We start from the raw sequence: 46,360 nt of genomic DNA on the forward strand, positions 1-46,360 counted from the left end.
GGCGGAGCAAGTGCGGCAGCTATATCGCTTGTTTTTGATTGTCTATTTTTTAACGATCGCTTGTCAGTCCAATAGTCACTTTTCGCTGACTATTCTATTGCACCATTTTAGATGAAACAATCCAGTACGCTATCTTTGGTGATGGCTTGATGTTCTATTTACTATTGTCCAATAGTTATAACTCTACTGAGAAAGCGTACGCTATCTTTGGCGATGGCTTGATGTTCTATTTACTATTGTCCAATAGTTATAACTCTACTGAGAAAGCGTACGCTATCTTTGGTGATGGCTTGATGTTCTATTTACTATTGTCCAATAGTTATAACTCTACTGAGAAAGCGTACGCTATCTTTGGCGATGGCTTGATGTTCTATTTACTATTGTCCAATAGTTATAACTCTACTGAGAAAGCGTACGCTATCTTTGGTGATGGCTTGATATTCTATTTACTATTGTCCAATAGTTATAACTCTACTGAGAAAGCGTACGCTATCTTTGGTGATGGCTTGATGTTAATTTTACTATTGTCCAATAGTTATGACTCTACTGAGAAAGCGTACGCTATCTTTGGCGATGGCTTGATGTTAATTTTACTATTGTCCAATAGTTATTGCTCTACTGAGAAAGCGTACGCTATCTTTGGTGATAGCTTGATGTTAATTTTACTATTGTCCAATAGTTATGACTCTACTGAGAAAGCGTACGCTATCTTTGGTGATGGCTTGATGTTAATTTTACTATTGTCCAATAGTTATTGCTCTACTGAGAAAGCGTACGCTATCTTTGGTGATGGCTTGATGTTAATTTTACTATTGTCCAATAGTTATTGCTCTGCTGATTAAACCTCAAAGCTCTTACAGGTAAAAGTTTCAGTCTTTTTCACCTCAAACATTGATGTTCTATTGATCTATTGTCCAATAGTTACAGCAGTTTCCGCGTATTATGAAGTACATATGCACAAGCAAGTGCGGCAGCTATATATTTTCATGCAACAAAGCCATTATGGCTAATTAATTAATTATTAATTATTAATTATTAATTATTAATTATTAATTATTAATAATATCATTGTAATTTTTTGAGTTGATCTAGAGAGTCTTGATATAACTTTTGATTTCCTTGTTGTTTGAATAAGTCGGCAGCTTTTTTAAAGTCTGATCTGGCTTTTTCAATATTTTTGTTACCCTTGTGAATCAAACCCCTGTTATGGTAAGCCCGAGCATATTTGGGATTGAGTCGAATAGCTTGGTTAAAGTCAGCGAGCGCCTTTTCATTTTTTCCCTGCTTGCGGTAAACAATACCCCTACCGTTGTAAGCTTTAGCATATTTGGGATTGAGTTGAATAGCTTGGTTATAGTCAGCGAGCGCCTTTTCATTTTTTCCCTGTCTGCGGTAAACAATACCTCTGTTATTGTAAGCTTGAGCATATTTGGGATTGAGTTGAATAGCTTGGTTATAGTCAGCGAGCGCCTTTTCATTTTTTTCTAGGAGAGTGTAAACAAGACCCCTACCGTTGTAAGCCTTATCATATTTGGGATTGAGTCGAATAGCTTGGTTAAAGTCAGCGATCGCCTCTTCATATTTTCCTTCGTTATAGTGCTTAACAGCCTTTTTCAAGTAACTTTCAGCATCCTGAGCGCTAGAATCTTTTTGACTAACGATCGCCTCTGAATTACCAGGATTCAACCTATCGTCTCCAGTTGAAGAACTTGGAGTAACAATTTCTACTGTACTTATTTCTGCTTCAGATTTACTATAGCCAACTAGAGCTATTGTGATTAATCCAATTATTAGTTTAGTAATATGTTTCATTATGGTTATTTGGTTATTTGGTTCTTTAAACATTTTGAGATAGGTTTGACGGAATGCTCCGCAAAGGTTTCTAGAATTATAGCGCTGTGCGCAGGCAACAGGCAACAGGCAACAGGCAACAGGCAACAGGCAACAGGCAACAGGGGGAATAAATTGCCTATAATATAAGACTTTTAGCTATTTAGCCCCTCCTACAATTTGTAAATATACCAGCGCTCATTACTATATACCAAATCCGCTTAGAAAAAGGTAGTTTATCCAAATCCTTCTAATCCTTTGACTTTTAGTATTCAATAGACATCTCCAGAAAAGAGGGAACAGGGAACAGGGAACAGGGAAGAATAATTGATAATTTCTGGATAATAATTGACTTTATTTTTGATTTTTGGAGAAGTCTAATAAATCTCCTATCTAAACCGGATTTAGTATTATTGTAATTCTCTGAGTTGATCTAGAGAGTCTTGATAATCCTCTTGATTTCCTTGTTGTTTGTATAAGTCGGCAGCTTTTTTAAAGTCTGATCTGGCTTTTTCAATGTTCCTGTTATATCATGTCCGGATAATTAGTTATAAAAAAACTTTCTCCTTCAACTCCAGTTCTTCTTCTTTCTTCCCTCTTTACTCCTGACTCCTGAGGACTGACTCCTGACTCCTCCGTAGTTATTTATTTATCACTGTTCAACCGGACATGATATTACGCTTGTGAATCAAACCCCTGTTATAATAGGCATGAGCATATTTGGAATTGAGTCGAATAGCTTGGTTATAGTCAGCGATTGCCTTTTCATATTTTCCCTGTTTATAGTAAGCAACACCCCTGTTATAGTAGGCATTAGCGTATTTGGGATTGAGTCGAATAGCTTGGTTATAGTCAGCGATCGCTTTTTCATATTTTCCCTGGTCATAGTAAACATTACCCCTGTTATTGTAAGCCTTGTCATATTTGGGATTGAGTCGAATAGCTTGGTTATAGTCAGCGAGCGCCTTTTCATATTTTCCCTGTCTGCTGTGAACAATACCCCTGTTATTGTAAGGCAGCCAAAGTTCGGGATTGTTTAGTCTGATAGATTCGTTGTAATCAGCGATCGCCTTTTGATATTCTCCTCGGTTAAGGTAAACATTACCCCTGTTATTATAAGGTTCAGCATATTTGGGATTGAGTCGAATAGCTTGGCTATAGTCAGCGATCGCCTGCTCAGACTCTCTTCTATTAGAGTGTTCAAGACCCTGATTAAAGTAGTTTTTAGCTTCCTGGATTTGAGATGAAGTAACATTACCAGAATTTCTGACAGTCCGATTTTCTCCCTGCCTTTGTCTTTCAACTTCTAGCTCTTGCGCTCGCCGTTCAGCCTCCTCACGCTTCCTTCGCTCCTCCTCCAGTTGTTGTCGTTGCCTTTGTAGTTCAACTTCCCGTTCTTGTTTTGCTCTCTGTTCTGCCGCTAGAAGTTGCTTTTGCCTATCAGCTTCTAACTCTTGCGCTCGCCGTTCAGCCTCCTCAGGCTTCCATCGCTCCTCCTCCAGTTGTTGTCGTTGCCTTTGTAGTTCAACTTCCCGTTCTTGTTTGGCTTTCTGTTCTGCCTCTTGAAGTTGCCTTTGTCTTTCAACTTCTAGCTGTTGCGCTCGCTGTTCAGCCTCTTCACGCTTCCGTCGCTCTTCCTCCAGTTGTTGTCGTTGCCTTTGTAGTTCAACTTCCCGTTCTTGTTTTGCTCTCTGTTCTGCCGCTAGAAGTTGCTTTTGCCTATCAACTTCTAGCTGTTGCGCTCGCCGTTCAGCCTCCTCACGCTTCCGTCGCTCCTCCTCCAATTGTTGCTGTAAGTTAACTTCCTCATTTTCTCTAGTTGAAGAAGAAGAAGCAACAGGAGTTCCCCTCACCAAAACCCTGCTCACCTCCTCTGGTATATCCCGCAACAAAGTCGAAATCAAAACACCATCTCCATCTCCATCTTTTTTCACCAACCCCACATGAATACCCATCAACTGCCCCCTCTCATTCAACACCGCTCCCCCACTCATACCTTTATAAAAATTCTCACCAGGTACAGTATGTTGATAATTCAAATTATTGCCTACTTTTGGCTTAGTCACCTGAGCGGGAGTAAACTGAAAACCTTCCGTTCTACTAAACTTACCCAAACTTACCCATACACGATTGCATAAGCTTTGGAGTTAGCTTCCTGTTTCACTGAAGACCACCGACCACAGTCTGCAAACTTATCTTCTCCACAGGCTTAAATTCGCTCTTGACTCAAGCTACTGATTCACATAGTTTTTCAGGTTGATAGCAGCATTCAAATCTCTATCACCTTCAAAACCGCATTCACTGCACTCATAAGTTCTCAAGTGCAACGGCATTTTCTGTTGATGTCCACAGTTTGAACATATTTGAGAACTTGGATAAAATCTATCCGCTATGACTAATTCACTGCCGTACCATTCGCATTTGTATGTAAGCTGACGCTTAAATTCATAAAAGCCACAATCAGCAATAGCACTTGCTAGTTTGTGATTTTTGAGCATTCCACTTACATTGTCATACCTCAATTACTATGGTGCTGTGGTTTTTGGCTAACCATGTTGTGAGTTTATGTAGTGCATCTGCTCTGATATCAGCGACTTTTTTGTGAACTTTGGCTAGTTTTTTTACTGCTTTGCGTCGGTTTTTGGAACCAATAACTTTTTTGCTGACTGCACGTTGATGACGAACTAATTGTTTTTTGGCTTGTCTGTAGGCTTTGACGTTAGTAAATTTGCTGCCATCAGAACAGGTTGCTAATGTATTTATGCCTATGTCTACACCTATAGTTTCTCCTATTTTTTCTGTTGGATAGAATTCAAAATTGTACTTAAAACTGATGTACCAACTATCTGCTTTTTTTGTTAGCGAAGCTCCTCTGAAAGAGGCTATGGTGACGTTTTTTACTCTGTAGGAAGGTAAGATTTCATAAGTTTTTACTACTCCTATTCTGGGTAATTGTATGTAGTTTCCTTGGAAAATATTAATACTTCCTTCTAAGTAAAAGCTATCTTTTCTACCTTTTTTCTTGAATTTTGGGAATCCACGTTCAGGAATAGTTAGAAAGTTTTTAAATGCTCTGTCTAAATCTCTTAATGCTTGTTGTGGGGCACCCGATCGATACCTCATAATACCAGGGATTAATTGATTTTACTTCAGCTACTAAACGTTTATGCAAGGTGATGGCGCTTGGGCGTTTTTTAGTTTCTTCGTACTCAGTAATACAAGTTGCTAATCCCCAGTTATAAGCATGACGAGCTACTCCTGCGTGTTTGGCAAGTATTGTTTTTTGTTGATTGTTAAGTTTGAGCTTAGTTTTAAAAGATTTCATGATTATTGTTTTTGTTGACACTAAGCGCCCAGTTCTGCTGATTCTGATATAGTTAATAAATTAGACATAAATCTATTATATCATAGTAAATGTCTAATTATGTATCACTTTGTCTAATTATTTCAATACTGTTGATAGCCCTACTGCCTACTCCCTACTTCCTCTTTTCTAGAGATATCTACAGGACTTACGCAAAGACACTGTGTATAGAGTCCAGTAACTATTGGACAATAGTTATGAGTACTATATATAGCGTATCTGCGTAAGTCCTAATCGATTTAGACTATTAGACATCTCCAAAAATCAAAAATAAAATCAATTCTCACACATAAATTATCAATTATTTCCCCTCCTGGGAGGGGTTAGGGGTGGGTTCCCTACTGCCTACTGACTCTTTTCTGGAGATGTTTATTTGGACTATTTCATCTCATTTAAACGAAGATCTTGCTGAGGAACAGGAATCTCTATTCCTTCTTGAACAAATCGTTCCTTAATCTGATGAAGAGCTTCATTATATACTTTCCAATAATCTGAAGTTTTAGTCCATCCTCCTACATACAGATCGACGAAATATTCTTCAAATTTCCATGCAAATGTACTCGGTGCTGGTTGCTCTAATACTAAAGGATGAGATTTAAAAACATCCAAAAGTAATTGCTCAACTTTAGACAAATTCTCACTATACCCAACCCGAATTTGCAAACTAACGCGACGAGTATCTCTCGCACTATGATTAACGACTACACTACTCAAAACTGAGTTATTGGGAATTGTAATAATCTGACCAGTCCAACCTTTTACTTTTGTATGAGCAAGACTGATGGAGTCAATATAGCCCCATGTCCCACATAATTCTACCTCATCACCGACATTAAATGGGTTATAGATCATAATCATTAAACCACTAGCCAAATTACCAATATTGGTTTGCAAAGCAAATGCCAAGATGAAGCTAGTACCACCAACTAAAGCGAGAATTGGACCAAGATTTATTTCCAAAGCAGTCAATGCTAATAAGACACCAACACCAACAGTTGTTTGCCACACAGTTCTGACCAATAATTGACGCAAAGGCTCGGAAACTCCCCCTACAACTCGCAGACTCCTATTAGTAACAAAGCCTAAAATCCCAGCAACAATTACAGAAGTAACCACAATTGCAGAAAAGATACCAATATTTGTGCCCCAACGTAAACCACCTTCTTCTGATTTTAGCCAACCACCTATCCTTAACCACAAACCTTCAGTATCGCTCACATCAATCTCGACACCACTAACAGATTGAATATATTGTCGGAAAGATTCAGCTTCGCCTCCTTTACTCTCAAATTCATCCAAAACAGTATCAAAGCGATCGGCAAGAGCAGTTTGTTCTTGTTGAAGTTCAGTAACACCAACAACCAATTGAGTCTTGACTTCCGATGCCTCTTCACTAGAATCTTCTAATTGCTCAGATAATGCTTCTAACTGTTTTTCTTTCTCTGCTAATGCCTGTTGACTATCGATATCATCTGTATTACTGACTTCATCTTCGATCGCTTCTGCTACTTCTTCTAGATTTTGGGTAGCTTCCTCAGTTCCTTCACTTTGCTTTTTAACCTCAACAGCTTCTTCAATAGCTTCTTGAGCTTTGGTAAGTTCTTTTTGTGCAGTTTCTAGATTGTTTTCAGCTTCCTCTGCTTCTGAAGAACCAGGAGATACATTCTTTTTTGCTGCCTCTGCTTCCTCAAGAGATTTCTGAGCTTTTTCTATAGCATCAACCGCTTCTTCAGATTTTCGGGTTTCCCTATTCTTGCGTTTGATTGCAATTTCAGCATCGCTAATCTCCTGAACTTTGGCTTTTAGCAAATTCTGCCAAGCTTTAGCCTCGACTGCTAACTCCTCCTGAGTCAGAGGTTTGAGCAAAAGCTTCAGCTCATCCACAGGAATTTCCGGTTCTTCAGTAGTAATTGCTGTTATTGTGGCAGAAGTTTCTGATTCTTGGGAACTAACAGGAGATACCCATAGCGTTAGGGTGCAAGCAATTACTGTTAGGCAAAATACTTGCCATTGATGCCTAAAAATAGATTTTTTTCTTTTCTTCATTAATTAAAATTACGCTTTTTTGAAATATTTACTTTCTCATCAAGCAGCATTATTAGTATTATTCATAATAATTACGATATAACAGGAAAATCCATACTATATTATTTTTAATATTATCTTCCACTACTAGATCTGTGCATTAGGTTTTAACTTGAAAATTCTTAATGCATGACTTTTGACTTTTGAATTGAATCTAAACTGACACAGCTAAAATTGTGCATTAGCTTTTAATACCAAGCGTGATAAATGTTTGTTACAAATGGTAGGGAGGTTGCATGCAACGTCCCTACGAAAGAAAGAAGAAGGGATAAATATTGAAAAAAAGGGAAAAAAGATAGATATAACTATCTAAAACGAACTGGAGCAGCTATTTTTAAGCATATCCGAGCAATATCTACCTTTTTGTAGCATTCTTTTTTCACGCTTGATATAACTTGAAAATTCTTAATGCATGACTTTTGACTTTTGACTTTTGAATTGAATCTAAACTGACACAGCTAAAACTGTGCATTAGGTTTTAACTTGAAAATTCTTAATGCATGACTTTTGACTTTTGACTTTTGAATTGAATCTAAACTGACACAGCTAATACCAAATTGATAAATGTTTGCTACAAATAATTATGGCATTTTTTATAATTTATGATTTAGTATTTAGAATGCATTATAAATATATTTAATACTATTTTTAATGTACAAAATCATTTTTTTTCGTGAAATCTACTTTATTTAAAAGTATTTTTATGGTGCTTATTGTTCGTAACATTCTTTTTTTTAAATGGTATAAAATTGTGCATTAGCTTTTAATACCAAGCGTGATAAATGTTTGTTACATAGCAATGTGCGCTGGCATATTTACACATTATTTTTTGTACACCTTTTCTAGAATGCACTTTGAGCTGGGCCTTGTAAATACCTGAGCGCTCATTGCTACAAATGGTAGGGACGTGGCATGCAACGTCCCTACGAAAGAAGGAAGAAGGGATAAATATTGAAAAAAAGGGAAAAAAGATAGATATAACTATCTAAAACGAACTGGAGCAGCTATTTTTAAGCATATCCGAGCAATATCTACCTTTTTGTAGCATTCTTTTTTCACGCTTGATATAACTTGAAAATTCTTAATGCATGACTTTTGACTTTTGAATTTTGAATTGAATCTATAGGCCGAAACGCTATTACTCCATAAGCATCAACAGACAAATATTTTGATGCTGCCTGTTGAATATCTGATGAGTCAAGTGCCTGAATATGTTGAGGATAATTTAGCGCTGGTGCTAAGTCTCCAACTATTGAGTGATAGTAACCATATAAATTAGCTCGATCGCTTGGTGTCTCATTAGCAAAAACAAATCTGTTGGCGACTAATGTGCGAATGCGTTGAATTTCTGTTTCTGTCACCGACTCTTGTTGGATAGTATGTATGTGGTGAGCGATCGCTGCTTCTACTTCAGCTAAATTTTCTTCTGGCAACCTAGCAGAAATATAGAAAACACCTTGATGACGATGACTCATATTACTCACACCAATAGAATAAACCAAACCTCGTTCTTCCCGTAAGTCACGCACCAGGCGAGATGTTTTCCCCCTACTCAAAATAGTTGCTAACACATCCAAGGTATAACTTTCATGTAATTCAGTTAACCCAGGTACTCGCCAAAGCATAATTAATCTTGCTTGCTGAAGAGCTTCGTCAACTACTTCATGGCGGACTATTTCTGTAAAAGGTAGTTCTGGGGTGAAATTATTTGTGGGTGGTAGTGGAGGTATTTCTAGAATATTTTTGCTGTTTTCAGCTTCAGTAAATGAGCTGGCAACGATATCAATTAATTCTTCTACTGGTAAATTTCCGACTACAGTAGCAGTCATGGAAGTAGGTTGATACCAAGTCTGATGAAAGTCGCGCATTTGTTGGGGTTGCAGTTGAGAAACAACTTCAGCAGGACCTAATACCGGACGACGATAGGGTAATTTTTCAAAGGCGGTTTCAATGGCTTTTCGGTAACAACGACGGTTAAGGTTATCATCTGAGCGTCGAATTTCTTCTAGTACAACAGAACGTTCTCTTTCAAAAGGATCATCAGCAATACTGGCATTGAGGAGTACTTCCCACTGCAAAGGTGCTAATTTTACAAAGTCTTTAGGAGCAGTGGTAATGTAAAAGTGGGTGTAGTCTTGGCTAGTGGCAGCATTCATTACAGCACCTTGTTGTTCCACTAAGCGTTCAAATTCACCACTAGGGAGTTTGGGAGTGCCTTTGAAAATTATATGCTCGAGAAAATGGGCCATACCATTAATTGCCTCAGATTCAACAGCAGAACCAACGTTTAGCCAAATATTGAGGTTAACTGCTTCAACTGGTAAATATTCGGCAATGATAGTAAGTCCATTTGATAGTTGGTGGATAGTAGGGGCGTTGAGAGATTCGAGGGTTGGTTGGACTAGGGTTGAGGTCATTCTTGATTTTTTCTGTGGTTTGCCTTTATCAATATATTTCAATATATTAGACATCTCCAGAAAAGAGGGAACACCGGAGCTGGGAACAGGGAACAGGGAACAGAAAGAAATAATTCAGGACTTACGCATGAACGCTATTAGTAGGGTGTGTTAGCGGTAGCATAACGCATAAATGACTATATCTAGGGTTTGCTGAAAAAGTCTTATGGGTAAGGTTAGGAGACAGGAGACAGGAGACAACCCACCCCTCGCCTCTCCCCCTCCCAGGAGGGGAAGACAGGAGAAATGGGAATTATAGAGGAGGTAGGAGGAAGAATAATTAAGGGATTATTCTGCGCAACTCTCGCCTAAAATGCTAATTTTTTGAACCATTACGACCTAAAAGCTTGGACTTTTTTTAACTAAAAAATGCTTTTACCTTTATATGTCAATGCTTTTAGATTTAATCAGCAAACCCTATCTATTGTTAGTGCTTAAGTCCTGCTAAATTTTTGGTGATTTTAGTTGATTTTTATAGCAGAAGGAAGAAGCAAGAGGCAAAAAGGAAAAATATTGTTTTATCTTAGTTTTAGGCTTTTGATCTGTAAAGTTAATGTTAATTATTCTTATGTTTATTTCCCCTCCTGGGAGGGGTTAGGGGTGGGTTTTCTCCATGTACGGAGGTTGTATGCAACGTCCCTACCTACTCCCCTACTCCTTAGAAGGGATCGTTAATTCCTATTGACCACTATATTTTTCTTCTTACTTTTGACTTTTGACTTTTGACTTTCTTATGCCTTTCTTCCACCAAGGTATAAGTATTCAAGCAAACATGATACTACAACCAAATATTAGGAAATATTGATTTTCCTATCTCTCTAACTGACTTATTAATTGTCCTGGCAAATTGAATATGCTCCTCATCTTTTTCTACGGGAATAATATTAGCTTTCTCTCCTAACTTAAACTTATCTACTACTAAGTTAGCTGCTTCTAATCCTGTTACATAAGCTTTTTCCTGAGACCATGAACCGTGACGATTAACAATCCAATCTCCACTCATAAATACATTATCAAAACTTGTTTTAGCAGAGAGTAAATATTGATAACTACCAGGAAAAAAGTGAGTAACAGCTTCTCTGACTCTAACCACACTTTGGTCAATAATTTCTGCCTCTATAAATTCTGGAATACAAGTTGCTAAATATGTCTGTACCATTTTAATAATTTCCCCATCGCTCAAAGGCAAAAACTGATTAGCATGATAAAAATCTACTTCTACAACTGTTCCTGGTTCATGGCGAAATTCGTCATGTAAAGCATTCAAATCAAAAAACGTCCAGCCTGTAGTTGTATCAAATCCAAAACAAGCATTAGAAGCACGAGGAATTGAAATTTTTCGGTCGAACCATAATCTAGTTCCTAATACATCAACTCCACCTAAATTATTAATATTCCTAAATTCTTGACGACTTTGCAGAGCCTCACTCCCTGCCATAATCTTTTTCATTCCGCTAATACCAACAGCAAAAATTACCGCATCTGCCTCAAATATTTGGTCTTCACAAACAACCTTTGTTGCTTTGCCATTATCATCAACAATTAAGTCAGTAACTCGCTGTTTTGTCAGAACTTTTCCACCTAGATTTTCGATATTTTCTACCCAAGGTTTAAATATCATTTCTCCTACAGTACCGCGACACCAAACTACATCAAAATCTGGTTGATGAGCTAGGATAAAATAATATAACATTCCCAATGCAGCAGCAGCCGAACATTGTTCTCCCGGAGCAAATAAACCAACTAATAACATGGCATTAAAAGCATCATCATATAATCTGTTTGTCACGCCATATTGTTTGAATAATTCTCTCGCTGTTACTGCATCGTATCTTCGCCAAGCTTCATCCGAATTATCAAAATCTATCACAGAATAAAGCAGTGGGAGAGCAGAAAGGCGATCGCTCAAAGGCAACCTTTTAAATTGAGTATAAATAAAAGTACCAAGAGGCGTTGGTAAAGGTGGTAAGTCTTGAAAAATAGGTGATTCTACCTCTAACCCAGCAGGAGAATATTGAGCTGAACGAGTCCAGGGAGTAAAAGGAGCGAGGTTTAATTTCTTGACAAGAGAAAATATGTTATGGTAGGGATACCAAAAACCATGTATGCCCACTTCTACGGAACGGCCTCCGGGAGTTTTCCAGCCAGCGACTAAACCACCGGGATAAGGGCCAGCTTCTAGGAGTGTAACATCATAGCCATTTTTGGCTAGGTGGTGAGTGGCTCCTAAACCAGCCCAACCAGCACCAACTACTACTATCTTTGGAGTTTGAGTTCCTGTTGTCATACTACTTTTTTTTAAGTCAAAAATTCAGTAATTTTTGTGGATTTTCTCAAGCCAATTTTCAGGCGAGTTTCCCAATTTGCTTCTAATTTGCTTAATTTTCTAGTAGTTGTCAAGGCTATGCATAGATAATATTTTGAAGGATAAAGAATATGATAAGAGATTTCATTAATGGATAATTGATAATGGATAATTGATAATTACCTCTGGTTAAAACCGTTACGGAATTAGACATCTCCACCAAAAGAGGGAATAGGGAATAGGGAATAGGGGGAAATAAATGATAATTTCTGTACGATAATTGATTTTATTTTGGATTTTTGGATGATGTCTATTGAATATAAGGAAATATTATTTCTTTTCTTGGTTGATTGGAGGACAGCGAGGGGACCGCTCTTATAAGAGCCGCTCCGCTGTTAGCGCAGCTTTGCGATAGCAAACGCCATCCGGAGACCGCTTTTTTTCCCTTTAAAAGAGTCGGCTTTAAACCAGAATTATTTAATTATTAATTAGTTAATTATTCGGTAAAAATATTAGTTAGAAATATCTGAAAATTTTGTATAGGAGTCAGGAAGGAAGAAGAGAGAGTTTTAAGGTAATAAGTGAAGAGTAAAGTTTTTTGGGGTTACAAATTAAGAAATAGGTTTAGACTTTGACTCAAAAAAACCTAATATTAATCATTCTAGCAATTCTCAAATCCAAAATCCTCTTCATCAAAAATCTCAAATCATTCGTCACTGTGCAACGCCTAAAATTTAATATCTAGAATAAAAAGTTTTCCTATTTTATTATGAGGTTATCTGAGAAGTCTGTATTGCTACATAAAAGCCTCCTAAATTCCCTAATTTTGGGGGACTTTTATCAGCTAATGGATTCTTGTTCCCCCCAGAATTGGGGGGCTAGGGGGGCAAAATTTCAGTATTAAACAACTTTTCAGATATCCTCAAAAAACTAATTTTATAGCCGTCGAAGGAAAAGGCGTGGACAGTGAAAAGTTTAAAACTCAGACAATGTAAAACTTTTTCTTCTTGGTTCTTCCTTATGCTATAACCACCCTTCTTGAAAACTTTCTCTCTGAAGATTTCTAACCTCAAGCCTGGGAACCCTATTTCGATATATCGTAGTTAAAATCAAAAGATAGAGTCTATAAATTTATTGGTTAACTAGAAAAAAATAGACTATATCACAAAACCTTTATAAAGTCAAGAAAATAAATATTAGTGTCATACTCAACCCAGAACAGACGAGAGCTGGATCTGAAGACCTTATTTCCATTTGAACTAGACGACTTCCAGAAAGAGGCGATCGTCGCCCTTAACGCTGAAAAATCCGTAGTTGTTTGTGCCCCCACAGGTTCAGGCAAAACCTTAATTGGAGAATACGCCATCTACCGTGCCCTAAGTCTTGGACGCCGAGTATTCTACACCACACCCCTAAAAGCTCTGTCAAACCAAAAACTGCGGGACTTCCGCGACCAATTTGGAGCAGAAAGAGTAGGGTTAGTCACAGGAGATACCTCAGTTAACAGGGAAGCACCAGTCCTAGTAATGACTACAGAGATATTCCGCAATATGCTCTATGGTACTCCTATAGGAGAAATAGGCACATCTCTAGAAAAAGTAGAAGCCGTAGTCCTTGACGAATGCCACTACATGAACGATCGGCAACGAGGCACAGTATGGGAAGAATTAATAATTTACTGCCCACCAGAAATTCAACTATTAGCTCTCTCCGCCACAGTTGCCAACAGTGACCAACTTACAGATTGGATCAATAGAGTCCATGGGCCAACCGAACTGATTTACTCTGACTTTCGGCCAGTACCTCTCCAATTTAATTTCTCTAACAGTAAAGGTCTTTTTCCTCTACTGAGCAAGAACCAGAAAAGAGTAAATCCCCTGCTAAAACCTAAAAATAGACGAATAGGTAGAGATTACAGAGAAAAACAACTAGAACCAATATTACCAGCAGTTTTATCTCAACTCAAAGAGCGGGATATGTTGCCAGCTATCTACTTCATATTTAGCCGTCGAGGTTGCGATCGCGCAGTAGCAGAAATAGCACAAGCTAGTAACCTTAACTTAATCGACGAAGCAGAAGCAACTAAACTGCAAAACCTAATTCAAAATTTCCTCACTCGTAACCCAGACTTAGCTCACTCCAAAAAACTCGAACCTCTAAGCAAAGGCATAGCAGCTCACCATGCCGGAATGTTACCAGTCTGGAAAGGATTAGTCGAGGAATTATTTCAGCTAGGTTTAATCAAAGTAGTATTTGCCACCGAAACCTTAGCTGCTGGAATCAATATGCCAGCTCGCACTACTGTGATATCGAGTCTCTCCAAACGCACAGATGAAGGCCACAGACTGCTAAAACCGTCAGAATTTCTACAAATGGCAGGTAGAGCTGGACGACGAGGGATGGATGTTCAGGGTTATGTTTTAACTGTTCAAACTAGGTTTGAGGGTGCGAAGGAGGCAAGTTATTTAGCTACTTCAGGAGCCGATCCCCTGGTAAGTCAGTTTACTCCTAGTTATGGCATGGTGCTGAATTTGCTGCAAACTCATACTTTGGAGGAGGCAAAGGAGTTAGTCGAACGTAGTTTTGGTCAATATTTGTCTACCCTTTCTCTAGAAGGAGAACGTATAGAAATTGAGCAACAGCAAGCAGAGTTAACCTCTTTGCAAAATAAATTGGGAATTTATGGAGAGAATGATTTAGTAAATCTGGAGCAGTTGCTGAGAGACTATGAGAAGATACGAGAAAGAGTAAAAGAAGAAAAACGACTGCTGAAAATTTTGCAAAGGCAAGCGGATGAAAATCGCATTAAAGAAATGTCTTTGTCTTTGTCTTTTGCTTTATCGGGAACTATTATGAGTTTAAAAGGAAAGCACGTTCCTACTGCGAAGAGGGCGGATGCTAAACCTATTGCTGCTGCTTTAGTAGCTAAAGTTCCTGGTTCTGGACAGTCTTCTTACTATGTGTGTTTGGGTAAGGATAATCGATGGTATGTGGTGGCAGCAATGGATGTTGTCAGTTTACACCCAGATTTACCTCGCTTAGTAGAGGTAGAACAGATGGAGTTGCCTGCTGAGATAGATTTTAGGTTGGGGCAATGTCGTAAAGGAGATGAAATTTATCTGAGTTTATCTGAACAAATTCCAGATGTACCTCCACCAATAGATGCTCCAGAAGTTTTGGTACAAATGCAGAAAGTCGCAACGGTGGAAGTAAAGATTCAGGAACATCCGCTGAAGGAATGGGGAAGTCCTCGTATTTTGTTGAAGGGTTGGCGACGAATGGGTATGTTGGAGATGGAAATAGGCGATCGCCAAACTGAGTTAGAGGATAAGTTGGCTCGCCATTGGCAGGAGTTTCTCAATCTCATTGAAATTTTGCAGTATTTTGGTTGTCTGCATGAAGTTGTGCCTACGGATATTGGTCAAGCTTGTGCGGCGATCCGAGGTGATAATGAATTGTGGCTTGGTTTGGCATTGATGTCTGGTGTTCTTGATTCACTCGATCCTCATCATTTGGCTGCTGCTTGTGCTGCTCTGGTGACTGAGATTAGTAGACCTGATAGTTGGTCGCGTTATGATTTGTCTATGGAGGTGGAAGATGCTTTAGGTGGTTTGCGTAGTTTACGACATCAGTTATTTCAGGTGCAGCGTCGGTATCGGGTAAGTTTACCTGTTTGGTTAGAAAGGGATTTGATTAGTTTGGTCGAACAGTGGGCACTGGAGGTGGAATGGCAGGTGTTGGTGGAAAATACGAGTCTGGATGAGGGTGATGTTGTCCGGATTTTACGTCGGACTCTGGATTTTCTTTCTCAGATTCCTCATGTGCCTCATTTACCTGATGTTTTGCGCCGGAATGCTTATCGGGCTATGCAGTTGATAGACCGTTTTCCTGTTAATGAGGAAGTTAAGTAGGGTTTGATGTTTCTGGGGGAGTAGGGGAGTAGGGGAGTAGGGGAGATTGAAGGCTTGAAGTATAGTCAGGACTTACGCAAATTGACTTTTAAAGCACCATTTACCCCTCAAATGGTATTGGCTAACGCCAAGCTCCGAATTGCGCCCTCGCCATAAGTAGAGTCTCTGCGTAAGTCCTGATAGTTATAAACATATAGCGTATAGTACATAACCGGATTCTATATTAAAATTTCCTAGATTCTAAGAGGGAAGAGAGAAGAGGGAAGAGGGAAAAATCTTGCGTTGTCTGAGTTTTCAGCTTTTGATATGTCTGCGCCTTTTCCTTCGACTGCTATTACTATTGTTGTACAATAGTTGAATAAAAAGTCATGCGCAAGGGCGAGCAGCACCCAATAATTACATACTACCATGATTTTCTTCGGGATGCAAGGGGATAATCATTGCTGATTTTTTTGAGCTTCACAGAATGCAGATTCTATATTTTGATGAGCGATCGCTTCTACATGAGTAAATAAAATATATTGGTGTGTTGATGGAGTAAAAGTTTTTCCACTTCTTTTTTTGAAAGCTTCACAGGATGATAATTTTTCTGGTGTTTTGATGGTGTGAGTATCTATATATATTCAGTGGCGATATGCTGTTTTTGCGTTGAATAAAAAGTCATGCGTAGGGGCGAATGACTCACAATGATTAAATCGTATCATAATTTTTTTGGGGATGCAAGGGAATATTCTTCTGTTTTTTTGGAGCTTCACAGGATGCAGATTAATCATCCGTGTATCTGTGGCAAAATCCTTGTCTGGCTGATGGGGTGAAAATTTTGCCTGTTGTTACTTATTTATTTTAATGCTTCACAAAATGAGATTTTTTCTGATGTGTTGATGGTGCGAGTATCTCTTCTATATATATTCAGTAACGATATGCTGTTTTGGTGTTGAATAAAAAGTCATGCGTAGGGGCGAACGAACCCCAATGAATAAATCCTATCATAATTTTTTTGGCGATGCAAGGGGAAATTCCTTACCGATTTTTTTGAGCTTCACAAAATGATGATTTTCTTTGTTTGTGAATATTGAATATAGCGTTGGCGGAGCCTAGCGTTAGCTACATCGCTTCTACATGAGTAAATATATTCATGTGTTGGTGGGGTGAAAAATTTTCCTATCATTACTTCACTTCTTTTTTTTAAAGCTTCACAAAATGAGATTTTTTCTGATGTTTTGATAGTGTGAGTATCTCTTCTATATATATTCAGTGGCGATATGCTGTTTTGGCGTTGAATAAAAAGTCATGCGTATGGGCGAGTTACTCCCAATAATTAAATCGTATCATAATTTTTTTGGGGATGCAAGAGGAAAATCCTTGCCGATTTTTTTGAGCTTCACAGAATGCAGATTAATCATCCGTATATCTGTGGCAAAATCCTTGTCTGGCTGATGGGGTGAAAATTTTGCCTGTTGTTACTTCTTTTGGGAGTGCTTCACAAAGTGAGATTTTTTTTTCTGATGTTTTGATGGTGTGAGTTTCTCTTCTATATATATTCAGTGGCGATATGCTGTTTTGGCGTTGAATAAAAAGTCATGCGTATGGGCGAGTAACCCACAATAATTACATACTACTATGATTTTTTTAGGAATGCAAGGGGAAATTCCTTGCCGTTTTTTTGAGCTTCACAAGATGCAGATTAATCATCCGTGCATCCGTGGCCAAATCCTTGTCTGGCTGATGGTGTGAGTTTCTCTTCTATATATATTCAGTGGCGATACGCTGTTTTGGCGTTGAATAAAAAGTCATACGTAGGGGCGAACGACACCCAATAATTAAATCGTATCATAATTTTTTTGGGAATGCAAGAGGAAAATCCTTGCCGATTTTTTTTGAGCTTCACAAAATGATGATTTTCTTTGTTTGTGAATATAGCGCACTGGGTAAATAGGCTAGGGTAATTATCAATACTCAAACTCACTCAGGGATTACTTCTAATATCATGTCCGGATAAGAGCGATCTGGAAAAAAACCAAAACAGTCACTTGCAGTACAAATCTTTTTATTCTCCCTACTCCTGTACGGGCGAATCGCGATTCGCCCCTACTCCCTTATTTATAACTATTCAACCGGACATGATATAACTTCTAACTTCTAACTTTTGAATTTTTACTTTTGACTTGAGGGTAGCGTTGGCGGAGCCTGGCGGTAGCTACATCGCTTCTACATGAGTAAATAAAATATATTGATGTGTTGATGGTAGAAAATTTGGTGGTGGTGCATTGTCATTATTTTTTACGAGGCGCGGCAGTAACAGTGGGAGCATCTTGCTCCCGTGCCAGATATTCCTTTTTCCTGTCGCTACTTCTTTTCTTAGTAGTGCTTCACAAGATAATAATTTTTCTGGTGCTTTGATGGTGTGAGTTTCTCTTCTATATATATTCAGTGGCAAAATGCTGTTTTTGCGTTGAATAAAAAGTCATGCGTAGGGGCGAGTAACACCCAATAATTACATACTACTATGATTTTTTTAGGAATGCAAGAGGAATATCCTTGCCGTTTTTTTGAGCTTCACAAGATGCAGATTAATCATCCGTGCATCCGTGGCAAAATCCTTGTCTGGCTGATGGTGGGAGTATCTCTTCTATATATATTCAGTGGCGATGTGTTGTTTTTGCGTTGAATAAAAAGTCATGCGTAGGGGCGAGTAACCCCCAATAATTACATACTACTATGATTTTTTTAGGAATGCAAGGGGAAATTCCTTCCCGCCCGACTTAATTTTTAGAGCTTCACAGAATGCAGATTAATCATTCCTACATCTGTAGCAAAATCCTTTTCTGACAACAACTTCTCTTGCTCTGAAAAAAAATTTACCCGCTCTGCCGGAGGGAAAAGAAAAAAGAAAAAGAGGGAAAAGGGGAAAAGAGGAAAAGAATAAAGGGGAAGAATCCTAGGAACCAAAAGCAGAAACAACCGGAACACACGAGGCAATCCGAAAACTCCAATAGTCCTTGAGGATGACGGCATTGAAGTCTTTACGCCTGGCACTCCGACAATTCCTAGAATTGTTGTACCAGCTACCGCCACGGAGAATTCTGTAATTACTATCACCTCCAGTTTCCCAAGCACTACCATCTGTAGGTGCACCTTCATAGTTATCATGCCAAACATCCTGACACCATTCCCAGACATTGCCGTGCATATCGTACAAACCAAAAGAATTGGGTGGAAAAATTCCCACATCTGTTGTTTCTTGACGATATTTTCCTTTCGTTGCATCACCATAGGGATAATTACCATCATAGTTAACTAACTCAGACGTTATAGTTTCGCCAAAATAAAATGGTGTTGTTGTTCGAGCACGGGCGCGCATATTCCCACTGACTCTCACTGGGTAAACTATATTTTTTACCTGTTATTTGTGAGAGTTTCTGACAATATTCTGTCGCGTTGTTCCAACTTACATTTTCTACAGGACGGTTTTCACCCTTAAACCTAGAAGGATTATTTCCCATTACTGCTTGCCATTGTGCTTGAGTGACTGGATACTTTCCCATAAAAAATTCTGGTACATCTACATAATGTTGCGGACTTTCACTATTATCTCTTTCTGCTTCTGTCTCTGGAGAACCCATGAGAAATCTACCTGCGGGAATTTTTACCATTTCTAGGGAGACTCCATTGAAGTTTTCTGCAATTACTTCTGCTTGATCTGGGAGGCGACTTATTATTTCTCCTCTGCGGTTAACTTTTACCGTGGTAAATGTCTGAATGGGAATTTCAGATCGTGGTGGAGGGGGAGGTGCTGGAGTTGGTTGGGGAGGAGAAATATTTTCTGGTGTTGTTTCTGGTATTGGTTGGGGAGTAGAAGTTATTTTTGGAGATAGTTTATTCCCAAAATTTCTACTTAATATTGCTGCTACAAACCAACTTCCTGTTAAACCTCCTAATATTAGTATTTGTCTTCTGGTTTTATCAGGTTGGGTTTGAATTTTTGTTATAGATGAAATGATTGGTACTGGTTTTGGTGTGAGTATGGATTTTGTTTTTGGTATAGATGGAATTGTGGGTGCTGGTGTTGGTTGTGGTGGAGTTTGAATATTTAATGCTTCTAATACTTCAGTAGCATTTTTATAACGTTCTCGAAAATACTCCTGCACCATCTTATCTAAGATATTTGCCAAATGGTTACTTACTTGTGCCTCATTTCGCCAGATAACATTTCCTGTATTTGGATCTGTAGGTAAATTGTGGGGATCTTTTCCTGTGAATGCTTTTATTCCTACCATTCCTACTGCATATATATCGCTACTCAGTTTTGGTTTACCGATCGCCTGTTCGCTTGGCATATATCCTTGTGTTCCAACTGCCACAGTTAAAGTAGTTGTTCCTGGTTGGTTTGCTGTGGTTAATACGTTTATTTCTTTGACTGCTCCAAAGTCGATTAATACTATTTCTTTGTCTGACTTACGACGCATCAAATTTTGTGGTTTTATGTCTCGGTGAATTATATTATTTTGATGAGCTACTGCTAATGCTGATAATATTCCTTTGAGTAGGGTAATAGTATAAGACTCGCTTAATTTTTTCCCTGGTGTTAGTTCTTTGCTAATATCTTGTCCTTCTATATATTCTTGTACTAGGTAAAATTCTGTTCCTTCTTGGAAATGAGCAAATAATTTTGGTATTTTGTCTGAGTCTTTGCCTAGTTTATATAAGGTTTCTGCTTCTCTCTCAAATAATTTTTGGGCAATAGCTAAAACTCCTGGTTCTGAACTTTTAGGCGATAGATGTTTGACTACGCATTTAGGTTTGCCTGGTAAGTCTAAATCTTGAGCTAGGTAGGTATCTCCGAATCCTCCACTTCCTAGAGTGCCTATTATTTTGTAGTGGTTTCTCAGGATTTTTCCAGATTGCATTTTCAGTTATCAGTTATCAGTTATCAGTTATCAGACTGCCTACCAGAAGCATAAAGCTTTTTTGGCCTAATTTTTTTGACTATATAGGGCTTGCTGATTAAAGATCAAAACATTGAATGATATTGGTTTCAGCCTTTTTTGGTCGAAAAAAGTGCAAGGTTTTTGGCTATTGTAGCCTCAAAATGCTAATACTTTTCCCCTGACGATGCCGAAAATTTGGCCGTAACAGATAATCTAAACTTGTTGCCTGTTACTCCCATCTCCGCATCTCCGCATCTCCGCGTCTCCGCGTCTCCGCGTCCCCGTTTCCTACCCCCACAACCAATTTTTTCAGCAAACACTATATATGAGCGCACCTTTTCCATTATGTTTATAATATCATGTCAAGTCTTTTTGTCAACTCCGTAATTACCGACACCGACGAGACAACCCGAAAACCCCTATAGTTGTCGCGGTAGTCGGCATCGTTGTCGTTACGCCTCGCACTCCGGCAATTAAAAGAATTGTTGATCCAGCTACCGCCACGGAGTATTCTGTAATTACTATCACCTCCAGTTTCCCAAGCACTACCATCTGTAGGCGCTCCATTATAATTACTGTGCCAAACATCCTGACAGCATTCCCAGACATTACCGTGCATATCGTACAAACCAAAAGCATTAGGGGGAAATTTTCCCACATTTGTTGTTTCTTTACGATATTTTCCTTTCGGTTCATCAGCATAAGTAGAAGTGCCATCATAGCTAGCTAACTCAGACGTTATAGTTTCGCCAAAATAAAATGGTGTGGTTGTTCCTGCTCGACAAGCATATTCCCACTGACTCTCACTTGGTAAACTATATTTTTTGCCTGTTTTTTGTGAGAGTTTCTGACAATATTTTGTCGCGTCGTTCCAACTTACATTTTCTACAGGACGGTTTGCTCCTTTAAAGTAAGAAGGATTGTTTCCCATTACTGCTTGCCATTGTGCTTGAGTGACTGGATACTTTCCCATGAAAAATTCTGGCACTTCTACATAATGTTGCGGACTTTCACTATTATCTCTTTCTGCTTCTGTTTCTGGAGATCCCATAAGAAATCTACCTGCGGGAATTTTTACCATTTTTAGGGTGACTCCATTACCGAGGTTTTCTGTTATTACTTCTGTTTGATGTTGAGGGCGACTTTTTATTTCTCCTCTGATATTTACTGTCACAGTCTTAAATTCTTGAATGGAAATATTTGTATTAGATGCTAATAATGTTTTTGGTGGTTGTGTTACTGATATAGGTTTGGGTTTTAGTATGGGTAGAGTTTGCTGTTGAGGAGAAGAAACTGGTAATACTGTTTTTGCTTGTGTTGTTCTTGGTGCTGGTGTTGGTTGTGGTGAAGTTGTTAAACCTAACGCTTCTAATACTTTGGTAGCATTTTCATAACGCTGTGGAAAATATTCATGTACCATCTTATCTAATATATTTGCTAGATGGTTACTTACTTTTGCTTCATTTCGCCAGATAACATTTCCTGTCTTTGGATCTGTGGGTAAATTGTGGGGATCTTTTCCTGTGAGTGCTTTTATTCCTACCATTCCTACTGCATATATATCGCTACTCAGTTTTGGTTTACCGATCGCCTGTTCGCTTGGCATATATCCAGGTGTTCCTACTGCTATGGTTAAGATTGTTGTTCCTGGTTGGTTAGCTGTGGTTAATACGTTTATTTCTTTGACTGCTCCAAAGTCGATTAATACTATTTTTTTGTCTGACTTACGACGCATCAAATTTTGTGGTTTGATGTCTCGGTGAATTATGTTGTTTTTATGAGCTTTTTCTAATGCTTCCAATATTCCTTTGAGTAGGGCAATGGTATAAGATTCGCTTAATTTTTTTCCTGGTATTAGTTCTTTGCTAATATTATGCCCTTCTACATATTCTTGTACTAGGTAAAATTCTGTTCCTTCTTGGAAATGGGCAAATAATTTTGGTATTTGATCTGAATTTTCGCCTAGCTTGTATAAGGTTTCTGCCTCTCTTTCAAATAACTTTTGGGCAACGGGTGAAATTCCTGAGTCTGAGCTTTTGGGTTTGAGGTGTTTGACTACGCATTTAGGTTTGCCTGGTAAGTCTAAATCTTGAGCTAGGTAGGTATCTCCGAATCCTCCACTTCCTAGAATGTCTATTATTTTGTAGTGGTTTCTCAGGATTTTTCCAGACTGCATTTTCAGTTATCAGTTATCAGTTATCAGCTTTTTTAGTTATTAGTTACCAGTTATTAGACTTCTTCTTATTCAGTTATCAGTTATCAGCTATTGTTCAACAATTAGCATTAAAGAATTAAACTCATTCATTACTAATTATTTAGTGGGCAAGTATGGTTTTTTGGCCTATTTTTTTTGACTATATATGAGCGCACCTTTTCCATTATATTTATAATATCATGTCAAGTTTTTTTGTCAATCCCCCTTTTTTCAGTTATCAGTTATCAGTATCCAGTTATATCATGTCCGGATAATTAGTGATAAAAAAACTTTCTCCTTCTCTTCTTCTTTCTTCCCTCCTGAATTCTGGATTCTGAATTGCAGAATTGCTGAATTCTGAGTAGTTTATTTATAACTGTTCAACCGGACATGATATTAGTAGTAGGAGTTGAGAAATAAAATAAATATTTAATGGGCTAAAACCCTACTACAAACAAAGGAGATTTCAGCAACGCCCAAAAATTAAATCAATTATCGTACACAAATCATCAATTATTTCCCCCTACTCTGTAGGGACGTTGCATGCAATGTCCCTACTACTCTCTCTTTTATGGAGATATCTAATAATCAGGATAATTAAAATGCTTTTTTTGATGAGCGATCGCCTGTCGTTAAAATTTTGTACTAGAAGAAGTTGCTTTTCCGAATCTGATTCTGATTTAGTATTAGTTCCTACGATTTTTCCTATTCTCTAGAATCATAAATTCTGTTATTAGTTATCAGACTGCCTAGTAGAAGCATAAGGCTTTTTTGGCCTAATTTTTTTGAGTATATGTCAAGTTTTTTTGTCAACCCCGTTTTCCAGTTATCAGTTATCAGTTATCAGTGCTTTATCTTCTTTAAATTGATAATAAAAAAATTATACTTTGTAGGTTGGGTTGACGTTCGCGTAAGCGTTGCGGAGCAAAGGAAACCCAACCATTACCTTGTCTTTGTTGGGTGAAGCGAGAGCGCCACCCAACCTACAATATTATAACTACCATAATTTTTTTTGGGATGCAATGAGAAAGGGAGCAAGATGTTCCCACTGTTTATAAGATTACAATGCACCACTACAGATTTTTTTTGAAGCTTCATAGAATCATGCAGACTCAGGTTACAGCAGTTTTTATAGGTAGAGCACAGTAGGGACTATCTAACCTTAATGAATTCATCACCTAATCCAGTAACGCCAAAGGTTCAATTTTATTAATTAGCCAACAGTCCGAACCTGTGTCCCAAACAAAATTGAAGCGAATTATTTGATTGATTTCTCGGCCAGATTTTGCAAAGTACCGTAATCTGCTTTCTACTGTAGAATTAAACCTATCTTCTGATACCAATTTGGTACTTAGTACCTCTATCCTTTTAATTCTAGTCCACCATTCTATGTAGGAGTTATATCCTTCTGATTGCTCTTTAGAGGATAAAGAATTCCAAGCACTTTGATACTTATAATTGTTTAAAGCTTGGTAGTAATTTCTTAAAGCTGGTTCTGGTGATGATCGACGAGGTGTTTCTAGATTTCTTTTGGTATTTTGGACTCTTTCCTGTGGTGGCTGTTTTTCAGTATCATTTTCTTGTTGCGGAAAAGATATGTTTATGTTGATACTATCGAATATGTTTATGCTGATTAGGCTGATACCACCTAAACCTAAGAAGATGAGTATTTTTCCAATTTTCATTTGGTATATAGTCGCTTTTACTAAATTTATATAAAGCACCCCTCACACATACATTTTAGTATGAAGAATATAGCTTTTTTAGCCTAATTTATTTGAATATATATGAGCGCACCTTTTCCATTATGCTTATAATACCATGTCAAGTTTTTTTGTCAACCCCTTTTTTCCGTTATTAGTTATCAGTTGTTATTCCAAGGGTGAAAAAATAATTTTACGAATAATCAGGACAGTTAAAATGCTTTTTTTGATTAGCGATCGCCTGTCGTTAAAATTTTGTACTAGAACTTGTTTTTCTCAATCTAATTTGGTATTTATTCTTAATTTTTTCCCTATTCCCTAGAATCAGAAATTTTGTAGCTTATCCAAGCAAAAAAGGTTATATATCTATAAAATTATTTATTAGCAACAGAACTTACGCACTGGAAATATATATAGGGTTTCGGTGTGTTAGCGGTAGCGTAACACACCCTACCAATAGTGTTCATGCGTAAGTCCTGAGTAATAATCTTTAATTTTTATTTTACAAACTAGCTCAAACTTATATCTGTAAAGCTATTTAGATTTATATATATTTTTTTTGTACCTATCGATACTAAAAATAGTCATAGTAATTATCTATTAATTATCAACAGTAGTTTTAACTCAGTAGGATTTACTTTGTCTTAGACTGTATATTTAAACACTTGGAAAATTTTAAGTTTGTTCCCATTTAAATCTGCCCTTTTCTCTAATTTCAAGAGATTTTCTACATAATTCAAATCAAACTACTAAGGTAAGCATTTCCTGCGGAATGGTGCGCAAACATCTATTAGCATTCAGCAATCAGATGCATAAACATATTCAAACAATAACTGAGGTTAGGTTATAACCTATTTCATTAATGAATTTTAATTCTCCTTGATAGATAATTCCCTCCTAGTATGATAATGAGTTAATAATACATGGCTGTTTGCATAGCATCCCGCAGGGACGTGCTGATGGTTGACTGCTGAATGCTTACAAAAGTTGAGTAAATTTTCTCAAAATACTGAAGGAAAATCATGGAAATTAAAATATAATTTAATCCTGAAAGTTAGTTCTATTTATTGATAAAGAATAAATAAACACTACTTAATTTTCACCTGTAGATTGATTAAATAAATTATGAGACAATATTGAAAATCTAGTAAGTACTTATATTATTTATATTCTGTGAATATTTTTGTTTGACATCAAAGCTTGAATATGTTAAAAAAAATAATTGGTCATTGCCACCATATTTTGAGGGAACGAGAACAAATTAAACTGGCCTCAAATCTGCTAAATAAATTAATTTTTAAGATTAAATCAAAATGTCTAATATTTCTAAAGATAAAATTTATGAAGTAGAGTAAAGTAGAGAATTGCAATTAATTTATAGATACAGCAGATTCCAAGTATATGAAGTACAGATATTAATAGTTAAATGTTCTTAGTGCGAGCATCTTGCTCGCGCGGGTGTACCTCACCAAAGTGGAATTCGCTGTAAATATGAGTGCCTCAACCATTTCATGCTAATAAAACTTATCCGAACAAAATAACTTGTGAAATAAAATAACTATTAATCAAAGCAATTATTAATAAATTTCATTTGAATACTTAATTTGATTAAATCAAGAGAAATAATGAGTAAAAAAAAGCATATATATCAACAAATTTTACCACAGTTAACAAGTGCCTTATTAAGTTTAATTGTACTGTTACCAACCCCAAGTAGAGCTAATACTTTATTAGGAATAATTCGAGACTCAGGAAATACAAATGAATGGAATAATATCATTACACGAATACGCAATCTAGGTATCAGTTATCAACCCATCGATCTAACACAAATTAATACAGTAGCCGATCTATCTGGGGCGAGAGTTATCTTTTTACCAAACATTGAAACCTTAACTCAAACTCAAGTAGACATTATAGAAGAGTGGGTAAAACAGGGAGGGAAATTAATAGCTAGTGGCCAGGTAGGGAGAAAATCTCAACCAGGAGTAAGGCAAGAATTGCGATCGCTCCTTGGCTCTTACTGGGCCTTTCCCTTGAGTCAACCTGCAACACCAGAAGGAAGACATCGTTGTTTAGATATTGCCTGCAAAAAATCTACCAGTTGGGCACCGATGGGAAATGACCAAGATACTGTTGAGGGTGGAGTATTAATTCCGGCAGGGTTAAGCAGCACAACTGCAGCTACTTGGAAAGGAAGTTCGGGTTCTTCAGCAGTAGTAATTACTCCTCAAGCAACTTACTTCGGTTGGAACTGGGGTAGTAGTACCTCTGCAACGTTAGATAGTGCTTGGTTGCAAGCTGTATTAAATCGTTATCAGAGTCAGCCACAATTTACAGCTAGAAATAATAATCCATTACCCACACCGAATAGTATACCGACTGCTCCCATTATTCCTAGTACTAACCCAGTTAAAATTAGACCCCGTATTTCCTCTGCAGCACCAAAGACTGAAAATAGGAATCAAGTTAGAGTTCAACCTAGAACTACACCTGTAAATTCCAATATAAATCAACCTTCGACGACAACTCAAAACTCGACTGAAAATAGGAATCAAGTTAGAGTTCAACCTAAAACTACACCTGTAAATTCAAATATAAATCAATCTTCTACGACAACTCAAAACTCGACTGAAAATAGGAATCAAGTTAGAGTTCAACCTAAAACTACACCTGTAAATTCAAATATAAATCAACCTTCGACGACACCTCAAAACTCGACTGAAAATAAGAATCAAGTAAGAGTTCAACCTAGAACTGCACCTGTAAATTCCAATATAAATCAACCTCCGACTACAACTCAAAACTCGACTACGGAGCAGGATAATATTTGGCTTAGAAGTCAGCAACAACAGACAACTACCGAACAAAAACCACCACAACCAAATCAACCACCAGAAACATTAGGTAGTCAAAATAATAATTTAACCCCACAGACAAGTACAGCTCCCAAGAGTAACAACATTTGGAACAGATTTCGAGAACAGATAAACCAACAAAAGCAGCAAGCTGAAAATATCAATACCAAGGAAAATGTTGTTAATTCACTGGAAAATTCTGGTTCAGAAACAACAAAAAATAATAGAGATAGTATTTGGAACAGAGCTAGACAACAAACTGAGCAACAAAATCAACCAACTCAAAATATCAGTACCAAGGAAACCGATAACCCTACTGCAGAAACCGCAAATAATAGAGGCAATATTTGGAATAGAGCCAGACAACAAACAACTACACCATCCTCTCGCCGTAACCCCCTAGCTGCCATACTCCGACCTTTGCCTCCACCAGAGATACAAGTACCAAACTCCCAAACAGATCCTTCATCAGCATCAGCACCTGTAGGTTTGGAAGTCAGACAAGGAAACTATCCAATTAGCAGAGCAGAAGCTCAGGCAATGTTGCAAGAGCTAAATAATCTCTTGGGTAGATTTGAGAGTGCTTTGGTTGCAGCTAAGTCAGCAAATGTGGAAGTGAATTTGTCAGCAGATCAAGGTAGTTTGGTAGCTACCAGTAGCGATCGTAGTACATTTCTTGCTCAAAGAAATCGAGAAATAAGTAATGCTCAACAAATAGTCGAACGAGCACGCTTGGTAATTCAAAGATTTCCCCAACAGGTAGCATCCAAACAATATGCTACTGCTAGAAATCAATGGCTGCAAACAAGGCAAATGTTGTGGCAGAATTATCCCACTGATGGAGAAAGAGCAGGAGCTGAGATTAGAGCTGTGTGGTTAGACAGGGGTACAATTGTGAGGGCGCGGTCAGAACGTGGTTTGGCAATGGTTTTTGACAGACTTGCTGCTGCTGGTATTAATACTGTTTTCTTTGAAACTCTGAATGCTGGTTACACAATTTATCCCAGCAATGTTGCTCCCAGACAGAACCCTTTGACAATTTCCTGGGACCCACTTGAGTCTGCTGTTAAATTGGCTCGCGAGCGGAAGATGGAGATACACGCTTGGATCTGGACGTTTGCGACGGGAAATAAGGCTCATAATCGCGCTCTCGGTCAGCCAGATAGTTATTTGGGCCCGGTGATTTCGGCTCATCCTGATTGGGTGATGACTGATAACAAGGGTAGGAAAAGACACCCTTCTGATGGCAAAGTATATATGGACCCTGCTAATCCTTATGTTCGGCAATATCTGCTGAGGATAATAGATGAAATTGCTAGTCGCTATCAGGTTGATGGGATTCAGCTTGACTATATTCGCTATCCTTTTCAAAATCCTGGTCGGAATTTTTCTTATGGTTACAGCACAATAGCTCGCCAGCAGTTTCAGCGGTTGCATGGTGTAGACCCGATGAAGATTTCTTCACGCGATCGCCAAAATAGGTGGAAGTGGACTGAGTTTAAGATTAATCAAGTTAATAGCTTTGTTGCGGATACTTCCAGATTTCTCAAACAGAAATATCCAAGGATGATTTTGTCGGCAGCGGTGTTTCCTTTTCCACGCAATGAGCGGTTTGATAAAATTCAGCAAGATTGGGAAACTTGGGTTCTCAGGGGTGATATTGATTTGTTGACTCCGATGACTTATGCTTTGGATACGAATCGTTTCCAGCAAATTACGCAACCGCTGACAAGTACGCGAGTATTAGGTAGTACTTTGATAACGCCAGCAGTTAAGCTTTTGAATATTCCTGAAATTGTAGCTGTTGACCAAATTCAAGCGGCTAGGGATTTGCCTACAGGGGGTTACATTATTTTTGCTGCTGAAAGAATTACTGGTGGGTTACATGGATTTTTGACTCGTACTCAGGGAGGACCGGAAACTGGGAATAATAATAGAGCTTCATTGAATGCTTTTGCGAACCCTTCCCATGTTGTGGATGGTCCTATTCCTTATAGGCAACCGTTTGCAGCAGCAGCAGATCGTTTTCAAGCTTTGAAAAAGGAATGGAGTTTTTTGTTGGCAAATGAGCAACTTTCTATAAGGCAGTCTGAACTTGAGAGTTGGCGGAATCAAGCTGAGGAATTGGCAGCAGATTTGAATAAATTGGCTGAAAATCCCGACAATAGTAATTTGAACCAAGCTAGAAATAGTTTGAGAAGATTTCAGTTACAGTTTAGGAGTTCTATGAGTGTTCATGGGAGGGAAAATGCTTATCAAGTTCAGACTTGGCAAAATCGTTTAGCTGCTTTGGAAATGTTGTTAAATTATGGCGATCGAGTGCGGTTAAAAAGTGGGAGATTTTAATAGGACTTACCCATGAACGCTATTGGTAGTGGCGTGTTAGCGCTAGCGTAACTGAGCGATGCCCCTTATGTCGGGCTTGCTGATTAAATATCAAAGTGACGAAAAAAGCTAATGCACTATTTTAGGTGAAACAATCCAGTAGACTGACACATCTAAAACTGTGCATTAGCTTTTAACTTGAAAATTCTTACTTTTGAATGCATGACTTTTGACTTTTGAATTGAATCTAATGCACCATTTTAGCTGTGTCAGTCCAGTAGGGTGTGTTAGCGCTAGCGTAACTGAGCGATGGCCCTTATATAGTGCCTTTGCGTAAGTCCTGTTGATGAATTTGTCAGTCATAATCATAGACTATACCAGATAATCATAGATTATACTAGATAATCATAGATTTTGTCAAACTGTTATTTACCCTGAGAGAACATTTAGGAGTATCTCATATCATGTCCGGTTGAATAATTAGACTTTGGTGGAAGGAAGGCAGCTATGCTGGAGGCAGAAGGTTTTCTTCTATTGTCACCTTGATTTTATACACAAACGATGCTATCAGACATGACATCAGTCCAAATTTGCCAAGCATCTAGTGCAGGATGGCGGAAATAACTGACCAGTTAAAAAAGGTTCAAAAGCTTGTACAATAACCTTTCTTCCCTTCTGCCTTCTGCTATCCTAGATAACTAAAGCCTCCAGCATAGCTGCCTTTTTGCACTAGGTATATCATTCCAGACAGTAAATGGATGGGAAACCGGACATGATATTACTCATTTTTAGAGAACTGACTGAAGTATACGTGCTAACAAACGAATTCCATCAGAACTTTTCATATTTTCCCAGGAAGGTGCCCAACCTTCAGATGCGGTTATTAAGGATTCATCAAGTTCTGGGTGAAACTGGGTAGTTAGTGCTTTCCGGCCATTATCCCAATAAATACCGGTTGCTGCAACCTCACATAACGGATCGCCACTTTGAGTATGTGTTGAAGCTAAAATTTCCACACCAATGGGTGCAGACATTAGGCTTTGTAGGTCGAGTATCGAGGCCGCTTCCAGGCTGTAAGCAGTTATCGCATGGTGAATTTGCTGATAAGCCCAACATACAAAGCGTATTGATTCTTCTGAGACTTCATTGCCATGAAATGCCTGAATGTGTAGATCGTTCTCGTATTGGAGTGCTACATCAATGATGGCATCAAAACGTTTTGCTACTACACGATATGCCTCGGTGATTTCAGTCGGAACATGAGGAATATCGATCCCATAAACAGGAAGTTCCTCGGCTTTATTTAATTTTTGCACAGCAATCAACTCAGCTAGACATTGCCCCCATCCCTCGCTAAAATCATTTTTTTTTGCTTCAACAATAATGACGATTGGCAAACCCAAAACAGTTTTACCTAATTCTGATTTGGTTGAGAACAAGTAATCAGGCGTTCCATTTAGTTTAGCATCATAAGTTATAGACTTGTGGCTCCAAAGAGTATATTTATCAACAAAACTTTTATAAACTTCTCTTAAAATTGGATAAATAATATTTTCGCATCTTGAATATTCAGATGTGTATATATCCATGTTCTGTTCACTGAATTTCAATTCCTGAACAAACAGATCGGAAGGTTTTAAATCGGTAATTTCAATAAAGTATGCTTCCAAATACTTGATATTATATTCTTCTTGAACTTGAGCAATAGTTTTATAATCACTAAAAGCCATAAATAATCCCTATTAGACATATCCGATAATAAAAAATAAAATCAATTATAGGATATAAATCATCAATTATTTCCCCCTACTAGACTGACACAGCTAAAACTGTGCAATAGATTTTGATTTCTAGGTGTCTTTATCTCCCCTACTCCCCCACTCCCCCACTCCCCTACTCCCTACTCCCCTACTCCCTACTCCCTACTCCCTACTCCCTACTCCCTCTTTATGAATTCCTGAAGAGGAGTTGCTAAGATACCAAGGATTTTGGCAACCTCCTTGATGTAATACTCATCCAGATCGATAGCAGCAACTTGGTCATTTAAGGTCAAAAACTTCCACAGGGTTCCGGTAGTGACTGCACCGAGAATTAGACCAATATTATTGGTTGCTGCATTGAATTTCTGAGCTGCCACCATCTCGGCAATACATTGGGCTAGTCCACCTTTAATATTTTCATTTTTGGCTTCCACTATAGTGATTATGGGCGCTTTTATTTCGTAAATCTCTGGTGAAGCCGTCAAAATATAATCGCAATAGCCGTGCAATCCCTTTTCTGGTTCAACACTAAATTCAGTTCCTGAAAAGAAGCCCACTTGCCCCTGAAAGCTGCGACGAATTTCGAGCAGAACGGGGGCAATAATCAGCTCAGACCGAGCTTTTTCAGTGTTCACTGCATTAGCGAGGGGCACATTTTCTGCTAGGGCGATCGCTAGGTAGTCACTGGGCTGACGTGGTTTTGTTTGAGAAAAAAGATTTTGACTTTCGTCAAGTTCGAGTCCAAAGGTGTTTTGGATGTTGGCAAGGGTTTTAAAGCTACTGTAGAACATGGAATGCTATTGAACTTTGGCGTTGAATCTGGACGATCAGGACACAATTAATATTATATCCGGATAAACACTAACTATAAAGTCATTGCGACTGGAACGGAGTGGAAGGAAGCAATCTCAGGGGTTTGAGATATTTCTCCTATTTATTCTTAATGATAACTATTCAACCGGACATGATATAACTATGTGTCCCGAACAACTTAATTCTACCACTTCGGAGATTTTCCTACCATCTTGGGGTCTGGTATCGTGCGATAGTCAGTCAATTCGTACTGGGTGTTTGGAGTGTAATCCCAAACAGAATCGCGAGAACTTTAGCCAAGTCATTGGGGACACCGTAGGTATTGATATCTTTTTGAATCAACTTTTTCTGGCGATGAAACAGACCAAATTTCCAGGTTTCTCCTGTCGTCACCGCTCCATAGAGATAGTCTCCAGGGGCATCAATCCACTTGTCTAGGGCAATCAGTTCCACTGCAAGCTGGGTAAATCCTTTACCGATATCGGCATTTTTCGCTTCAATAATCACGAGATTTTGAGGTGTGGGAATGAAGTAATCCAGATTTCCCTTGAGTTGGTTGCTGACTCGGATCGAATACTCAATCTTGAGGGGTGACTGGATAAATTTGCATACGGTTTTCAGCACTGGAAAAATTAGCGATTCTCGACGAGCAATTTCTGAGATGGGATCGACTAATGCCAAGTTTTCTGCCAATTCATGAGTCAGTGGGGTGGGATCTAGAGGTTGCTGTTCTGGGAGCTGGAGAGAAGCAGATTGGAAAGCAACTCCAAATTCAGCTAGAATATCGGCGGTGTCAAAGGGTAGGGTGCTATACTGGCTAAAGCTGTAACTTGCGGCAGGGTCAAGAATTGAAAGTTTCACCATTGTTTTACTCTGGCAGTTTTTAATGTGTTCGGTGTTTGTCTAGTCAGTATGGACTGTCTTTGATGGAAGTATAGCAAGCGATTGCAAAACAAAATGTCTACGATCGCAGCAGATAAACACCTCACGTTCTGAAAAGTTCAGTGGCGGGCACGAATATTTCAGGAAAGCCAAAGCGATCGCCAAGCCATCTGGTGCAGCGTAGGGTTAACCACTTCTGACTACAGTGGTTACTTATTCGGCTGCATTGATGGTGCTACATCCGATATCTCCATATCTGTGGGTCACGCTTACTGTGAAATACTGCCAATATAACAATCCGATCAGGTTCAACCTTGTACAGAACTAAATATGGAAACTTAGCGACAATGGCACGGCGAGCATCCTCAAAAACAATCTCACAAGCTTCTGGAAATGACTGAATACGGTCTAATACCTCAGTAACACAGGTGAGAAACTCAACTCCAAGTCCTCTTCGCTGTTGCTCATACCAATCGAACGCTTGATCGAATTCAGCCTGTGCCTCAACCCGAAATACAATTGGCAAACTCATTGCTGTATTCCTGCTCTAGAAAGTGCTTGAGCTTTAATGTCTTCCCAAGAGACCACTGATTGAGGATTAATTTGATGATCCGTGAGACGACGGGATAGTTCTTGCTGCTGTGCTTCTGTGAGCTTTTGCTGCTCTGGTTCGGCACTGATGCTGTCCCATAGGGCTTGAACTAACCAGATGCGATCTTCAATACTCAATGCTTTGGCTTGTTGTAGGGCTGTTGATCGCTCCATAACTATACTCCTGCAATAAAAATAGTGTATTATCTAATAATTTCCGTAAGTCCTGATAATTATAACCGATCGCGCCTCATCCAATCCACAATCGTTACAAAAATATACAAATTTCAGGCCCGGTGTTTGTCTCATCGGTATGGACTGTCTTTGATGGAAGTATAACAAGCGCTCGCAGACATTTTGTTTTGCGAGCGCAGTAGGTAAACACCTAGCGCATCATGATAAAGCAAGCAGGGATAAAGTCTCATCTTCGTAAAATAATTCGATAGCGCTAAACTCCCGACGCAGCAAATTTTCAACTTGTAATGTCGAACAGTTCCCGATGGCGTTGCCAAATCACTTTCGGTGGATTTCCAAATACTAAACTCAGATCGTGCATATCAGCATCTTTTGAGACGATCATTAAATCATTGTCTTTTGCATAATCCCAAACGATTGGGTCGATTGTCGCTTTCATGCCCACATCTCGAACGTGAAGCGAGTTTGGAAAAAGATCGCTAAAACGGTTTGGTAATTTAGGCGATAGATTTTCATCAAAAAGTAACTTCATGGGGATAATGGGGCGGTCATAAACCGACGCTCGCGGTCAGCAGCATAAGCAATGCAGGCTTTTAAATCTTCTCGCGTCAGATCGGGAAAATCGTCGAGAATTTCTGCTTCAGTCATCTCGGAAGCTAGGTACTCAAGGACTTCATAGACTGTAATACGCAAGCCACGGACGCAAGGCTTACCACCACGTTTTTCAGGCTCAATTGTAATGATATCTCGGTAGTTCATAAACTGGCATGAGGGAAAAATGTCTACTTACATTATATCGAAAACTTTTGCTGCCCGCAGACAGAGAAGACTTAAGCGAGCTTATTTGCAATGCGATCGCCAAGCTGTTTGGTTTAGGATAGGGCTAGGCAGGGAAACGTTCAGGGATGAGTTGAGTTAATCCTGTGGTATGTTCGCGCTTTGTTAACATACCTTACTGCTGTGGCTAGATTGGTTCCGCAAAGGGTTTTGGTGCGTTACGCAGAAGGAGAGATTCTCCATTTATTAATAGATATCTCCAGAAAAGAGGGAACAGGGAACAGGGAACAGGGAAGAATAATTGATAATTTCTGGATAAGAATTGATTTTGTTTTTTTATTTTTGGAGATGTCTAATAGATTGCTTCCCTGCTAACGCACCCTACACGATCAGCTTTAGTTAGACTTGGCGATCTGCTCCTTGAGTACATCACCGACGTCGTAACATTGCACTAAATCCAAATACTGCTATCAATCCAAATAAACTGACAGGTTCTGGAACAGATTCAGCAGGTGGAGATTCTGATGAAGACTGAAATCCTAAAGTTAAATGGAGTCTATCGATTTGCCCGACTGTATTGCCCATTGTAGTATGTGTCAATAAATTTCCATCAATGGCGTTTTCAACTGTTGAAGGAAATGCATTATCTCCGAGAGCAGTAAAGCTAGCCACAAAGTTTCCAAATTCAGATGGCTCTCCAGTAAAGTTGAGACCAATCTCTGCCAGATTCAAGCCACCACCAGCAGGCGAAGTTGCGTCGAATATCCTGGAAATTGTCAGGAATTCCCCGTCAAGATTAAATGTACCATCAGCATTAGAGTAGTATACATCGTAAAACTCTCTACCAACTACGCCACTAAAATCATTATTCCCTATGCCTAATGGGTTGTTGAGTTGATTAGTAAGCTGAGAGCTATTGATACCGAATGTGTATGGTGTGGGCGAGCTGCCGCCTGTTCTTTCCCAAAAAGTAACTGATGTGAGGTTAGGGATATCTCGTATTGCTATAGCTTGAGCCTCTGATGATAAAACTGCAGAAGATAGAACTGCATACAAAAGTGCTAATTTTAGATATCTCTTTTTGTTTACTTGTTTCACTTTGTCTGTTTAAACTTTTTTAATAGGACTTATCATATCATAGTAGCATGAATATAGTTTTTGGAACAGCAAACTTTGAACGGAAACAGATAAAAAGTAGCATGAATATAGTTTTTAGAACAGCAAACTTTGAACGGAAATAGATAAAACAGCTATTTTTGAACTGAATTGTGCATCTCTCTGGCTGAGGATAGACGTGCGAAACTTGCGCAACCTGAAGTATATGAAGGCTTTTGCCATTGCCTAAAATTTTGCCTAGTCAACAGTGTTGATGTATTTGCCGCTACAAGAGCGAGTTTCGGCTTTATTTTGGGCTTAGATTTTGTCTAAGTCCCGTTAAAATTCATAAAACTACATATAAAATAGACAAAAATCGTGATATGTTTAGAAATTGAATGGGTTTTAAGTGTAATTTGTATCACAAGATACAATGTCCCTGCTGCTTGTTTCCTTGTTTTTTGAAAGCTTCTCAAAGATGCGATCGCATTTCTCAATGACAGCTTGGACGATATCGTGAGGTAAATGTAGTCTTTAACCTCATACAGAAAGGAGATAAGAATGACTGTTGTCACCCTACCAGAAATTATGAACCCGGCCTTTGAAAATAGGTACGGGGTTCCGGCATTTAATGCTTTCGATGATATTACGATGGATGGCTTGATTAAGGGTGCAGAGGAGTCTCGCTCCCCCTTAATTATTCAAATCTCAGTTAAAACGATTAAATTCTGGGGAGCCAAAGTCATCCAGGATATGTTTAGCAACATGGCCGAACGAGCCTCAGTCCCCGTAACCCTCCACTTGGATCATTGCCCAGACCCCGAAATCGTGAAAGAAACGCTCCGTTTGGGTTGGAACTCGGTACTATTTGATGGATCGGGGTTCTCTTTTGAGGAAAACTTTCGGACGACTCAAGAAATTACCAAATATGCGGCTCAGTACGGATCTCATGTAGAAGGAGAAGTGGTCGCCGTGGGTGGTGTTGAAGACGACATCGGTAGCGATACAGAAGGGCAACTGATATCAATTGAACAGGCGATCGCCTTTGTCAAGGAAACTGGGATTTACTGTTATGCACCTGCTATTGGTACCGCACACGGTTTTTACAAGGCGACCCCACAAATTCGCTACGGTAGAATGGAGCAGATAGTGGCAGCGACCAATACTCCAATGGTCTTGCACGGGGGCAGCGGTCTGACTGATGATGTCTTTTTACGGCTGATTAGTCTGGGCACAGCTAAGGTGAATATCTCCACTGCACTCAAGCAAACTTATGCCGATCGCTTCCGCACGTACCTCGAAGAACGACCAACCGAATATAACCCCTTGAAATTGGTTGGGGCAGTACATAGTGAGGTAATAAAATTGACGCAGCACTATTGTAAGTTGTTTGGCAGTGAAGGAAAAGCATGAAAAAAGCACTAATCTTTGATTGCGATGGGGTTTTGGCTGACACCGAGCGAGATGGTCATTTAGTAGCATTTAACCAAATGTGGCGCGAACATGGCATCAATTGGCAGTGGAGCCTGGAACAATATGCCCAGAAAGTTAAAATTGGCGGAGGCAAAGAACGAATGTTCAGCTTGGGAAAAGATGACGATTTTCGGGCTGTGTATCCGGTTCCAGAGTCGGAGTCAGGCTGGTGGAATATTGTCATGGGTTGGCATAAGCGCAAAACGGAAATTTATAAGCAGGCGATCGCTTCCGGGGAAATTCCTGGTCGTCCCGGTGTTAAACGCCTAGCCCAGACAGCTTTCGCAAATGGTTGGCTCCTCGCAGTTTGTTCGACTTCTGCGATCGCTTCTGTAGAGGCAGTGCTGCGTCACGTCATGGGAGTTGAATTGGCTAGTCAATTCGCTGGAGTTTTTGCAGGCGATATGGTAAAAGCCAAAAAACCCGCCCCAGATGTGTATAATCTCGCTGTGGAAAAATTAAACTTAGATCCGGCTAACTGCGTAGTCATAGAAGATTCGCGAAATGGTTTGCTCGCTGCTACTGCTGCCCGGATGACCTGTATAGTCACATACAATGAGTTGACCAAAAATGAGGATTTTAGTGAAGCGGCATTAGTGTTGTCAGATTTCGGAGAACCCGGTAACAAGTCGATCGCGATCAGTCAAAATCGGATTAATGTTAAACCACAGGGATATTTTACCGTAGATGATCTGGAGCAGGTTTTGGCTGATTCCCAAGCCTAAGACCTTTTCATCATTGATCTGTTTTTTCTGCCGAGTCATTCACCAGAACTACAACCCGCAGAACGTTTGTGGCCTTTAACTAATGAAGCGATCGCTAACCACTCGCCGGAAAACTTAGATGAAGCTCGAACATCTGCTGGTCTATCGCTGCCAGAAAATTATGGAGCAGCAGGAATTTGTTCAGGGTTTAACCTGTTTTCACGCTGTGGCCTCAAACTAGAAATGCTTAATCATCACTAATCATCCGGACATGATATAATACGCAAGCCACGGACGTAATGCTTACCACGCTGCTACTGTACCTCATAACTGCGGGAACTGCTGTAAAATCTGGATTGATTAAAACAAAAATAAAAATATTATAAAATTAATGATGTAATTTGAATAAATGATGTAGTTTGAATAGCAGCTAAAAGTTAGGAGCTTGAAAAAATCATGAAAAAGTTAGTAAGCTTGGTCTTAGCGACTATGATTTTGTGTGTTGGGATGATAGTTAGCCTTGAAGCAGCGACAGCTGGGGAGACTTATTTTGAAGATAGACAACAAATAAGTCTATGGAATGAGGTGAGTGAGTTTATACAGAATATGGAGAGGAGAGGGTTAAGGGTTCAATTAAACGGAAACAGTTGGATAAATAATTTTTCGGGTAGTAGAAATGATATAAAATTATTTGAACAGTTGTGTGAAGAAAAAGAGGGAGCAGTTTGGGTAAATAAGGACATTGAATATTGGGAGGTGTGTGAATTGCAGGGAAGGTAGAGAGGAAGGTAGAATTCAAGCCAAGTTTAGAATCCATACCTCGGTTATTAGCTTTGGGGTTGAACGTAGAACAAGTTGCCTAAGCTTTAGAATTAGAAGTCGAACAAGTCAGACAAGTAGCACAACAGTTTTCTGGTAGTTGAAAGAAAAAACGATCACGATTGCAATACCTAAACAGACATAAAACCAAGTTTTCGTCTAATTGGAAAAAAGCACAGCTAAAAATAGCTAAATTACACAACAAAATAGCTGACATCAGGAAAGATAAATTGCATAAACTGACTACCTATTTGGCTAAAAACCACAACCCACCCCCATCCCCTCCCGGGAGGGGAGCTAGAGGGGTGGGTGAAGACTTAAATGTATCAGGAATGATGTCAAATCACAAGCTAGCTAAGGCCGCCCTAGTCTATAGGTTTTTATGAGTTTCGTAGGCAGTTGGAGTACAAGTGTGAGTTATACGGTTCTGAGCTAGTTGTTATGGATAGATGGTTTCCTAGTCTCTAAGACTTGCAGTAGGTGTGGAGCTGAATCGCGAGTCTCTGTTGTGATCAGAGCGCGTTTTCAATTGCGAACACTGCAATTTTAGCTGTGATTGCTCCGCAACGCTAGCGCGAACGAGACTTAAATGCAGCGTTAAATTTAGCTATGGCGGTCAGTTTGACCGTGACAGCCTGTGGACTGGATAACGCCGACGTTACCGAGTGGGAAGCAGGAATAGAACAGATAATCATAGATTTCTATAGATTATCGTAGGTTTCTAAGAACGGAAGTATAGCAAGCGATCTCAAAACAAAATGTTTGCGATTGCACTAGGTAAACACCTCACGCTCTGAAAAGTTCAGTGGCGGGTACGAATTTTTCAGGAGAGCCAAAGTGATCGTCAAACTATTCGGTTCAGCACAGAGCTAGACACGGAAACATTAAAGAAGGAGTTGAGTTAATCCTAACGAAAGTTTTATTCTTTATTCAATTTCGCATAAAGTTTATTAAAAAAGTCACGACGACTGCCCATGTAGGCGAACCCATAGCAGCGATTCGGTTTCATCCGCGTTAGTCGTCGCTGTTGGCTGAGGATAGAGGTGCGAAACTTGCGCAAAACCGCCCGATAGTCCAGCTTGGGGTGCAGATTCGCCAAAATCTGTTCCCGCAAGTCGATCGGGATTTAAAAGGTGCGTGAGGGCTTTCCTTCGTGCATTGGTTGATCCACCCTATCTTAGATATTGTATTTGTTGGCAAGTGTTAGTCAAAAAGTATCGGAGAGAAAGATGGCGCGAAGTAGTTTGGAGAATATAGAACTGGTCGTGCGCACGATCGCCCAAACATCTATTGATAATGAAAAATATTTTACCGAGTTGGATGGTGTGGTCGGTGATGGGGACTTCGGCACCTCCCTGGAAAGTGGCTTTGGTGCAATTTTGTCACAATGGGACAAAATAGACCGCAGTAGCGGTGAGAGTTTTTTGCTCGGATGTGCTAAAATTATCTCCAGAAATATTGGCGGCACTTCCGGTTCAATTTGGCGGGCTGCTTTTCGGAGTGCTGGCAAGAGCATTAGCGATAAAGAAATGCTGACCGCCGAAGATGTCGTGACCATGTTTCGGGCTGCGGCAGATGGAATTATGGATCGCGGGGGAGCAAACTTAGGCGACAAAACGTTGCTGGATGCCTTAGTCCCAGCGGCAGATGCTTTTGAGCAAACGATCGCCAATGGTGGTAATACTCAAGAAGCGATCGATGCAGCGGCCAAAACAGCACGAGAGCAGGCAGAAATCACGAAAGCTTGGGTCGCCAAACGAGGTCGCGCATCTTACACAGGCGAACGCAGTAAAGATACTTATGATGCTGGGGCAGTAGCTGTGGCTGTGATGTTTGAGAATGTCGCCACTGCCTGGGCAAAATTTTAAGGGTTAAAACCCACTGAAAACCTTTTTATGAAGCAGGAAAAAAATCAATGAAGAAATTTGTTAATAATCCCAAACAATTTGTTCCCGAAATGCTCAAGGGAATTGAGCTTGCTAATCCGGGTAAGGTCAAATACGTCCCCGACTACAACCTGATTATGCGAGCCGATGCTCCCAATGACAATAAAGTCTCGATCATTCAGGGTTCCGGTTCCGGCCACGAACCAGCCCATGTGATGATTGTCGGCCAGGGGATGCTTGACGGGGCCTGTCCGGGGGATGTTTTTTCGGCCCCGCCAATTGATTATGTGGTCGAGTCTTCCAAACTACTCAACTCAGCCAAAGGAGTGTTGCATATTGTCAACAACTATACAGGCGATCGAGCAGCTTTCCGCGATGCCGCTGAAGAATTGGAAGATGAAGGGATTACGGTAAAAACTATTTTTGTCGATGATGATGTAGCGGTTAAAGACAGCCTCTACACTGTAGGTAGGCGTGGGGTAGCTGGCAACTTTTTTGTCATCAAAGCGGTTGGCGCAGCGGCAGAAAAAGGCGCTTCCCTAGATGAATTGGTTGCTCTAGGTAATCGTGTTAATGATGTTATCCGTTCTATGGGGATGGCTTTGACTGGCTGCACTCCCCCTGCAAAAGGCGAACCCATTTTCACCCTGGCAGAAGATGAAGTTGAGATGGGCGTCGGCATTCATGGGGAACCAGGCCGGGCCCGGGAAAAACTAACCAGCGCCAATGAAATAGTCGATCAAATGCTGGAAGCCATTATCACCGATTCCAAGCCAATCTCAGAAACCGAAACCGCTGCCCCCATCTTTAATAGTGGCGATGAAGTGGCACTGATGATCAATGGTTTAGGGGGTACGCCAATTTCCGAACTTTATCTGCTGTATGGCTATGCTCACGAACAGTTGGAAGCCAAAGGTATCAAGGTGTGGCGCAGCTATGTGGGCGAATATTGCACCTCATTGGAAATGGCCGGAATGTCAATTACCTTATGTAAGGTGGATGATGAGTTGAAAGACTTGTTGTTAGAACCAGCCGAGATTCCAATTCGGGTATTTTAGAGATTTGAGAGATATAGCACTACGCATTTTCGTAGCTGCATTCCGGATGTAAAACAGCCTCAAATCTTTGCCAGGCTTAGATTTTAAATTTATGAACTTACCCTACTTATGATTGCCGCTTGCGATCAGCTTGCTAAACTGCGCCGAATTATAATAGAATAACTACAAACTTAAAATAATGATATTTGGCCTTATACTGTTGAATATCATTCAAGTTAAGCTGTCGCGCATTTAGATTGCGTCCGAGCGGGGCTTATGCATGAGTGCTTGCCCACAGTGCGTAGATTTCGCCCGCTATACGGAACGCCGATTCAAATCTGTAACAGGTTATCTCACAATTTCACACTGGCGAATTTCAAGTCATTGTTAAATTTAAGCTATCAAGTAGAGTCGGCGATCGCAACTGTTTTTTCTCAGATTGTCTTTTCTCATTTTATCCTGCAAAAAGGAAAATTATGACCAAAAACGATTACACGCAACTACAACCGCCTGCAAAAAACCCTAATAACATCCAAGCAAAGAAGTATTACGTTTTCAATGAGACTGGCAATATCATGTTTGTCACCACTCTTGAGTCAAATGAGGCTATTGAACAGTCGGCTCGCTCTCTTTTTAATGAGGTGTCCGTGTTTTTTGCGGGAATGACCCGAGCAATACAACAAACGATTAACCCAACAACAAACAAACCGTATTCTCTATATAACTACAATGCCTTGTCAGCCATTATCAGTGGATCGGGTTTGTTCGTTCACATCCAAGAGGAAGACGTGATGTACAGCACAAATAGTGTAGGTGTAACTTTCAGCACCGGGCTGATTGAGGCGTTGATAGGCATAGCCTTCGCCGAATCCGAGATCGGGTTTGCACGTGGCTTGATCGCCTCCATTGGACAAGAAGCAATTACGTTGAGCACTTCAACATCGAAAACTGATTCTAAAGCGGCCAGCATCATATTTGTTTGCGAATATCTCCTAGGAATGCCCCTCGTCAGTGCGATTGTGGTTTATGTCGATTGCCTAGAAAACGAACGCGAAATAAAGATCGGGCCATGCTTTCAGGCAAGCTCCACGAACACGGAGTGGAAACTCCACAAAGATACATACTTATTTGTGTCTCCAAGCTTCATCAAACAATATGCCGGAGATCTGGAGTCAGTCAATTCTGACCCACAGTATCTTGAAATGATACATTGGCTGCAGGATTTGGTGCTGCGGAAACCCGAAATATTTTTTCTGGAAACCAAGGGGGGCGATCAAGTACCTTCTGGATCGCAGCTCTCAGTCAAGGAGAAGTACATCATCGGGGGTCAGTTCTTGCCCAGTGACAATACAACCAAGCTGAAATTTGTCGGCGGGGCGGACCTCACTACCGATGCGACTTTTACCCCCACCGCGATTACCTTTTCTGTGGGAGATGTCAAACAGCCGACGGCTGCTCCTATTGGTGTGTACACCTCTGCTTCGGATAAAGACCCAGTAGCAACCACCCCCGGGTCATTCTCTATAGAGTCCTCAGCAAACGAAGATGGAGAAATACTTAGTGAGGAGGAAGGAGAGAGTAAGCCGTCCGCTTCCTCTACAGAAGAGAAAGTGGACAATTAACTGAGAGCGCCGTATTCCTTCCTAATCAAACCATGGTTTTCTATAGTCCTCAAACTGCTAACCATCAGACTCCGAGTCGGAGAAATGAAGTTGTGATCAAACTGAACATACTTTTCTGGAGTAATATTTAGTGATAAAAAACTTGATCCCTTCTAATCTTTTTTCCCTTCTGCCTTCTGCCTTCTGCCTTCATTCCTCCAAAGTGTAACTATTCAACCGGACATGATATAATTTATGAGAACGACCAAATCTTTGCCTTTGAGTTGGGAAGAACTACAACAACTCGCTACATTTGAGCGAGATACCATTAACGGACCAACCAATTCCCAAGCGAGATTGCGGCTGTTTGGACAAGCCGAATCAGATGTGCGAGTTACTCTTTATCGCGATCATCATGCTTGGTGTCCTTATTGCCAAAAAGTGTGGCTGTGGTTGGAGGAAAAGCAGATTCCTTACCGTATCGAGAAAGTCACTATGTTCTGTTATGGAACGAAAGAAAAGTGGTATAAGCAAAAGGTGCGATCGGGAATGCTTCCAGCGGTAGAACTTGACGGTCAGTTAATTACAGAAAGTGATGATATCTTGTTAGCATTAGAAAAGGCATTTGGCCCATTAAATCAGGTAGGAATGGGCGATCGCCGAGCGCTGCCTCTGCGCCAGCTAGAACGCCTACTCTTTCGTGGCTGGTGTACTTGGTTGTGCTACCCCACGCGATCGCAAAGGGAGGAACAACGCAGTCGAGATCAATTTACCACCATCGTGGCTCAAGTTGAAGCGGCTCTGGCCAATACTCCAGGACCTTATTTTCTGGAAGAATTTGGTATAGTTGATGTGGTTTTTACTCCCTATGTTGAGCGGATGAATGCCAGCCTCTACTATTACAAAGGCTATTCATTGCGGGAAGAAAACCCAAAGTTCTCTGATTGGTTTGATGCTATGGAAACCCGATCCACCTATCGAGGGACACAAAGCGATTTTCATACCCATGCCCACGATTTACCACCGCAAATGGGCGGATGCTATCCTAACCAAGAATCTCAAACTGAGATTAATCAAAAACGAGTCGATTGCGGTCCTTGGTTCGGATTACCAGATGTGATGTACCCAGAACCCGAAACGTCCCGAACAGAAGCTCTGCACCGGGCAATCAAGCATCGTCATAATATCATTCGCGTTAATCCAGCGGACGATCGCCTTTTTGATGAAGCCTTGCGTTGCGCTCTGACTTACATGATAACAGGAGAACTATGTCCGCCACCATCTGCTTCTGACCCAGCTCTGCGCTACCTGCGCGATCGTATTAGTGTACCGAGAGATATGTCCATCTATGCCGCTAAACGACTGAGAGAAGCATTAGAAACCACGGCAGCTTTATCTGGCGATCGTCAAGGAATACCTATTCCGGTGCGCGATCGGCGCGATCAAAATCCAGCTAATTTCAGCCAAATTTAACAATGGATTGGGAATTTTCCTCTTCAAATCTTTGATTGCAGAGGGAATCCCCTATTTTATTTTCAATCTAATACCTCAGTAATATCAAATGATGATCCGTGAGACAACGAGATAGTTATTGCTGCTGTGCTTATGTGAGATCAAGCTGCTCTGGTTCGGCACTGATGCTGTCCCATAGGGCTTGAACTAACCAGATGCGATCGTCAATACTCAATAATACCATTTTGAAAAAAGAATGTTACGAATAATAAGCACCATAAAAAGACTTTCAGATAAAGTCTGTTTCACGAAAAAGGTAATTTCCAACATCAAAAATGGTATTATATCATGTTCGGTTGAATAGTTATGATTAGGATATAGATGGAAGAGATATCTCAAACCCCTGAGATTGCTTTCTTCCACTCCGTTTCAGTCGCAATGACTTTATTGTAAGTGATCATCCGAACATGATATTAAATCTATCCATTCTGCATTCTAAATTCTAAATTCGCGCATTAGAATAAATACCCTAACTATTTGTAGCAAACATTTATCAATTTGGTATAACCCAACCTACCGCGAAGGGTGTTCGCACTGGTTCAGAATGTGGAAGAAGGGGGTACGGCTAATCGATGCAAAGTTTGTTCTGCATACTGGGGATTTAACATATCGAGATCGAAGACAGTGTCTAGATTCTGGGCAAACTGCCAGATCAGAACCGGGCAATTCACGGGAGTTTCAGGTGTTGCTTCATACCCCTCATTCCAACTTGGCAGACTTCCTTGCCACCCTTCAGCGTAGGGATAACCTGCAATCCAAAGACCAGAGCATATAGCCCCGCCAGCGATAGAACTATTGAGTTGTTCTGCTGAAGCGTTGTCCGCAACACTCATATAAACACCAGGCAGTAGTTTCACTTCAGAAGTACTGGCATTCTGAATAGCCTGAGACCAAGCTAGATAATAAGTTGGATTGAGTGGAGGTTCAGACTCTTCTACATCCAGGAAAATGTAAAATTCTTTTCCCTGGGAAGCCAGATTATTTTCGCCGAGATCTTTCAAGAAAGTCTGAGCTTGTACCTGAGCATCTTTTTGAGCACATTGAACACTACTAGAGCTCACATCCAGGGTTGAAGACGCCACAGGGAGTAAAGCAATGTTGCTTGAACTAAGGGGTTGATTTTCCTGGCTTGGTTCATATTGTAGAGAAGTAAACGGTTGTGGATCTGTACATCTACCCCCAAAAGGACCTTCAAAATAACGTCCCCAAAAACTTGGAGTTTCACCTAAAAAGTCGGTTGCTTGAGAGATTGAAGA

Annotated in this window: 33 protein-coding genes, 3 pseudogenes and 1 CRISPR repeat array; of the genes and pseudogenes, 12 read left to right on the top strand and 24 right to left on the bottom strand. The window is 39.8% G+C overall.

Features of this window, described 5'->3' with window-relative positions; translation table 11 throughout:
* Positions 1-504: 504 nt before the first annotated feature.
* Positions 505-827: a CRISPR direct-repeat array (repeat unit 35 nt; unit sequence GCTTGATGTTAATTTTACTATTGTCCAATAGTTAT).
* A 238-nt stretch (positions 828-1,065) separates the two neighbouring features.
* The 8 genes from F6K54_RS07510 to F6K54_RS07535 form a co-directional block, all read right to left on the bottom strand.
* Positions 1,066-1,812 (bottom strand): tetratricopeptide repeat protein, encoded by a 747-nt coding sequence (locus F6K54_RS07510; protein ID WP_293076106.1) that lies wholly within the window; start codon positions 1,810-1,812, stop codon positions 1,066-1,068.
* A gap of 677 nt (positions 1,813-2,489) precedes the next feature.
* Complete coding sequence (locus F6K54_RS07515; RefSeq protein WP_293076108.1) at positions 2,490-3,944, bottom strand: tetratricopeptide repeat protein; 1,455 nt, start codon at positions 3,942-3,944, stop codon at positions 2,490-2,492.
* Positions 3,945-4,061: 117 nt separating this feature from the next.
* Positions 4,062-4,328 (bottom strand): RNA-guided endonuclease TnpB family protein, encoded by a 267-nt coding sequence (locus F6K54_RS42715; protein ID WP_366558070.1) that lies wholly within the window; start codon positions 4,326-4,328, stop codon positions 4,062-4,064.
* A gap of 13 nt (positions 4,329-4,341) precedes the next feature.
* Complete coding sequence (locus F6K54_RS42720; RefSeq protein ID WP_366558071.1) at positions 4,342-4,953, bottom strand: transposase; 612 nt, start codon at positions 4,951-4,953, stop codon at positions 4,342-4,344.
* The gene (locus tag F6K54_RS42725; RefSeq protein WP_366558072.1) at positions 4,895-5,155 is read right to left on the bottom strand and encodes a helix-turn-helix domain-containing protein; all 261 of its coding nucleotides are present in this window, start codon (positions 5,153-5,155) and stop codon (positions 4,895-4,897) included. The genes F6K54_RS42720 and F6K54_RS42725 overlap by 59 nt, the downstream gene beginning before the upstream one ends.
* Positions 5,156-5,572: 417 nt before the next feature.
* Entirely contained in the window at positions 5,573-7,240 is a 1,668-nt protein-coding gene (locus tag F6K54_RS07525) for a mechanosensitive ion channel domain-containing protein (protein WP_293076110.1), read from the bottom strand.
* Between the two features lie 1,094 nt (positions 7,241-8,334).
* A complete protein-coding gene (locus F6K54_RS07530) occupies positions 8,335-9,696 on the bottom strand; it encodes a pitrilysin family protein (RefSeq protein WP_293076160.1) in 1,362 nt (453 codons plus the stop codon).
* Positions 9,697-10,513: 817 nt separating this feature from the next.
* Positions 10,514-12,022 carry an FAD-dependent oxidoreductase gene (locus tag F6K54_RS07535; RefSeq protein WP_293076112.1) on the bottom strand — a complete coding sequence of 503 codons (1,509 nt, stop codon included), beginning with the start codon at positions 12,020-12,022 and terminating at the stop codon, positions 10,514-10,516.
* Positions 12,023-13,239: 1,217 nt separating this feature from the next.
* Here F6K54_RS07535 and F6K54_RS07540 point away from each other — a divergent pair.
* The gene (locus F6K54_RS07540; RefSeq protein ID WP_293076114.1) at positions 13,240-15,951 is read left to right on the top strand and encodes an RNA helicase; all 2,712 of its coding nucleotides are present in this window, start codon (positions 13,240-13,242) and stop codon (positions 15,949-15,951) included.
* Between the two features lie 2,197 nt (positions 15,952-18,148).
* Here the strand turns inward: F6K54_RS07540 and F6K54_RS07545 are convergent.
* From F6K54_RS07545 to F6K54_RS07565, 6 genes and pseudogenes are all read right to left on the bottom strand, one after another.
* Positions 18,149-18,388: a hypothetical protein gene (locus F6K54_RS07545; protein ID WP_293076116.1), complete on the bottom strand. Its 240-nt coding sequence runs from the start codon at positions 18,386-18,388 to the stop codon at positions 18,149-18,151.
* A gap of 501 nt (positions 18,389-18,889) precedes the next feature.
* Positions 18,890-19,604, bottom strand: a pseudogene (locus F6K54_RS43715) (formylglycine-generating enzyme family protein).
* 422 nt (positions 19,605-20,026) lie between these two features.
* Positions 20,027-20,858, bottom strand: a pseudogene (locus F6K54_RS43720) (protein kinase); the annotation flags it as partial.
* 185 nt (positions 20,859-21,043) lie between these two features.
* Entirely contained in the window at positions 21,044-21,223 is a 180-nt protein-coding gene (locus F6K54_RS07555) for a hypothetical protein (RefSeq protein WP_293076117.1), read from the bottom strand.
* Positions 21,224-21,228: 5 nt separating this feature from the next.
* Entirely contained in the window at positions 21,229-23,055 is a 1,827-nt protein-coding gene (locus F6K54_RS07560) for a bifunctional serine/threonine-protein kinase/formylglycine-generating enzyme family protein (RefSeq protein WP_293076119.1), read from the bottom strand.
* Between the two features lie 1,196 nt (positions 23,056-24,251).
* The gene (locus F6K54_RS07565) at positions 24,252-24,758 is read right to left on the bottom strand and encodes a hypothetical protein (RefSeq protein WP_293076121.1); all 507 of its coding nucleotides are present in this window, start codon (positions 24,756-24,758) and stop codon (positions 24,252-24,254) included.
* 1,643 nt (positions 24,759-26,401) lie between these two features.
* Between F6K54_RS07565 and F6K54_RS07570 the strand changes: the two genes are divergently transcribed.
* The gene (locus F6K54_RS07570) at positions 26,402-29,980 is read left to right on the top strand and encodes a family 10 glycosylhydrolase (protein ID WP_293076123.1); all 3,579 of its coding nucleotides are present in this window, start codon (positions 26,402-26,404) and stop codon (positions 29,978-29,980) included.
* Positions 29,981-30,747: 767 nt separating this feature from the next.
* Here F6K54_RS07570 and F6K54_RS07575 read toward each other — a convergent pair.
* The 7 genes from F6K54_RS07575 to F6K54_RS07605 all read right to left on the bottom strand — a co-directional run bounded on the left by F6K54_RS07575 (position 30,748) and on the right by F6K54_RS07605 (position 34,959).
* Complete coding sequence (locus tag F6K54_RS07575) at positions 30,748-31,689, bottom strand: hypothetical protein (RefSeq protein WP_293076125.1); 942 nt, start codon at positions 31,687-31,689, stop codon at positions 30,748-30,750.
* Between the two features lie 206 nt (positions 31,690-31,895).
* A complete protein-coding gene (locus F6K54_RS07580) occupies positions 31,896-32,510 on the bottom strand; it encodes a hypothetical protein (RefSeq protein ID WP_293076127.1) in 615 nt (204 codons plus the stop codon).
* A gap of 262 nt (positions 32,511-32,772) precedes the next feature.
* The gene (locus tag F6K54_RS07585; RefSeq protein ID WP_293076129.1) at positions 32,773-33,396 is read right to left on the bottom strand and encodes a hypothetical protein; all 624 of its coding nucleotides are present in this window, start codon (positions 33,394-33,396) and stop codon (positions 32,773-32,775) included.
* Positions 33,397-33,649: 253 nt separating this feature from the next.
* Positions 33,650-33,946, bottom strand: a complete 297-nt coding sequence (locus F6K54_RS07590; RefSeq protein ID WP_293076131.1) for a type II toxin-antitoxin system RelE/ParE family toxin — start codon at positions 33,944-33,946, stop codon at positions 33,650-33,652.
* Entirely contained in the window at positions 33,943-34,179 is a 237-nt protein-coding gene (locus F6K54_RS07595) for an addiction module protein (RefSeq protein ID WP_293076133.1), read from the bottom strand. Before F6K54_RS07595 ends, F6K54_RS07590 begins: the two co-directional genes overlap by 4 nt.
* A gap of 298 nt (positions 34,180-34,477) precedes the next feature.
* Positions 34,478-34,732 (bottom strand): DUF5615 family PIN-like protein, encoded by a 255-nt coding sequence (locus tag F6K54_RS07600; protein ID WP_293076135.1) that lies wholly within the window; start codon positions 34,730-34,732, stop codon positions 34,478-34,480.
* The gene (locus F6K54_RS07605) at positions 34,729-34,959 is read right to left on the bottom strand and encodes a DUF433 domain-containing protein (RefSeq protein WP_040935233.1); all 231 of its coding nucleotides are present in this window, start codon (positions 34,957-34,959) and stop codon (positions 34,729-34,731) included. Before F6K54_RS07605 ends, F6K54_RS07600 begins: the two co-directional genes overlap by 4 nt.
* Before the next feature lie 19 nt (positions 34,960-34,978).
* Here F6K54_RS07605 and F6K54_RS07610 point away from each other — a divergent pair, with 19 nt between their 5' ends.
* Entirely contained in the window at positions 34,979-35,119 is a 141-nt protein-coding gene (locus tag F6K54_RS07610) for a hypothetical protein (RefSeq protein WP_293076139.1), read from the top strand.
* Between the two features lie 287 nt (positions 35,120-35,406).
* Here F6K54_RS07610 and F6K54_RS07615 read toward each other — a convergent pair whose 3' ends face one another.
* Positions 35,407-36,075 (bottom strand): PEP-CTERM sorting domain-containing protein, encoded by a 669-nt coding sequence (locus tag F6K54_RS07615; protein WP_293076141.1) that lies wholly within the window; start codon positions 36,073-36,075, stop codon positions 35,407-35,409.
* A 558-nt stretch (positions 36,076-36,633) separates the two neighbouring features.
* Between F6K54_RS07615 and F6K54_RS07620 the strand changes: the two genes are divergently transcribed.
* From F6K54_RS07620 to F6K54_RS07660, 9 genes and pseudogenes are all read left to right on the top strand, one after another.
* Complete coding sequence (locus F6K54_RS07620) at positions 36,634-37,485, top strand: class II fructose-bisphosphate aldolase (protein WP_293076143.1); 852 nt, start codon at positions 36,634-36,636, stop codon at positions 37,483-37,485.
* Entirely contained in the window at positions 37,482-38,270 is a 789-nt protein-coding gene (locus tag F6K54_RS07625) for an HAD-IA family hydrolase (RefSeq protein WP_293076145.1), read from the top strand. Before F6K54_RS07620 ends, F6K54_RS07625 begins: the two co-directional genes overlap by 4 nt.
* Positions 38,271-38,282: 12 nt before the next feature.
* Positions 38,283-38,490 (top strand): annotated as a pseudogene (locus tag F6K54_RS07630) (IS630 family transposase); the annotation flags it as partial.
* Positions 38,491-38,705: 215 nt separating this feature from the next.
* A complete protein-coding gene (locus F6K54_RS07635) occupies positions 38,706-39,029 on the top strand; it encodes a hypothetical protein (protein ID WP_293076147.1) in 324 nt (107 codons plus the stop codon).
* Between the two features lie 161 nt (positions 39,030-39,190).
* Positions 39,191-39,454, top strand: coding sequence for a transposase (locus F6K54_RS07640; protein WP_293076149.1), 264 nt, complete (start codon positions 39,191-39,193; stop codon positions 39,452-39,454).
* An 843-nt stretch (positions 39,455-40,297) separates the two neighbouring features.
* Positions 40,298-40,936, top strand: coding sequence for a dihydroxyacetone kinase subunit DhaL (gene dhaL / locus F6K54_RS07645; protein ID WP_293076162.1), 639 nt, complete (start codon positions 40,298-40,300; stop codon positions 40,934-40,936).
* A gap of 47 nt (positions 40,937-40,983) precedes the next feature.
* On the top strand, positions 40,984-42,012 hold the full coding sequence (dhaK, locus tag F6K54_RS07650) for a dihydroxyacetone kinase subunit DhaK (RefSeq protein ID WP_293076151.1): 1,029 nt from the start codon (positions 40,984-40,986) through the stop codon (positions 42,010-42,012).
* A 455-nt stretch (positions 42,013-42,467) separates the two neighbouring features.
* The gene (locus F6K54_RS07655; RefSeq protein WP_293076153.1) at positions 42,468-43,613 is read left to right on the top strand and encodes a hypothetical protein; all 1,146 of its coding nucleotides are present in this window, start codon (positions 42,468-42,470) and stop codon (positions 43,611-43,613) included.
* A 234-nt stretch (positions 43,614-43,847) separates the two neighbouring features.
* Complete coding sequence (locus tag F6K54_RS07660; RefSeq protein WP_293076154.1) at positions 43,848-45,065, top strand: glutathione S-transferase family protein; 1,218 nt, start codon at positions 43,848-43,850, stop codon at positions 45,063-45,065.
* A 130-nt stretch (positions 45,066-45,195) separates the two neighbouring features.
* Here the strand turns inward: F6K54_RS07660 and F6K54_RS07665 are convergent, their stop codons facing one another.
* Both F6K54_RS07665 and F6K54_RS07670 read right to left on the bottom strand, forming a co-directional pair.
* The gene (locus F6K54_RS07665) at positions 45,196-45,288 is read right to left on the bottom strand and encodes an addiction module protein (RefSeq protein ID WP_293076156.1); all 93 of its coding nucleotides are present in this window, start codon (positions 45,286-45,288) and stop codon (positions 45,196-45,198) included.
* 355 nt (positions 45,289-45,643) lie between these two features.
* The coding region (locus F6K54_RS07670) for a hypothetical protein (RefSeq protein WP_293076158.1) at positions 45,644-46,360 on the bottom strand (717 nt) is incomplete at its 5' end.

Origin of the sequence: Okeania sp. SIO3B5 (assembly GCF_010692555.1) — a bacterium.
In the GTDB taxonomy this organism is placed as follows: domain Bacteria; phylum Cyanobacteriota; class Cyanobacteriia; order Cyanobacteriales; family Microcoleaceae; genus Okeania.

What these genes read in the sequence shown, in the direction of transcription:
- F6K54_RS07510 (WP_293076106.1), bottom strand. Translation starts at nt 1,812, where the DNA reads ATGAAACATATTACTAAACTAATAATTGGATTAATCACAATAGCTCTA.
- F6K54_RS42715 (WP_366558070.1), bottom strand. Translation starts at nt 4,328, where the DNA reads ATGCTCAAAAATCACAAACTAGCAAGTGCTATTGCTGATTGTGGCTTT.
- F6K54_RS42720 (WP_366558071.1), bottom strand. Translation starts at nt 4,953, where the DNA reads ATGAGGTATCGATCGGGTGCCCCACAACAAGCATTAAGAGATTTAGAC.
- F6K54_RS42725 (WP_366558072.1), bottom strand. Translation starts at nt 5,155, where the DNA reads ATGAAATCTTTTAAAACTAAGCTCAAACTTAACAATCAACAAAAAACA.
- F6K54_RS07525 (WP_293076110.1), bottom strand. Translation starts at nt 7,240, where the DNA reads ATGAAGAAAAGAAAAAAATCTATTTTTAGGCATCAATGGCAAGTATTT.
- F6K54_RS07530 (WP_293076160.1), bottom strand. Translation starts at nt 9,696, where the DNA reads ATGACCTCAACCCTAGTCCAACCAACCCTCGAATCTCTCAACGCCCCT.
- F6K54_RS07535 (WP_293076112.1), bottom strand. Translation starts at nt 12,022, where the DNA reads ATGACAACAGGAACTCAAACTCCAAAGATAGTAGTAGTTGGTGCTGGT.
- F6K54_RS07555 (WP_293076117.1), bottom strand. Translation starts at nt 21,223, where the DNA reads ATGGAAAAGGTGCGCTCATATATAGTGTTTGCTGAAAAAATTGGTTGT.
- F6K54_RS07560 (WP_293076119.1), bottom strand. Translation starts at nt 23,055, where the DNA reads ATGCAGTCTGGAAAAATCCTGAGAAACCACTACAAAATAATAGACATT.
- F6K54_RS07565 (WP_293076121.1), bottom strand. Translation starts at nt 24,758, where the DNA reads ATGAAAATTGGAAAAATACTCATCTTCTTAGGTTTAGGTGGTATCAGC.
- F6K54_RS07570 (WP_293076123.1), top strand. Translation starts at nt 26,402, where the DNA reads ATGAGTAAAAAAAAGCATATATATCAACAAATTTTACCACAGTTAACA.
- F6K54_RS07575 (WP_293076125.1), bottom strand. Translation starts at nt 31,689, where the DNA reads ATGGCTTTTAGTGATTATAAAACTATTGCTCAAGTTCAAGAAGAATAT.
- F6K54_RS07580 (WP_293076127.1), bottom strand. Translation starts at nt 32,510, where the DNA reads ATGTTCTACAGTAGCTTTAAAACCCTTGCCAACATCCAAAACACCTTT.
- F6K54_RS07585 (WP_293076129.1), bottom strand. Translation starts at nt 33,396, where the DNA reads ATGGTGAAACTTTCAATTCTTGACCCTGCCGCAAGTTACAGCTTTAGC.
- F6K54_RS07590 (WP_293076131.1), bottom strand. Translation starts at nt 33,946, where the DNA reads ATGAGTTTGCCAATTGTATTTCGGGTTGAGGCACAGGCTGAATTCGAT.
- F6K54_RS07595 (WP_293076133.1), bottom strand. Translation starts at nt 34,179, where the DNA reads ATGGAGCGATCAACAGCCCTACAACAAGCCAAAGCATTGAGTATTGAA.
- F6K54_RS07600 (WP_293076135.1), bottom strand. Translation starts at nt 34,732, where the DNA reads ATGAAGTTACTTTTTGATGAAAATCTATCGCCTAAATTACCAAACCGT.
- F6K54_RS07605 (WP_040935233.1), bottom strand. Translation starts at nt 34,959, where the DNA reads ATGAACTACCGAGATATCATTACAATTGAGCCTGAAAAACGTGGTGGT.
- F6K54_RS07610 (WP_293076139.1), top strand. Translation starts at nt 34,979, where the DNA reads ATGTCTACTTACATTATATCGAAAACTTTTGCTGCCCGCAGACAGAGA.
- F6K54_RS07620 (WP_293076143.1), top strand. Translation starts at nt 36,634, where the DNA reads ATGACTGTTGTCACCCTACCAGAAATTATGAACCCGGCCTTTGAAAAT.
- F6K54_RS07625 (WP_293076145.1), top strand. Translation starts at nt 37,482, where the DNA reads ATGAAAAAAGCACTAATCTTTGATTGCGATGGGGTTTTGGCTGACACC.
- F6K54_RS07635 (WP_293076147.1), top strand. Translation starts at nt 38,706, where the DNA reads ATGAAAAAGTTAGTAAGCTTGGTCTTAGCGACTATGATTTTGTGTGTT.
- dhaL (WP_293076162.1), top strand. Translation starts at nt 40,298, where the DNA reads ATGGCGCGAAGTAGTTTGGAGAATATAGAACTGGTCGTGCGCACGATC.
- dhaK (WP_293076151.1), top strand. Translation starts at nt 40,984, where the DNA reads ATGAAGAAATTTGTTAATAATCCCAAACAATTTGTTCCCGAAATGCTC.
- F6K54_RS07655 (WP_293076153.1), top strand. Translation starts at nt 42,468, where the DNA reads ATGACCAAAAACGATTACACGCAACTACAACCGCCTGCAAAAAACCCT.
- F6K54_RS07660 (WP_293076154.1), top strand. Translation starts at nt 43,848, where the DNA reads ATGAGAACGACCAAATCTTTGCCTTTGAGTTGGGAAGAACTACAACAA.
- F6K54_RS07665 (WP_293076156.1), bottom strand. Translation starts at nt 45,288, where the DNA reads ATGGTATTATTGAGTATTGACGATCGCATCTGGTTAGTTCAAGCCCTA.